Origin of the sequence: Streptomyces sp. NPDC017529, assembly GCF_044329785.1 — a bacterium.
In the GTDB taxonomy this organism is placed as follows: Bacteria; Actinomycetota; Actinomycetes; order Streptomycetales; family Streptomycetaceae; genus Streptomyces.
In genome coordinates this window covers 198,065-240,895 of record NZ_JBIRJY010000012.1, presented here as the reverse complement: position 1 = coordinate 240,895, position 42,831 = coordinate 198,065, and the positions used below count along the sequence as shown (strand labels likewise).

Annotated in this window: 42 protein-coding genes (1 of these 42 running past the window's edge); 24 read left to right on the top strand and 18 right to left on the bottom strand. The window is 73.2% G+C overall.

Going from position 1 to position 42,831, the window contains the following annotated elements; translation table 11 throughout:
* Positions 1-152: 152 nt before the first annotated feature.
* Positions 153-596, bottom strand: a complete 444-nt coding sequence (locus tag ACH4K4_RS27740; protein WP_398170986.1) for a ribonuclease — start codon at positions 594-596, stop codon at positions 153-155.
* 170 nt (positions 597-766) lie between these two features.
* On the opposite strand from ACH4K4_RS27740, the gene ACH4K4_RS27735 reads away from it, so the two are divergent.
* The 5 genes from ACH4K4_RS27735 to ACH4K4_RS27715 all read left to right on the top strand — a co-directional run bounded on the left by ACH4K4_RS27735 (position 767) and on the right by ACH4K4_RS27715 (position 4,882).
* Positions 767-1,396, top strand: coding sequence for a helix-turn-helix domain-containing protein (locus tag ACH4K4_RS27735; protein WP_398170984.1), 630 nt, complete (start codon positions 767-769; stop codon positions 1,394-1,396).
* 20 nt (positions 1,397-1,416) lie between these two features.
* Positions 1,417-1,581: a DUF6126 family protein gene (locus tag ACH4K4_RS27730; protein WP_398170982.1), complete on the top strand. Its 165-nt coding sequence runs from the start codon at positions 1,417-1,419 to the stop codon at positions 1,579-1,581.
* Positions 1,582-1,722: 141 nt separating this feature from the next.
* The gene (locus ACH4K4_RS27725; RefSeq protein ID WP_398170980.1) at positions 1,723-3,636 is read left to right on the top strand and encodes a beta-N-acetylglucosaminidase domain-containing protein; all 1,914 of its coding nucleotides are present in this window, start codon (positions 1,723-1,725) and stop codon (positions 3,634-3,636) included.
* A gap of 2 nt (positions 3,637-3,638) precedes the next feature.
* Entirely contained in the window at positions 3,639-4,316 is a 678-nt protein-coding gene (locus ACH4K4_RS27720; protein WP_398170978.1) for a transcriptional regulator, read from the top strand.
* A gap of 101 nt (positions 4,317-4,417) precedes the next feature.
* Positions 4,418-4,882: a hypothetical protein gene (locus ACH4K4_RS27715; protein ID WP_398170976.1), complete on the top strand. Its 465-nt coding sequence runs from the start codon at positions 4,418-4,420 to the stop codon at positions 4,880-4,882.
* A 37-nt stretch (positions 4,883-4,919) separates the two neighbouring features.
* Here ACH4K4_RS27715 and ACH4K4_RS27710 read toward each other — a convergent pair whose 3' ends face one another.
* Positions 4,920-5,627 carry an RraA family protein gene (locus ACH4K4_RS27710; protein WP_398170974.1) on the bottom strand — a complete coding sequence of 236 codons (708 nt, stop codon included), beginning with the start codon at positions 5,625-5,627 and terminating at the stop codon, positions 4,920-4,922.
* A gap of 57 nt (positions 5,628-5,684) precedes the next feature.
* Here ACH4K4_RS27710 and ACH4K4_RS27705 point away from each other — a divergent pair, with 57 nt between their 5' ends.
* On the top strand, positions 5,685-7,091 hold the full coding sequence (locus tag ACH4K4_RS27705) for an inositol monophosphatase family protein (RefSeq protein ID WP_398170972.1): 1,407 nt from the start codon (positions 5,685-5,687) through the stop codon (positions 7,089-7,091).
* Between the two features lie 15 nt (positions 7,092-7,106).
* On the opposite strand, the gene allB is transcribed toward ACH4K4_RS27705, so the two are convergent.
* Positions 7,107-8,456 carry an allantoinase AllB gene (gene allB, locus ACH4K4_RS27700; protein ID WP_398170970.1) on the bottom strand — a complete coding sequence of 450 codons (1,350 nt, stop codon included), beginning with the start codon at positions 8,454-8,456 and terminating at the stop codon, positions 7,107-7,109.
* Between the two features lie 440 nt (positions 8,457-8,896).
* On the opposite strand from allB, the gene ACH4K4_RS27695 reads away from it, so the two are divergent.
* The gene (locus tag ACH4K4_RS27695) at positions 8,897-9,700 is read left to right on the top strand and encodes an IclR family transcriptional regulator (RefSeq protein ID WP_398170968.1); all 804 of its coding nucleotides are present in this window, start codon (positions 8,897-8,899) and stop codon (positions 9,698-9,700) included.
* A 76-nt stretch (positions 9,701-9,776) separates the two neighbouring features.
* On the opposite strand, the gene ACH4K4_RS27690 is transcribed toward ACH4K4_RS27695, so the two are convergent.
* Positions 9,777-10,094, bottom strand: coding sequence for a DUF5955 family protein (locus ACH4K4_RS27690; RefSeq protein WP_398170966.1), 318 nt, complete (start codon positions 10,092-10,094; stop codon positions 9,777-9,779).
* 207 nt (positions 10,095-10,301) lie between these two features.
* On the opposite strand from ACH4K4_RS27690, the gene ACH4K4_RS27685 reads away from it, so the two are divergent.
* From ACH4K4_RS27685 to ACH4K4_RS27670, 4 genes are all read left to right on the top strand, one after another.
* A complete protein-coding gene (locus tag ACH4K4_RS27685; protein WP_398170964.1) occupies positions 10,302-10,961 on the top strand; it encodes an NTP transferase domain-containing protein in 660 nt (219 codons plus the stop codon).
* Positions 10,962-11,184: 223 nt separating this feature from the next.
* The gene (gene aceB, locus ACH4K4_RS27680) at positions 11,185-12,813 is read left to right on the top strand and encodes a malate synthase A (RefSeq protein ID WP_398170962.1); all 1,629 of its coding nucleotides are present in this window, start codon (positions 11,185-11,187) and stop codon (positions 12,811-12,813) included.
* Between the two features lie 106 nt (positions 12,814-12,919).
* Positions 12,920-13,666: a VOC family protein gene (locus ACH4K4_RS27675; protein ID WP_398170960.1), complete on the top strand. Its 747-nt coding sequence runs from the start codon at positions 12,920-12,922 to the stop codon at positions 13,664-13,666.
* Positions 13,667-13,777: 111 nt separating this feature from the next.
* A complete protein-coding gene (locus ACH4K4_RS27670; protein ID WP_398170959.1) occupies positions 13,778-14,044 on the top strand; it encodes an SCO5918 family protein in 267 nt (88 codons plus the stop codon).
* 40 nt (positions 14,045-14,084) lie between these two features.
* Here the strand turns inward: ACH4K4_RS27670 and ACH4K4_RS27665 are convergent, their stop codons facing one another.
* Positions 14,085-15,611, bottom strand: coding sequence for a YfcC family protein (locus ACH4K4_RS27665; protein ID WP_398170957.1), 1,527 nt, complete (start codon positions 15,609-15,611; stop codon positions 14,085-14,087).
* Entirely contained in the window at positions 15,608-16,996 is a 1,389-nt protein-coding gene (locus ACH4K4_RS27660) for a M20/M25/M40 family metallo-hydrolase (protein ID WP_398171059.1), read from the bottom strand. The genes ACH4K4_RS27665 and ACH4K4_RS27660 overlap by 4 nt, the downstream gene beginning before the upstream one ends.
* A gap of 364 nt (positions 16,997-17,360) precedes the next feature.
* Between ACH4K4_RS27660 and ACH4K4_RS27655 the strand changes: the two genes are divergently transcribed.
* The 3 genes from ACH4K4_RS27655 (at position 17,361) to ACH4K4_RS27645 (ending at position 19,843) form a co-directional block, all read left to right on the top strand.
* Positions 17,361-17,939 (top strand): TetR/AcrR family transcriptional regulator, encoded by a 579-nt coding sequence (locus ACH4K4_RS27655; RefSeq protein ID WP_398170955.1) that lies wholly within the window; start codon positions 17,361-17,363, stop codon positions 17,937-17,939.
* A 67-nt stretch (positions 17,940-18,006) separates the two neighbouring features.
* The gene (locus ACH4K4_RS27650) at positions 18,007-18,876 is read left to right on the top strand and encodes a GNAT family N-acetyltransferase (protein ID WP_398170953.1); all 870 of its coding nucleotides are present in this window, start codon (positions 18,007-18,009) and stop codon (positions 18,874-18,876) included.
* A 103-nt stretch (positions 18,877-18,979) separates the two neighbouring features.
* On the top strand, positions 18,980-19,843 hold the full coding sequence (locus ACH4K4_RS27645) for a chitosanase (protein ID WP_398170951.1): 864 nt from the start codon (positions 18,980-18,982) through the stop codon (positions 19,841-19,843).
* Between the two features lie 11 nt (positions 19,844-19,854).
* Here ACH4K4_RS27645 and ACH4K4_RS27640 read toward each other — a convergent pair whose 3' ends face one another.
* The 8 genes from ACH4K4_RS27640 to ACH4K4_RS27605 all read right to left on the bottom strand — a co-directional run bounded on the left by ACH4K4_RS27640 (position 19,855) and on the right by ACH4K4_RS27605 (position 27,201).
* Positions 19,855-21,270, bottom strand: coding sequence for a nucleobase:cation symporter-2 family protein (locus tag ACH4K4_RS27640; protein ID WP_398170950.1), 1,416 nt, complete (start codon positions 21,268-21,270; stop codon positions 19,855-19,857).
* A 278-nt stretch (positions 21,271-21,548) separates the two neighbouring features.
* Positions 21,549-22,943 (bottom strand): 8-oxoguanine deaminase, encoded by a 1,395-nt coding sequence (locus ACH4K4_RS27635; protein ID WP_398170949.1) that lies wholly within the window; start codon positions 22,941-22,943, stop codon positions 21,549-21,551.
* A 73-nt stretch (positions 22,944-23,016) separates the two neighbouring features.
* Complete coding sequence (locus tag ACH4K4_RS27630; RefSeq protein WP_398170947.1) at positions 23,017-24,420, bottom strand: nucleobase:cation symporter-2 family protein; 1,404 nt, start codon at positions 24,418-24,420, stop codon at positions 23,017-23,019.
* Between the two features lie 85 nt (positions 24,421-24,505).
* Positions 24,506-25,438, bottom strand: coding sequence for a factor-independent urate hydroxylase (gene pucL / locus ACH4K4_RS27625; RefSeq protein WP_398170945.1), 933 nt, complete (start codon positions 25,436-25,438; stop codon positions 24,506-24,508).
* A 7-nt stretch (positions 25,439-25,445) separates the two neighbouring features.
* Positions 25,446-25,853 carry a hydroxyisourate hydrolase gene (gene uraH / locus ACH4K4_RS27620; protein ID WP_398170943.1) on the bottom strand — a complete coding sequence of 136 codons (408 nt, stop codon included), beginning with the start codon at positions 25,851-25,853 and terminating at the stop codon, positions 25,446-25,448.
* Positions 25,850-26,392 (bottom strand): 2-oxo-4-hydroxy-4-carboxy-5-ureidoimidazoline decarboxylase, encoded by a 543-nt coding sequence (gene uraD / locus ACH4K4_RS27615; RefSeq protein ID WP_398170941.1) that lies wholly within the window; start codon positions 26,390-26,392, stop codon positions 25,850-25,852. The genes uraH and uraD overlap by 4 nt, the downstream gene beginning before the upstream one ends.
* 171 nt (positions 26,393-26,563) lie before the next feature.
* The gene (locus tag ACH4K4_RS27610; protein WP_398170939.1) at positions 26,564-26,944 is read right to left on the bottom strand and encodes a helix-turn-helix domain-containing protein; all 381 of its coding nucleotides are present in this window, start codon (positions 26,942-26,944) and stop codon (positions 26,564-26,566) included.
* Positions 26,941-27,201 (bottom strand): hypothetical protein, encoded by a 261-nt coding sequence (locus ACH4K4_RS27605; RefSeq protein WP_398171058.1) that lies wholly within the window; start codon positions 27,199-27,201, stop codon positions 26,941-26,943. Before ACH4K4_RS27605 ends, ACH4K4_RS27610 begins: the two co-directional genes overlap by 4 nt.
* 126 nt (positions 27,202-27,327) lie before the next feature.
* Here ACH4K4_RS27605 and ACH4K4_RS27600 point away from each other — a divergent pair, with 126 nt between their 5' ends.
* From ACH4K4_RS27600 to ACH4K4_RS27560, 9 genes are all read left to right on the top strand, one after another.
* Complete coding sequence (locus ACH4K4_RS27600) at positions 27,328-28,167, top strand: TIM barrel protein (RefSeq protein WP_398170937.1); 840 nt, start codon at positions 27,328-27,330, stop codon at positions 28,165-28,167.
* A gap of 23 nt (positions 28,168-28,190) precedes the next feature.
* On the top strand, positions 28,191-29,084 hold the full coding sequence (locus tag ACH4K4_RS27595) for a 2-hydroxy-3-oxopropionate reductase (RefSeq protein ID WP_398170935.1): 894 nt from the start codon (positions 28,191-28,193) through the stop codon (positions 29,082-29,084).
* A gap of 365 nt (positions 29,085-29,449) precedes the next feature.
* Positions 29,450-30,919, top strand: coding sequence for a catalase (locus ACH4K4_RS27590; RefSeq protein ID WP_398170933.1), 1,470 nt, complete (start codon positions 29,450-29,452; stop codon positions 30,917-30,919).
* A 341-nt stretch (positions 30,920-31,260) separates the two neighbouring features.
* Entirely contained in the window at positions 31,261-31,989 is a 729-nt protein-coding gene (locus ACH4K4_RS27585) for a hypothetical protein (RefSeq protein WP_398170932.1), read from the top strand.
* A gap of 72 nt (positions 31,990-32,061) precedes the next feature.
* The gene (locus tag ACH4K4_RS27580; RefSeq protein WP_398170930.1) at positions 32,062-32,766 is read left to right on the top strand and encodes an ABC transporter ATP-binding protein; all 705 of its coding nucleotides are present in this window, start codon (positions 32,062-32,064) and stop codon (positions 32,764-32,766) included.
* Positions 32,763-34,517, top strand: coding sequence for a DUF6297 family protein (locus ACH4K4_RS27575; protein ID WP_398170928.1), 1,755 nt, complete (start codon positions 32,763-32,765; stop codon positions 34,515-34,517). The genes ACH4K4_RS27580 and ACH4K4_RS27575 overlap by 4 nt, the downstream gene beginning before the upstream one ends.
* A 64-nt stretch (positions 34,518-34,581) precedes the next feature.
* Entirely contained in the window at positions 34,582-35,118 is a 537-nt protein-coding gene (locus ACH4K4_RS27570; RefSeq protein ID WP_398170926.1) for a GNAT family N-acetyltransferase, read from the top strand.
* Positions 35,119-35,171: 53 nt separating this feature from the next.
* Positions 35,172-36,215 carry a CopD family protein gene (locus ACH4K4_RS27565; protein WP_398170925.1) on the top strand — a complete coding sequence of 348 codons (1,044 nt, stop codon included), beginning with the start codon at positions 35,172-35,174 and terminating at the stop codon, positions 36,213-36,215.
* Positions 36,216-36,249: 34 nt separating this feature from the next.
* On the top strand, positions 36,250-36,624 hold the full coding sequence (locus ACH4K4_RS27560) for an MmcQ/YjbR family DNA-binding protein (protein ID WP_398170923.1): 375 nt from the start codon (positions 36,250-36,252) through the stop codon (positions 36,622-36,624).
* A 28-nt stretch (positions 36,625-36,652) separates the two neighbouring features.
* On the opposite strand, the gene ACH4K4_RS27555 is transcribed toward ACH4K4_RS27560, so the two are convergent.
* On the bottom strand, positions 36,653-38,395 hold the full coding sequence (locus ACH4K4_RS27555) for an AMP-binding protein (protein ID WP_398171057.1): 1,743 nt from the start codon (positions 38,393-38,395) through the stop codon (positions 36,653-36,655).
* Between the two features lie 5 nt (positions 38,396-38,400).
* Complete coding sequence (locus ACH4K4_RS27550) at positions 38,401-40,131, bottom strand: AMP-binding protein (RefSeq protein ID WP_398171055.1); 1,731 nt, start codon at positions 40,129-40,131, stop codon at positions 38,401-38,403.
* A gap of 138 nt (positions 40,132-40,269) precedes the next feature.
* Here ACH4K4_RS27550 and ACH4K4_RS27545 point away from each other — a divergent pair, with 138 nt between their 5' ends.
* Positions 40,270-41,112 carry a LuxR C-terminal-related transcriptional regulator gene (locus tag ACH4K4_RS27545; RefSeq protein WP_398170922.1) on the top strand — a complete coding sequence of 281 codons (843 nt, stop codon included), beginning with the start codon at positions 40,270-40,272 and terminating at the stop codon, positions 41,110-41,112.
* A 67-nt stretch (positions 41,113-41,179) separates the two neighbouring features.
* On the opposite strand, the gene ACH4K4_RS27540 is transcribed toward ACH4K4_RS27545, so the two are convergent.
* The gene (locus ACH4K4_RS27540) at positions 41,180-41,527 is read right to left on the bottom strand and encodes a PRC-barrel domain-containing protein (RefSeq protein ID WP_398170920.1); all 348 of its coding nucleotides are present in this window, start codon (positions 41,525-41,527) and stop codon (positions 41,180-41,182) included.
* A 171-nt stretch (positions 41,528-41,698) separates the two neighbouring features.
* Positions 41,699-42,831, bottom strand: partial view of a GNAT family N-acetyltransferase gene (locus ACH4K4_RS27535; protein ID WP_398170919.1) — the 3' portion only. 76 nt of this gene lie beyond the right edge of the window; the window shows 1,133 of its 1,209 coding nt (coding positions 77-1,209); its start codon lies beyond the right edge, outside the window; it ends in the stop codon at positions 41,699-41,701.

Here is a 42,831-nt window from a genome sequence, read left to right as displayed (position 1 = left end):
GGGGGCCCTGTGCCCCGGGTCCCCCGCCATTCCGTGGTTCCTCCACAACCTAGCCGGGCACCCCCCCCCCCCCCGGGGGGGGGGGGGCCCCCCCCGGGGGGGGGGGGGGGGGGCGGCCCCCGGCCCCCCCCCGTCCGGTCCTCCGGGCCGCTTCAGCAGCCCCGGTCGACCAGGTCGAACGACTTGTAGTGGTCGGCGGTGTAGTAGTCCTCGTCCTTCTTCTCACCGGTCACGATGCGCCGGGCCCCGCGGTCCGGGGAGCCCGGCGTCTTCACGGTGTACTCGTGGTAGTAGCCACTGCCCTGGGCAGGGAGTACGCCTTCCCTGTTGCTGAAGACCGTGCCGTCCTTCGGGTACGGGAAGGGGCCGCCCTTGGCGATCAGGTCCAGGGTGTCGTGGGCCTGCGAGGGGAGCTTGGAGTAGCAGATGTCGCCGACCGCGGCGACGTGCGCGGCGAGGCGTGCGGTGGCCGGGTGCGCCACGGGGGCGGCGGCCGTCGTGGCGGGGGTGGCGGCGAGGGCGGGCCCGCCGGCGAGGAGGGCCGCCGCGAGGGCGCCGGCGGCGCCGAACCGGGTGATGCGTGGGGGGATCTTCATGGACACAGCATGACGCGCGTAGACAGGTACCTGTCAACACCAAGGGGCGGATGTTTCCCGGGAGTTCACGGGACGACGGGCGTCTGAACGATCGGAATGCCCTGATGAGGGCTTTTTGCCTGTGAGGCAAAACTTTTGCCCGAGAGGCGAAACCTGGCTATACCGGGTACATGAGCGACACCGCCGCCGAGCCGTCCCCGGACGAGCTGCCCGACGAACTGCCCTCCGTCGCGCCCCGGCTGCGCGAGCTGCGGCGCCGCACCGGCCTCACCCTGGAGCTGGCCGCCCGGCGGGTGGGGCTGTCGCCCGCGCACCTGTCCCGGCTGGAGACCAACCAGCGCCAGCCGTCGCTGCCGATGCTGCTGGCCCTGGCGCGCATGTACGGAACAACGGTATCCGACCTCCTCGGCGAGACGGCGCCGGAACGGGACCCGATCGTCCGGGCGGACCGCGCCGAGCCGTCCGAGGCGGGCGGCTGGACGTACCGGACCCTGGGCGGCGCCGGGCGGGCCATGCAGGCGCTGCGGGTGCACGTGCCGCAGCGCGCGCAGGGCGACCTGGTGCGGGTGCACGCCGGCGAGGAGTGGCTGTACGTCCTCAAGGGCCGGCTGCGGCTCACGCTGGGCGAGACGGCACACGTACTGGACCCGGGTGACGCGGCTCACTTCGACTCGCTGACCCCGCACCGCATCGCGGCCGCCTCGCGCGGCGGCACGGAGCTGCTGTTCGTGCACACCCTGCTCCAGAGCGGCGCGGCCGAGCTGTGCCTCGGCGACCACGCACCACGCCGCGGCCTGTGACCGAGGAAGGAACCCCTGCCATGTCCGACGAACCGACCCCCGAGACCGCCACCGCGCCCGCGCGCAGGTACGTGGAGAACAAGCCCCCGCGGGGCGTCTACGTGCGCGTCTTCATATACGTCGTGGCCACCCACGTCCTGCTGGCCTTCATGAGCATCATCTTCGTCATCGCGAAGAACCGCTGAGGGGCGCCGCCACCGGAACGTCCGTCCACCCGGCGCAAAAGTCCATTGTCCTCCGGCCGCGCCGGGTGAACCCTGCTGTCGCTCGTCGCGCACGCACCACGGGAGTTCCGCGCACCTCGCCGTACCGAGGAGGACCGAAGGATGCACCGTACGCGCACGGCGGCCGCCACCGCCCTCGTCCTGGCCCTGGCCGTCGCCCCGCTGACCGTCCCCGGGCCCGCGGGCGCCCGCGACCGGCCGCAGGCCGGGCCCGCCATCACCCCGGCGCCGCAGTACGTGCGCGGCCTCGGCGGCCGCGTCACCATCACACCGACCGTCACGGTCGTGGCCGGGCCGAAGGCCGACGGCCCGGCGCTGGAGGTCGTCGAACACGCGCTGGAACGGGCGGGCGCCGACCGGGTCGTACGGGACCGGCGGGCACCCGGCGGCCGGGGGCTGACCGTGTACGTGGACGGCGCCGGCGCCGAGCGGACCCTGTCGGACCTGGGCGCGGGGAGCGCCGCCGGGCTGCCCGCCGAGGGGTACGCGCTCGCCGTCGGCGGCGGCCGGATCGCACTGGCCGGCGCGGACGCCACCGGCACGTACTACGCCGCCCAGACCCTGCGCCAGCTCCTCCCGCACCGCGACCGCCCCGGCGCCCGGGTCCGCGGCACCGCCGTGCGCGACTGGCCCGCCACCCCGCTGCGCGGCGTCATCGAGGGCTTCTACGGCACCCCCTGGTCCCACGCGGCGCGCCTGGACCAGCTCGACTTCTACGGCGCGCACAAGATGAACACCTACGTGTACTCGCCGAAGGACGACCCGTACCTGCGCGAGAAGTGGCGCTCGCCCTACCCGGCGGACCGGCTCGCGCAGCTCAAGGAACTGGTGGACCGGGCGCGGGCCCGGCACGTGGAGTTCGGTTACGCGCTCTCCCCCGGCCTGTCCGTCTGTTACGGCTCGGACGCCGATCTGAAGGCGCTGACCGGCAAGTTCCAGGCGCTGTGGGACATCGGCGTACGGACCTTCGCGGTGCCGCTGGACGACATCAGCTACACGGACTGGAACTGCGCGGCGGACAAGGAGCGCTTCGGCACCGGCGGGGGCGCCGCCGGTGCCGCTCAGGCGCACCTTCTCAACCGCGTGAACCGGGAGTTCATCGCCACGCACCGGGACGAGGGCGCGCAGCGGCTCCAGATGGTGCCGACCGAGTACTACGACGTACGGCAGACGCCCTACAAGGCGGCGCTGGCGGCGCGGCTGGACCCGGACGTGCTCGTGGAGTGGACCGGCGTCGGTGTCATCGCGCCCGTCATGACCGCCGCCCAGGCGCGGGCGGCCCGGCAGGTCTTCGGCCACCCGATCCTGACCTGGGACAACTACCCGGTCAACGACTACGTGACCAGCCGGCTGCTGCTCGGCCCGTTCAACGGCCGGGAGAAGGGGCTGCCGGGCGGGCTGGCGGGGATCACCGCCAACCCGATGATCCAGCCCGCCGCCTCCAAGATCGCCCTGTTCACGGTCGCCGACTACGCCTGGAACGACCGCGCCTACGACGCCCGCGCCTCCTGGGCGGCGGCGCTCAAGGAACTGTCCGGCGGCTCCTCGCGCACCGAACGGGCCCTGCGCTCCTTCGCCGACGCCCACTACGGCTCCGCCCTGAACCCGCGGCAGTCCCCCGGACTCGCCGCCGCGATCGAGCGCTTCCGGGACGACGGCGACGCCGACCGCCTGGACGCGGCGCTCCGCGCGCTCGCCGGAGCCCCGGGCGTGCTGCGCGCCGCCCTCCCCGACCGCGGCTTCGTCGCCGACAGCGGGCCGTGGCTGGACGCGACCGCCGCGTGGGGCCGGGCCGCGCGTACGGCGCTGCGGATGGTGCGGGCGGCCCGGGCGGGCGACGAGGAGACCGCACGGCACCTGCGGCAGCGGCTCCCGGCCCTGGTGGAGGCGGCGAAGTCGCACGTTTATGTCGACATGACCGGCAAGCGGGTACCCGTACTGGTGGCGAACGGCGTCGTGGACACCTTCGTCGACGACGCGATCGCCGAGCACGACCGCACCGCCGGGAGGCCCTGACCATGGACCGCGAGAACGGCACGCCGGGCGCGCACACGCCCGCGGCCCTCCTGGAGGACGCCGCCCGGGAGTTGGCGCCCGGCGCGGCGGACAACCCCCTCGTGGCGCGGATCGCCGCCGGCGAGGCGCCGCGGGAGGTGTTCACCGTGTTGGCCCTGGAGCAGCACCAGGTCATCGCCGCCGACCGGCACAGCTTCCGGCACCTGGCACGGCGCGCCGGCGGGGAGCCGCCGGTGCGGGCCTTCTTCGCGGCGCTGGCCGAGGGGGAAACGCAGGCGCTCGACGCGCTGGGCGGGCTCGCGGCGGCCTGCGGGCTCGGCGACGCGGCCGTGCGGGAGTACGAGCCGCGGCCCGGGTGCCAGGCGTACCCGTCGTACGTGGCGCGGCTGGCGCTGGAGGCGGAGCCCGCCGACGTGGTGATCGCCCTGAGCGCCAACTTCGCGGCCTGGGGCGGTTACTGCGCCACCGTCGCGCACGCGCTGCGCACCCGCTACGGGTTCGCCGGCCCGGCGTGCGCGTTCTTCGACTTCTTCGCCGAGCCCGCCGGGGATCTCGCGGGCCTGGCGCACGAAGCCGTCCGGCACGGCCTCCGCGCCGGACGGGTGACGCCCGGCCTCGCCCGGCGTTACGGCCGGCTTCTCCAGGCGTACGAGCTGATGTTCTGGAACGCAATAGCGTGATAACCGTTCGGTATGGGAAGGGCCGCCGCGTTTGCGGAAAGAGGAATTCCTTTCTCCAATTCCCTCTGCAACGGGCCTCTTTGCTGCCAGAATGGCCGCTCATGTCCACTGGTCAGGGGAGCATCGTGAACCACCGCACCGCCATTGCCTTGTCCGCCGCCCTCGCCGCCGCCGCGGGCCTCACCGCGTGCGGCGGCGGAACCAAGCAAGCGGCCCGGCCGGCCTCCTCGGCGCCGACGGCCGGCGCCTCGGCGGAGGCACCGCCCGCCAAGGCGATCGCCGACGCCGAGGCGCGGCAGGGCATTCCGCCGAAGCCGGACGCCGCGTCGCAGGCACGTTACATAGCCGCCCTGAACGCCATTTCCCCGGACATCGTGAACGAGAAGCCGGAACGGGCGGTGAGCCGCGGCAGAAGCACCTGCGGCACGATCCACTCCTTCCCGAAGGACCACGCGAAGCAGGTGGACCAGACCCGGCAGCGTTTCTCCGGCGCGACGCAATTCAACGCGGCGCAGGCGGAGAGGATTCTGGCCGCCGTGCACACCCATCTGTGCCCGAAGAACTAGAACGCGGTACGAGGCCGCCGGCCGGCCTGCGGGGCCGCTATTCCTCGACGGCCCCGCCCACGGCCCGCAGGTGCTCGCGGAATGTCAGCGCCGGGTTCCGCCGGCGCCGCTCCAGGTAGGCGGGGAAGTCCAGCTGCCGGCGCAGGGGAACGCCGGCCCTGACCCGGTCGGCCTGGCGGCGCTCGGTGTCGCGGACCGATTCCGCGAGCGCGAAGAGGTCACCGGCGCCGGCCGCCGGCAGGAAGAGCACCCCGTCGTCGTCGCCCAGGACCACGTCCGTACGGCTCACCGTCCACTCCCCCACCACCGCGCTGTCCAGCGCGCCGTCGGGCCGGGCGTCGAGGCGCCGGGGGCCGGTCGGTGTCGCGCCCAGGCTGAAGACCGGCAGCCCGATCTCCCGCAGGTCGGCCGTGTCGCGGTGCAGGCCCCAGACGACGATGCCGCCGAGCCCGGCGGCCGCGGCCTCCAGGGCGACGAGGTCGCCGACGCAGCTCTCGTCGGTCCGTCCCGCGTTGTCGGCCACCAGCACATCGCCGGGCGCGGCGTCCTCGAACGCTTCGAAGAAGACGTCGACGCTCCCGGCGTGCCGGGCGGGCAGCACCCGGCCGGCCAGCCGGCTGCCCGGTTCCAGGGGGCGCAGCGGCGGTGGGGCGCAGCGCACCGGAGTCCCGGCGCGCAGGCACGCGTCCGCGAGGTGGGCCGTGGTCAGCGCCGCGAACCGCCGTCGCAGCTCTTCGTGTTCCATGCGTCGACGGTAGCGCCGCCGACCCGGCCGGTACCGGCTTCTGGTTAGGCTCGGGCCATGGATCACGCCACCGGAGCCCCGTACACCCCTCCCGTCTCACAGGAGTTGTTCGCCTTCGCCGTCCGTCTGGCCGCCCGCGCCGGCCGGATGAGCGCCGAGGCCTTCCACGGCGACCGGCCGGCCGCACGCGAGGCGGACGGCACCGAGGCGACTACGGCCCTTTGCGCCGTGGAGGATTACGTACGCGCGGAGTTGGCCGCGGCGTTCCCCGGGGACGCGGTGCTCGGGAAGGAGGCCGGGCAGCGGCCCGGGACTTCCGGACGGCGCTGGGTGTTCGCCCCGGTCAACGGCGCCCGCCAGTTCGCCGACCGGGTGCCGACGTTCTCCTGCGACCTGGCGTACGAGGACGAGCACGGGCCCGCCGTCGGCGTCGTGCACCTCCCGATGAGCCGGCAGCTGGTGGCGGCCGGGCGCGGGATCGGCTGCCGGCTGCTGCTCGGTGAGGACCCGGACCCGCTGGAGGCGCTGCGGTCGGGCCGCGGGCGGCTGCGCGCCGGCGGCCGGACCGAGCTGAGCGGGGCCAGGACGCAGGCGCACAACGTGGCGGGGTGGCCGGAGACGCTGCTGACGGCGCTGCACCGGCGGGTGTCCCTCGTCCCCGCCGGCGGCGGCGTGCTGGACGTGCTCGCCGGGCGGGCGGACGCCTTGGTGGTCGCGGGTCCCGCGATGGGGTACGCGGACCTCGCCCCGCTTCCCGTGATCGTCGCGGAGGGCGGCGGCCGGGTCACGGACCTGACCGGGGCGCCCGTCCTGGCGGGGGACGGTTCGGTACTGATCACGAACGGGGCGCTGCACGACGAGTTCCTGGAGGTCGTGGCCGCGTCCGGGGAGGGCCACGACGCGCGGGCCGTGCTGGCGGATCCGCACCCGGACTGGGCGGCCGGCGGGGCGGCGCTGTGCGCGGAGTTGCTGGCCGCGCTCGCCCCGGTGGCCGGGCGCGTCGAGCACATCGGGAGCACGTCGGTGCCCGGTATGGCCGCCAAGCCGGTCTTCGACCTCCAGGTGAGCGTCGCGGACCTGGAGGCGGCCGCCGACGCCTTCGAGGCGCCGCTGGCGGCCCGGGGGTTCGTACGCTCGCCGTACGAGGCGGACCACGTACCGGCGGGCCGGGACGACGATCCGGCCCGCTGGGCCAAGCGCATGTGGTCGCGGCGCGGCGGCCCGGGGCCGGACGTCAACCTCCACGTCCGGCGTGCCGGATCGCCCAACGAGCGGCTGGCGCTGCTGTTCCGCGACTGGTTCCGCGCGCACCCCGAGGCGGTGCCCGCCTACGCCCGCTTCAAGCGCGAACTGTCCCACCGCACGGCGGACATGGGCAGCTACGCGGAGGTGAAGGACCCGGTGGTCGACTTGATCGTCGAGGTCGCGGAGCCGTGGGCGGCGGCGACCGGCTGGCGTCCGTGAGGGACCGCGGCCGGGTCAGGCGTCCGGCGGGCCCGGCCGGTCCAGCAGCCGGCCGGACGGCCCGGACAGCGCGCCGCCGTCGTTGATCCGCCGGCCGCGCAGCCAGGTGGACCGTACGACACCGTGCAGCGTCCGCCCCGCGTATGCCGTGATCTTGTTGCGGTGCTGGAGCCCGGCCGGGTCGACGGTGAACGCCGCCTCGGGGTCGAGCACCGCGAAGTCGGCGTCCCGGCCCGGCTCGATGGCGCCCTTGTGGCGCAGGCCGACGAGGGCGGCCGGCGCGGTCGCCATCCAGCGGGCGACGTCGTCCAGCGTGTGGCCGCGCCCGCGCGCCGCGGTCCAGATCGCGGGCAGGCCGAGCTGGAGGGAGGAGATGCCGCCCCAGGCGTCGCCGAAGTCCGGGGTCTTCAGGTCGGCGGTGGACGGCGAGTGGTCGGAGACGACGCAGTCGATCGTGCCGTCGGCCAGTCCCCGCCACAGCGCGTCCTGGTTGGCCGCCTCGCGGATCGGCGGGCAGCACTTGAACTCGGTGGCGCCGTCCGGGATCTCCTCGGCGGTCAGGGTGAGGAAGTGCGGGCAGGTCTCGACGGTGATCCGTACGCCCTCGTCCTTGGCGGCGGCGATCAGCGGCAGCGCGTCGGAGGAGGAGAGGTGCAGGACGTGCACCCGTGCGCCGAGCCGCCGGGCGAGCGCGATCAGCCCGGCTATGGCGTCGTTCTCCGAGGCCCGGGGGCGGGAGGCGAGGAAGTCGGCGTACTTGGGGCCGTGCGGCTGCGGCGCGGCCCGGAGGTGGTCCGGGTCCTCGGCGTGCACGATCAGCAGTCCGCCGAATCCGGCGATCTCGCCCAGCGCGGCGGCCAGTTGCTCCCGGTCCAGCTGCGGGAACTCCTCGACGCCGGACGGGGACAGGAAGCACTTGAAGCCGAAGACGCCGGCGTCGTGCAGCGGCCGCAGGTCCTTGGCGTTGCCGGGTACGGCGCCGCCCCAGAAGCCGACGTCGATGTGCGCCTTGGAGCGCGCGACCTCGCGCTTGGTGTGCAGGCCGGCCTCGGTGGTGGTCGGCGGCAGGCTGTTGAGCGGCATGTCCACGAGGGTGGTGATGCCGCCGGCCGCGGCGGCGCGGGTGGCGGTCCAGAAGCCCTCCCACTCGGTGCGGCCGGGGTCGTTCACGTGGACGTGGGTGTCGACGAGGCCGGGCAGCAGGACGTCGTCGCCGAAGTCCTCGGCGCGCGCTCCGTCCGGCACCGGGACGTCGTGCGGGAGCACCGCCGCGATCTTCCCGTCCCGGACGGCGACGGTCGCCGCGCGCGTCCCCTGCGGGGTGACGACGCGTGTGGAGCGCAGCACCAGTTCGGTCTCGGACACCCGGTCCCCTCCTCGTGGGTCTGCCGTGATGTTCCGCACCACGGAATTCAACGTTCTGTTGAAGGAGTCTTCACTCGGAGGCGCGGACCCGTCAAGACCCCGCCGCCCGGCTGGCGGTGGCCCGGATCGCGCCGCCACGGCGCCCGCGCCCCTCCGGCGCGTGACGCGTTTGCGCAGGCGTCCCGGCGCTTGGAGGATTCCACAGGATGGATAGCGAGTTTCGCTCAGCAGAACGTAGCTACGACCACTGGCAGCGGGCGCGTGTCGCCGGTAGCGGCGTGCCCCGGCCGGGGCACGGGCCCTGACCGGCGCGAACGAGTGTGCGACAGGCCGTGTGTACGCCGCAGGAGACCGGTAGGCTGCTCCGGGTCGGCCCCGGCACCCGTAACCCCAGAGCCCTGCGCCGGGCCCGCCACCACCAGCCCCGAAAGGAACGCGTCGTGCCGCCGTCCAGCGCCAGCACTTCCGCCGCCGCAGCCAGGCCCGCAGCCGCCGGCGGTGGCGTCCAGTCCCTTGAGCGCGCCTTCGACCTGCTGGAGCGGATGGCCGACGCCGGCGGCGAGGTGGGTCTGAGCGAGCTGTCCACCAGCAGCGGGCTGCCGCTGCCCACCATCCACCGGCTCATGCGCACGCTCGTCGCCTGTGGCTACGTCCGCCAGCAGCCCAACCGCCGGTACGCGCTCGGCCCCCGGCTGATCCGCCTCGGCGAGAGCGCCTCGCGGCTGCTGGGCACCTGGGCCCGGCCGTACCTGGCGCGCGCGGTCGAGGAGACCGGCGAGACGGCCAACATGGCACTGCTCGACGGCGACGAGATCGTGTACGTGGCACAGGTGCCGTCCCGGCACGCGGTGCGGATGTTCACCGAGGTCGGACGGCGGGTGCTGCCGCACTCGACGGGCGTGGGCAAGGCCCTGCTGGCGGGCCACCCGCCGGAGGAGGTGCGCGCGCTGCTCGGCCGCACCGGCATGCCGGCCGCGACCGAGAAGACGATCACGGACCCGGACGCGTTCCTCGACGCCCTCGAAGAGGTCCGCCGGCTCGGGTACGCGATGGACGACAACGAGCAGGAGATCGGCGTCCGGTGCATCGCGGTGCCGGTGCCCGACTCCCCCACCGCGGCGGCCATCTCCATCTCCGGCCCGACGGGACGGGTGACCGAGGCGTCGACCGACAAGATCGTCCCGGTGCTCCAGGAGATCGCGGCCGAGCTGTCCGTGGCGCTGGCCAACCAGAACCCGGCGTAGCGGGGCAGGCCCCGGACACCTCCCGGCCCCCGGACGTCGCCCGGGGTCCTTTTCCGTCCCAATCCCGGCCGGGGCCTCAGAGGCCGCGCGGCAGCTCCTTGTACAGGTCGATCAGCTCCCGCAGGTCCGTCAGGGCGGGCGCCAGCGCGCTGACCGAGCCGACCGCCCCCGCGATCAGCAGAAGGGACCGGCGCAGCCTGGCGACCTCGGGGTCCCCCGCGCCCACCAGTGCGTCCAGCGCGGCCAGTTCGTCGTCGGCCGCCGAACGGTCCGGCAACTCGCCCGGCAGCACGGCCAGTTCGCGGCGCAACCGGTCCACCGCACCGCGCAGCGCGACGGCCAGCGGGTCGTCCTCGAACCCCGTCCCTCGCCTGTGCTCCTGCCTCTGTTCCACAACGACGGTACCCTCCACGGCCGTTGGCCCCGCTCCGCGACGCGGGCCAGTTAACGCCACCCTGCGCGGTGCGCGCCACACGCAGAGCGAAATCAGGATCACCGAATTCCGACGGGCGCCCGGCACCGCCATGCGGTACCGTCCGCATCCCGGCCGGCCCCGCCCCGCCACCCCCTGCCGCGCCGCCCCATGAGGTAAGCAGGGCCCATGGCACACACCGAACCTTCCACCCCCGGCGCCTCCCCCGCCCGCCCGGTCGCCGGGCTGCTGCTCGCCGCGGGCGGCGGGCGGCGGCTGGGCGGCCGCCCCAAGGCCCTGCTGGACTACCGCGGGCGGCCGCTGGTCGAGAACGCGGCCCGGGTGCTGCGCGAGGGCGGCTGCCGCCCGGTGCACATCGTCCTGGGCGCGGCGGCCGGCACCGTACGGGAACGGGCCGACCTCGCGGCGTACGAGACGGCCGAGAATCCCGACTGGGCACACGGCATGGGCTCCTCGCTGCGCGTCGGGCTGGCGTCGCTGGCGGATTCCGGGGCGGGCGCGGCGCTGGTCTCCCTGGTGGACCAGCCGGGCATCGGCGCGGCGGCGGTGGCGCGCGTGATCGCCGCGTACGAGGGCGGGGCCGACCTGGTCGCGGCGGCGTACGGCGGGCGGCGCGGGCACCCGGTGCTGTTCGGCGCCGGGCGCTGGGCGGCGGTGGCGGCCGGAGCGGCGGGGGACCGCGGGGCGCGCGCCTATCTGCGGGAGCACGAGGAGACGATCTCGCTCGTCGAGTGCTCGGACGTGGCCGAGCCGTACGACATCGACACGCCGGAGGACCTGTTCCGGCTGGCGTCGCCGGACGCGCCGCGGGCAGGCGGAGGGCGGTGACCGGGATGGCACCCGGCGCCATTCGATCACCGCTTGTGTCGACGGAGAGAATCTCGACATCAACAAACCATTGAAGTTCCGCGATAAGGAAACTACTCTCCACTGGTCAGAAGCGCCCTGAACCCCCACGGCGCCCGCGACCGCTTGCCGGAGCCCGCGGCACCCCGTGCCGCGCACCCGCCCCGGCGGCCCCGGGCACCGCCGCCGAACGGAGTGACAGCTCATGTCCGCACCAGCGCCGTCCCCGCTGGCCATCGTCGACGTCGACCCCGGCAAGGCGCCCGCCCGCCAGGACGAGATCCTCACCCGGGCCGCACTGGACTTCGTCGCCGAACTCCACCGCCGGTTCACCCCGCGCCGCGACGAACTGCTCGCCCGCCGCGGCGAGCGCCGCGCGGAGATCGCCCGGACCGGCACCCTCGACTTCCTCCCGGAAACCGCGCGGGTCCGCGCCGACGACGACTGGCGGGTCGCGCCGGCGCCCGCCGCGCTGAACGACCGCCGGGTGGAGATCACCGGCCCCACCGACCGCAAGATGACCATCAACGCGCTCAACTCCGGCGCGAAGGTCTGGCTCGCCGACTTCGAGGACGCCTCCGCCCCCACCTGGGAGAACGTCATCGGCGGCCAGGCGAACCTGATCGACGCCTACGAGCGCCGGATCGACTTCACCGACCCGGCCAGCGGCAAGTCGTACGCGCTGAAGCCCGCCGAGGAGCTGGCCACCGTCGTCGTCCGGCCGCGCGGCTGGCACCTGGACGAGCGCCACCTCCGGCTCGACGGCACACCGGTCCCCGGCGCGCTGGTCGACTTCGGGCTCTACTTCTTCCACAACGCCCAGCGCCTGCTGGACCTCGGCAAGGGCCCGTACTTCTACCTGCCCAAGACCGAGTCGTACCTGGAGGCCCGCCTCTGGAACGAGATCTTCGTCTTCGCCCAGGACTACGCCGGCATCGCCCAGGGCACCATCCGCGCCACGGTCCTCATCGAGACCATCACCGCCGCGTACGAGATGGAGGAGATCCTCTACGAGCTGCGCGACCACGCCTCGGGCCTCAACGCGGGCCGCTGGGACTACCTCTTCTCCATCGTGAAGAACTTCCGTGACGGCGGCGAGAAGTTCGTCCTGCCGGACCGCAACGCGGTCACCATGACGGCGCCCTTCATGCGCGCGTACACCGAACTCCTCGTCCGCACCTGCCACAAGCGCGGCGCGCACGCGATCGGCGGCATGGCGGCGTTCATCCCCAACCGCCGGGACCCCGAGGCCAACGAGAAGGCGCTCGCCAAGGTCCGCGCGGACAAGGACCGCGAGGCCGGCGACGGTTTCGACGGCTCCTGGGTCGCCCACCCCGACCTGGTCCCGGTCGCCCGCGCCTCCTTCGACGCGGTCCTCGGCGACCGGCCGCACCAGAAGGACCGGCTGCGCGAGGACGTCTCGGTCTCGGCCGCCGACCTCATCGCCGTCGACTCCCTGGACGCCAAGCCCACTTACCAGGGTCTGGTCGACGCCGTCCAGGTCGGCATCCGCTACATCGAGGCGTGGCTGCGGGGCCTCGGAGCGGTCGCCATCTTCGGCCTCATGGAGGACGCGGCCACCGCCGAGATCTCCCGTTCGCAGATCTGGCAGTGGGTGGACGCGGGCGTCGTGTTCGAGAACGGCGAGCGGGCCACCGCCGACCTGGTCCGCAGAATCGCGGACAGCGAACTGGCCGCCATCCGCGCGGAGGCCGGCGAGGACGCCTTCGCCGCCGGCACGTGGCAGCAGGCCCATGACCTCCTCCTGAAGGTCGCCCTGGACACCGACTACGCGGCGTTCCTGACCCTGCCGGCGTACGAGCTGCTGGACTGACCCGCGCCCCTCCCGAGGGCCCGTACGTACCGGACTTCCGGTGCGTACGGGCCCCGCGCCACCCTCGGTTAGGCTTACCTAACCCAACCGACCTTGGAGGGCGTCCATGACCGCGCCACGCTTCGACCATCTCCTGCACTGCGTACCCGAAGTGGCCCCCGCCGTACGTCAGTACACGGAGGCCGGACTGCCCGCGCACACCAACCCGGTGCACGAGGGCTTCCAAAACGGGGCGTGGCGGCTGGACGACCGGTACGTCGAGATCCTCACCGTCGTCGACCGCGCGGCGTACGCGCCCTCCGCGTTCGGCCGGGCCACCGCGGCATGGATGCCCCACATCGACGCGCTGCTGGCCACCGGGGGCGGCCCGTTGAACTTCGCGGTCCACGTCGCCGACACCAACGCCACCGCCGAACGCCTGCGCCGCGCCGGCCACCAGGTCGACGTGCACGCGTTCTCGTTCCTGGAGGGCCGCGTCACCTTCCAGGAAGCGATGCTGACGGACGTTCCGGTCTGGGCCCCGTTCTTCATCACGTACGACACCGACCCCGCGCTCCGCCGCGAGCACGAAGCGTCCGGGCGCATCGACCGCGGCGCCTTCGACCTCGCCGGAATCGTCGTCGAGACGCCCGACCCGCGCCGGTCCGCCGCCTGGCTGGGCGCGCTCACCGGCGTCCCGGTGGACGCGGGCGGCACCGTCGTACCGCTCGACGGCGGCGGGGTGCACTTCGCCGCCGGCCCGGCCGACCGGATCACCACGCTGCTCCTGGCGGGTGACAATCCGCCGCGCACCGAGATCGCCGGGCTGCGGATACGCGGGGTGGCCGAAGCGGAGGCGCGCCCGCGGCGGTGACCCGAACAGGTGGCCGGGCGGCGAACTCGGCGGTGATCGGGATCCTCGAACCCGCGGTTCCCGTGAGAGGGTGGGGGCTCGGGCTCCATTCCTGCTCACCCTTGTCGAGGCATGATGCGTGTCACCATCGCCGGTGTTTTCTTCTACCTCCAGCCGAGCGAGGTGGAGCAGAAGATGAGCGCGGTCGTACCGGAGCCCGTCACCGGTGACTCCGTGCTCATCGGATCGGTCGCCTACCCCGTCAAGCAGGTCGGGCGGATCGTGACCGGACAGGACGCGCGGGACTTCAGCGCCGGTGAGATGGTGCGGGCGCTGCGCCAGCTCGGCTTCACCTGCCGGCCGCGGCCCGCGTCGGCCGAGCCGTCCGCCCTCATGTGACGGCCCGGCCCGCGCGAGGGCCGCGCCCGGCGGCCCCCGCTCACGTCATCGCCGCTCCCAGTCCCACGAACGCGCAGATGAGGACGGCGAGAAGGGCCAGCAGCGGCCAGACGAAGCGCAGGTACTTGTCGTAGCCGACCTTGGCCAGCGACACGCCGCCCATGATGACGGCGGTGGTGGGCACCCACAGGTTCATCCAGCCGCTGGCCGCCTGCCAGGCCGTGACGACCACCGCGCGCGAGACGTGCGCGAAGTCCGCCAGCGGCGCCAGGATCGGCATGGCGAGGGTGGCGTGTCCCGACGTGGACGGGATGAGGAAGGCCAGCGGCAGGTTGACGACGTAGACCATGATGCCGAACAGGGCGGACGGGGTGCCGGAGACGACGCCCTCGACGGCGTGCAGAACGCTGTCCGTGATCCGCGAGTTGTTCATGATCGTTGTGACTCCCCTGGCGAGCACGATCACCAGGGCGGGCGAGACGAACTCGCCCACGCCCTGCACGAACGTGGAGCTGAGCCGCTGCTCCCCCATGCGTGCCAGGATGCCGACGAGCACCGAGGCCGCGATGAACAGGGCGGCCAGCTGGGGGAAGGACCAGTCCAGTTCGAAGGCGTACGGCGCGGCGTCGGCGTCCCCGGTGAGGGCCCCGGCCCACGGGATGACCGAGAAGATCATGAAGGCGAAGACCAGCGCCACGGTGACCAGCACGGTCTTGTGCAGGCCGGTCAGCGGCGGCGGCTCCTCGGCGTCGCCGGTCTGCGCGTGCTCGCGGTCGCCGGGCAGGAAGCCGACGAGGGAGCGCGCCGGGTCGGCCCGTACGCGGCGCGCGTAGCGGACGACGTAGGCGACGGTGACGCCGGTGAGGACCAGCCACATCGCCACCCGCAGCGCGATGCCGTCCCCCAGCGAGATGTCGGCGGCCGAGGAGGCGACACCGGTGGCGAAGGGGTTGACGGTGGAGCACAGGACGCCGACCCCGGCGCCGAGGATGATCGTGCCGGTGGCGACCATCCGGTCGTAGCCGAGCGCCAGCATCAGGGGCACGACCAGGCCGTAGAAGCCGAGCGTCTCCTCGGCGAACCCCTCGACCGTGCCGAGGAGCGAGAAGACCGTCATCACGCCCGCGATCAGCAGCGCGCCGCGGTCGCGCAGGCGGTGGGCCAGCCGGCCGATGCCGCGGTCCAGCGCGCCGGTGGAGAAGACGACCGTGATGAACGCGCCGATGGCGAGGACGAAGAGGAACACGCCCGCGCTGCCGTACAGTTCGCCGGCCATGGTCGGGCCGACCTGCCCGGTCTTGGCGTCCTGCACGCCGTACAGGCCGTTGACCGGGGAGAGGAAGAGGTCGTTCAGCCGGTCGGTGAAGGACTGGCCGGAAGGGGCCCGGTGGTAGGTGCCCTGGAGCGGGGTGCCCTCCTCGTTGCGGTCGTAGGTGCCGGAGGGAATGAAGAAGGCCAGCACCCAGACCGCGAGGGTCACGACGACCAGGACGGTCAGGGCGCTGGGGAAGGCGAACCTGCGCTTGGGGGGCGCCGGTGCTCCGCCGTCGGGCGCCGGTGTGCTCACGTGGCGGCCCCGGTGCGGAACGCGGCGGCGTACTCGCGCATGAAGACGGTCTCCGCCAGTACCGCGCCGCGCAGTTCCGAGAGCAGCACCCGTTCGTTGGGCGCGTGCAGGTTGCACTGCTTGTCCTCGGCGCCGAAGAGCAGGATCTCGGCTCCGGGGACGGCCCGCGCGAGGCCGTTGACGAGCGGGATGGAGCCGCCGGTGGCGGCGTGCGCTACGGGTGCTCCCCAGGCGCGGCGCAGCGCGGTGTCCGCCGCGCGGTAGGCGGGGCCGCCGGCGCGGGCCTCGAAGCCGGCGCCCGCGTCGCCGGGCGTCACGGTCAGCGGAACGCCGAACGGCCGCAGCCCTTCGAGGTGCCGGACGAGCGCGCCGAGGGCCTCCTCGGGATCCTGGCGCGGGTGGAAGCGCAGGTTGAGCTTGGCGCGGGCGTACGGGACGACGGCCGAAGCGGCGTGGTCCACGGAGGGGGCGTCCAGGCCCATCACGGTGACGGCCGGGCCGCTCCACAGGCGTTCGCCCAGGCCGCCGGAGCCGATGAGCGGCATGCCGGCCCGGACGCCGGCCAGGTCGCGGAACTCCGCCTCGGTGTAGGCGCTGCCGGCCCACTCCTCGCGGCGCAGGCCCTCGACGGCGACGTTGCCGTGTGCGTCGTGCAGCGTGGCCAGGGCGTTGACGAGGGCGAGCAGCGCGTCGGGCGCCGCGCCCCCGTACTCGCCGCTGTGCACGGCCTCGTCCAGGGTGCGCACTTCGACGGTCAGCTCGGCGGCGCCGCGGAGCGCAGTGGTCAGGGTGGGCGTGCCGGCGCGGAGGTTGCCCGTGTCGCCGATGATCATCGCGTCGCAGGCGAAGCGTTCGGGGTCGGTGGGCGGGTAGTCGTCGAAGGGGCTGCCGTACTCCTCCTGGCCCTCGAAGAGGATCTTGATGCCGACCGGGGGCCGGCCGCCGTACGCGCGCAGCATGCCGAGGTGCACGAGGAGGTTGGCCTTGCAGTCGGCGATGCCGCGGGCGCGGATGGCGGGGCCGCCGTGCGGGTCGTCGAAGTCGGTGGGCTCGAACGGCGGTGAGGTCCACAGTGCCGGGTCGCCCGGCGGCTGGACGTCGTAGTGGCCGTAGAGGAGGACGGTGGGGGTGTCCGGGGCGGGCGGCGCGATGGTGCCGGTGATGACCGGCGCGGTGCCGGGGAGGTCCAGTTCGCCGAGGTCGGTGACGCCGGCGGAGCGCAGCAGGGCCAGGAGTTCGTCGCGCGCCGCGAGGACCGGCTCGGGCGGGTAGCCGGGGAAGGCCACCGAGGGGATCGCCGCGAGCCTCTTGAGGTCGTCGCACAGGCCGCCCATCAGGCTGTCGACGGTGGCTTCCAGGTCTCCGTGGGCCGGTCCTGGCGGCACCGCGCCGCCCGGGGACCCGGTCTCCGGCTGCCGGGCGTGCGTTTGCTGGGCGTTCGGGTCCACCGCGGAACCCCTCTCCGTGGCGCCGTGCGCTCACTTGACTCACTTTCAGGGCCAAGGCAGCATATCGGCGCAAAACGCCGCTACCCGCAGGGCGCGACGCCCCTCAGACCGGCGGTCCGCCGCTGATGATCATACGTACGCGGCGCTGCCGTCACGCCGGGACTCGCCCGCAAGGCGCGCCCCAACTCCCGCTGTTACCGCCGCCCGCGACGGCCGCCGCACGCAGTTTCCGCCCCATGTCCGCACGGTACTATGTTTATAGTGATCGACACTACAGGCATAGTGAAAGGGAGCACGCAGGGTGGCACGACGGCGGGACCAGGTGCTGGACGCGGCAATCGGCGTACTGGGGGCCGAGGGCTCGCGGCGGCTGACCTACCAGGCGGTGGACACCGCGGCGGGCGTACCGTCGGGCACCACCTCCAACTACTTCCGCAACCGCGCCGCCCTGATCGACGGCATCGTCGACCATCTCCAGGCACTGGAGCGCCGCGACTGGGAGGAGTTCGCCCGGCAGGCCGATCCGGCGGACGTATCCGAACTCGCGGACGCCGTCACCCGCTTCCTCCGGTACGCGACCGGCCCCGGGCGCGCGCGGACCGCCGCCCGCTTCGCCCTCTGCCTGGAGGCCTCGGCCCGGCCCGAGCTGCGCCCGACGCTCACCCGGGGGCGGCAGGCCGTCGCCGGCTGGGGCTCGGAGTGGCTGCGGCGCTTCGGGTCGCCGACGCCGCAGCGGCACTGCGAGCTGCTCCTCGACTACCTCGACGGCGCCGCCTTCCGCCAACTCGCTTTCCCGGCAGCCGACTTCGACCCGCGTCCCGGCGTCACCGAGCTGCTCACCAGACTGCTCGCGCCCACGGAGCCGCCCGCGGCGCCCTGACGCCGCCGCGCCACGCCGTGGCCGAATTCCGTGGCCCCCGGTCCGCCCCCTGTGGTGAAGTGCGCCGGTGACCACATACGAAGCCGAGCGAGGACGAGCCGCCGCCTATCGCGCGGCATACGACGAACAGCTGCGCGCCCGCGGATTCGCGCCGGGCACACCGGGGACCGAACGGATCGGCCCCGTCCTGCGCAGGACGCTCCCGGGGCAGGGCGGGCTGGTCCTCTACCGGGACCTGGGCGGGCTGGAAGGGGACGCGCTGGACGCCTTCATCGCCGCCCAGCGCGACCACTTCGCCGCCCGCGGCCTGCCGGTCGAGTGGAAATACCACAGCCACGACCTGCCGGCCGATCTGCCGGACCGGCTGGCCGCGGCCGGTTTCACGCCGGGCGAGCGCGAGACGGTCGTCGTCGGCGAGGCGGCGTCGATCGCGGCGCAGCACGGGGGCGTACCGCTGCCCGAAGGCGTACGGCTGCGCGACGTCACCGGGCGCGAGGACTTCGAGCACATCCGGGAGCTGTCCGAGACGGTCTGGGCCGACGACCGGAGCTGGCTGCCGCCGGCGATGGAGGAGTGGGTGGCGGGCCGGGACGGCGACCCGTGCACGGTGACCGTGGCGGAGTCACTGGCGGGCGAGGTGGTGTCGGCCGCGTGGGTGCGCTTCCACCGGCACACCGAATTCGCCTCGCTGTGGGGCGGTTCCACGCTGCCCAACTGGCGGGGCCAGGGCCTGTACCGCGCCCTTGTCGCGCACCGGGCCGCGCTCGCCCTGGCGCGCGGGTTCCGGTACGTGCAGGTCGACGCCTTGGAGACCAGCCGTCCCATTCTGGAACGGCTGGGGCTGGTCAGCGTCGCCACGACCGTCCCGTACACCTGGCAGCCGGCGGCCGGCGCGGCGGCAAGGCCGGGCGAGGCGCGGGACGTTGGCGGGAACTGACGGGTTACGGTCCTCCGCCGAGTCTGATAGGAAAGGTTCCTAACGATTGGGGAGCCTCCCCAGTCCCCTCGGCCACCCGGCCCGCTACCGACCGGAGGACACCATGCGTGCCCGATCCATAGGCAAAGCGATCCGCAAGCCCGCCGTCCGCCTCGCCCTCGGCCTCGCCCTGGTCGCCGTACCGGTGACCGCCGTGGCCGCCACGGCTGCCCCCGCCACCGGCCAGGCCCCGGCCGCGCCCAGCGCCCCCAGGGCCGCGGCCGGGCTGGACGACCCGGCGAAGAAGGAGATCGCCATGCAGCTGGTCTCCAGCGCCGAGAACTCCTCGCTGGAGTGGAAGAAGCAGTACAAGTACATCGAGGACATCAAGGACGGCCGCGGCTACACCGCCGGCATCATCGGCTTCTGTTCCGGTACGGGCGACATGCTCGACCTCGTCGAGCTGTACACCAAGCGCAAGCCCGGCAACATCCTCGCGAAGTACCTGCCCGCGCTGCGCAAGGTCAACGGCAGCGACTCGCACGCGGGTCTGGACCCGAACTACAAGAAGGACTGGGAGAAGGCCGCCCAGGACCCCGCCTTCCAGCAGGCGCAGAACGACGAGCGGGACCGGGTCTACTTCGACCCCGCGGTCAAGCAGGGCAAGGCCGACAAGATCGGTGTGCTGGGCCAGTTCGCGTACTACGACGCGATCGTCATGCACGGTGACGGCAGCGACAAGACCAGCTTCTCCAACATCCGCAAGCGGGCCATGGCCAAGGCCAAGACCCCGGCGCAGGGCGGCGACGAGAAGACCTACCTCAACGCCTTCCTGGACGCCCGGGTGTGGGCGATGAAGCAGGAGGAGGCGCACAGCGACACCAGCCGCGTGGACACCGCGCAGCGCGTCTTCCTCAAGAAGGGCAACCTGAACCTGAACCCGCCGCTGGACTGGAAGGTCTACGGGGAGCCGTTCCACATCGGGTGACGGCGGCCGGCTCAGTGCGCGGGCGCCGGCTGCGAGTCCGGCGTCCCGCGCTCCGGCTGCTGCGGTACGGCCTCAAGGGGAGGCTCGCCGCGCCGCCGGCCGAGGTGGTTGAAGGCGAGGTTGAGCACGATGGCGACGAGGCAGCCGGTGCTGATGCCGGAGTCCAGGACGACCAGCATGTCCTTGGGGAAGTCGTGGTAGAACCGCGGCGCCGCGATCGGTATCAGGCCGATGCCGACCGCCGCCGCGACGATCAGCGCGTTCTCGCCCTTGTCCATGGCGGCCGTGGCCAGGGTCTGGATGCCGCTGGCGGCGACCGACCCGAACAGCACGATGCCCGCGCCGCCGAGGACCGGCAGCGGGACCAGGGAGATGACCGAGGCGGCGACCGGGCACAGGCCCAGCACGATCAGGATCAGCCCGCCGGTGGCGACGACGAACCTGCTGCGCACCCCGGTCATCGCGACGAGGCCGATGTTCTGCGCGAAGGCGCTGTTGGCGAAGCCGTTGAAGAGCGGGCTGAGGGCGGTGCCGAGGGTGTCGGCGCGCAGCCCGCCCGCTATGGCGCGCTCGTCCGCCGGCCGGTCCACGATCTTGCCGAGGGCGAGCATGTCGGCGGTGGACTCGGTCATGCAGACGAGCATCACTATGCACATCGATATCACGGCGGCGACGTCGAACTGCGGCGCGCCGAAGTGGAACGGCGTCGGGAAGCCGACGAGGTCCGCCTCGGTGATCGCGCCGAAGTCGGTGATGCCGACGGGTATCGCGATCAGGGTGCCGGCGACCAGGCCGAGCAGGATCGAGATCTGCCGGAGGAAGCCGCGCAGCACCCGCCGCAGGACGAGCACGATCACGAAGGTGAGCGCCGCCATGCCGATGTTGGTCAGCGAACCGTAGTCGCGGGCCTGCGCGTTGCCGCCCTGTGACCAGTTGAAGGCCACGGGCAGCAGCGACACGCCGATCAGGGTGATGACGGTGCCGGTGACGACCGGCGGCAAGAACCGCACCAGCTTGGAGAAGTAGGGGGCCAGGAGGAAACCGAGGCCCCCGGCCACGATCACCGCGCCGAAGATGACGGGCAGCGCGTCCCCGGGGCCCTGTGCCGTGCCGATGGCGACCATCGGGGTGACGCCGGCGAAGGAGACGCCGTTGACGAACGGCAGCCTGGCGCCGATCTTCCAGAAGCCGAGGGTCTGCAGGAGGGTGGCGATGCCCGCGGTGAACAGGCTGGCGCCCATCAGGAAGGCGGTCCCGGCGGGCCCGAGTCCGCAGGCCGGGCCGACGATCATCGGCGGGGCCACCACGCCCGCGTACATCGCGGCCACGTGCTGCAGGCCGCTGGTGAACATCTTGAAGGGCGGGAGGGTCGCGTCGACCGGATGCTTCCGGTCGCCCTGCGCCGTCCGCCCTGGGCTTGCGGCCACTGCGGGCCTCCTTCGATTTCTGCGCCGCCCGGGAAGGGCGGCGCGATGCTGTCACGGAGGTCGTGCGTCGGTGCGGTGGGGCAGCGGTCCGCGCTTGTGGCGCGTCAGGTGGCATGACGGTTCGTCACGTACTCGCGCATGCAGCGGGTTTGCCGGCCCGGGGGCACGAAGTGGCCTCCGTGCCCCCGGGTTACGGCGCTTGTGGGTCCCGCTCGGAACCACAAGCCCGGCCGGGGCCGTCCCCCCGGCCGGAGTTCTCGGGCAGCGCCGGGCGGGGGTCAGCCCTCGGCGGCGATGCGTGCCAGGCGCTGGGCCTCGGCCCGGGCCGTACGGGCGACGGTCTCCTCGTCGACGTTGGCCAGCCGGCCGTCTTCGACCACCGGCTCACCGTTGACCAGGGAGAGGGTGACCGGCGCGGCGGCCCCGAAGACCAGCGCGGTGACCGGGTCGGCGATGGTGGAGTGGGCCAGGCCGTCCAGCTTCCACAGCACCAGGTCGGCCAGCTTGCCGGCCTCCACTGAGCCGATCTCGGCGGTACGGCCCAGCACCTGGGCGCCGCCGTAGGTGCCCAGGCGCAGTGCCTTGCGGGCGTCGAGGGCGGCTTCCCGGTGCGCGCCGAGCCGGTTGATCAGCAGCGCGTTGCGCAGTTCGGTGTGGAGTTCGCCGCTCTCGTTGGAGGCGGTGCCGTCCACGCCGAGGCCGACCGGCACGCCCGCCGCGAGCATGTCCGGGACGCGGGCGATGCCGGCGGCGAGCCGCGCGTTGGAGGAGGGGCAGTGCGCCACGCCGGTCTTCGTCCGGGCGAAGGCGGCGATGTCGGAGTCGTTCATGTGGACGCAGTGCGCCATCCACACGTCCTCGCCGAGCCAGCCGGTGGTCTCGAAGTAGTCGGTCGGGCCCATGCCGAAGAGCTCGTGGCAGAACTTCTCCTCCTCGACCGTCTCCGAGCCGTGGGTGTGCATCCGCACGCCCTTGTCGCGGGCCAGTTCGGCGCCCTGCCGCAGGAGTTCGGTGGAGATCGAGAACGGGGAGCAGGGCGCCACGGCGATGTGCACCATGGAGCCGAAGGAGGCGTCGTGGTGGGTGTCGATGGCCTCCTCCGTGGCCTTCAGCGCGCCCTCGGTGGTCTCCACGGCGAAGTCCGGCGGCAGCCCTCCGTCCTTCTGGCTGCGGTCCATCGAGCCGCGGGCCAGGGTGATCCTGGCGCCGATCTCCCGGACGGCGGCCAGTTCGGCGCCGACCAGGTCGCCGGAGCCCCGCGGGAAGACGTAGTGGTGGTCGGCGGCGGTGGTGACACCGCCCTTGACCATCATGGCCAGCGAGCCCTGGGTGGCGGCGGCGAGCATCGGCGCGTCGATGCGGGCCCAGGTCGGGTAGAGGGCCACCAGCCAGTCGAAGAGGTTGTGGTCGGTGGCCAGGCCGCGGGTGATCCACTGGTAGAAGTGGTGGTGGGTGTTGACCAGGCCGGGGGTGAGGAGGTGGCCCGTGCCGTCGATACGGCGGACGACGTTCTCCAGGCCTTCGGGTGCCTTGCCCGCGCCCACCGATTCGATGAGGTTGCCGGCGACGACGACGTGGCCCGAGGCGTACTCGGTGTCGTGGGCGTCGACGGTCGCGATGGCGCAGTTCTCGATGATTATGCGCTGCTTCACCGTGCGGTCAGGGGCTGCCATGGTGCTTCCTCCGAGGTTGTGGCATGGGGGTCCCCCTGCTCCGCAGAAGCTCGGGGGAGGGCACGGCAGGGCCCTACGGGATTTGAGTGCCGGAGCCGGGTGCGGCGGCCGACAGTACCGCCGTCCCTTTGGTGCTCCGGGTGCCGAGATGGTGGAAGAACAGGTTGAGCAGGACCGCGACGAGCGCCCCGGCGCTGATGCCGGAGCCGAGCACGGTCTGTGCCCAGGCGGGGAAGTCCTCGTAGAACGTCGGGGCGGCGAGCGGGATGATGCCCGCGCCCAGCGATACGGCCACCAGGATGATGTTGGAGCTGTCGTCGAGCCCGGCCTCGGAGAGCGTACGGATGCCGCTGACCGCGATCGAGCCGAACAGGACGATGCCGGCGCCGCCGAGGACGGGCATCGGCACGAGGTTGACCACCGCGCCCAGGACCGGGAAGGCGCCGAGGACGAGCAGGGTGGCGCCCGCGACGGCGACGACGTAGCGGCTGCGTACCCGGGTCAGCGAGACGACGCCGACGTTCTGCGCGAAGGCGCTGGTGGGGAAGCCGCCGAAGACGGGCCCGAGGAGCGTGGCGAGGCCGTCCGTGCGCAGGCCGCGGGTGATGGTCCGCCCCGTCGTACGCCGTTCGCAGATCTCGCCGAGGGCGAGCATGCCGGCCGCCGACTCGGTCATCAGGACCAGCATGACGATGCACAGGGACAGCACGGCGGCGGGCTGGAACTCCGGCGCGCCGAAGGCGAAGGGGGTGGGCAGCGCGACGACGGGGGCCTCGCGCAGCGCGTCGAAGCTCGCCATGCCGAACGGGACCGCGGCGAGGGTACCGGCGACGAGGCCCAGCAGCAGGGCGATCTGCTTGACGAAGCCGCGGGTGAAGCGCTGGATCAGCAGGATGACCACGAGCGTGAAGGCGGCCAGCGCCAGGTACCTCATGGACCCGAAGTCGGCGGATTCCTTGTCGCCGCCCTGCGCCCAGCCGACCGGTACGGGCATCAGGGTGACGCCGATGAGCGTGATGACGACCCCGGTGACCAGCGGCGGGAAGTAGCGCAGCAGCCTGCCGAAGAACGGTCCGACGGCCAGGCAGAAGGCGCCGGCGACCATCACCGCGCCGTAGATGGCGGGCAGTTGGTGGCCCTTGGCGGTGGTCTCGGCGATGGCGAGCATCGGGGTGATGCCGGCCGAGGAGGCGGCGTTGACGAACGGCAGCCGGTTGCCGGCGAACTTCCCGGCACCCAGGGTCTGCAGGAGGGTCGCGAGCCCGGCGATCAGGAGGCTGGCGGCGATCAGCCGGGTGCGGCCCGCGGTGTCCAGGCCGGTGGCCTGGCCGATGATGAGCGGAGGGGTGACGACCCCGGCGTACATGGCGGCGATGTGCTGGAGGGCGGCGGGGACGAGCCGCTTGGGGGCCGGCTTCTCGTCCACCGGGTGGACCGGCGGGACGGGGTGTTTCTCAACGTGCGGTGGCTGTGCCATGGGTCGTTCCCCTCAGGATTCGCGGGCCCCTCCCCGCTGCGGGACGGGGAGGGGGCCGCGAGGCACGGCGCTGCGTCGGGAGCCGTCAGAGGTTGGTCAGATCCGTCGGGATCTCGGCTTCGACACCGTCGCGCAGGACAGTGGCTTCTATCAGGCCGTACGGGCGGTCCGCCGCGTAGTAGACGGCCCCCTCGGCGGTATCGTTCTTCAGGCCGAAGGGCTCCAGGTCCACGAGGAAGTGGTGCTTGTTCGGCAGCGAGAACCGCACCTCGTCGATCTCCGCGCGGTTGTTGATGATCCGCGAGCCCATCTGGTACAGGGTCTGCTGGAGCGAGAGGCTGTAGGTCTCCGCGAAGGCGTCCAGCAGGTGCTTCTTGACCTGGGCGTACGAGCGCTCCCAGTTGGGCATGCGCTGGTCGTCGTCGGTCCAGTTGAACCGCCAGCGGCCGGACACCTCGGTGGCCAGGATGCGGTCGTACGCCTCCTTGAGCGTCGTGTACTTGTCCTTGATGTAGCCCCAGAACTCGGAGTTGGTGGAATTCATCACGACCAGGTCCTTCAGGCCCGAGACGACCTGCCACCGCTCACCGTCGTAGGTGACCTGCGTCAGCCGGGTCTCCTGGCCCTTGCGGACGAAGGAGTGCCTGACCTCGTCGGCGCCGATGAACTTCGCGTTGGCCGCGGAGGTCTCGATGCGCTCCCAGGAGTACTCCTCGATGCGGATCCTGGCCCGGTGGATCGGCTCCTGGCTGGTGACGAAGTGCCGGGCCAGGTGGATGCCGAACTGCTCGGCCGACTCGATGCCGTGTTCCTTGGCGAAGGCGTACACGGTGTTCTTGGTCGTGTCGGTGGGCAGGCAGTGGGCGTTGGAGCCGGAGAGGTGGACCTCTTCGAGATCGCCGGAGAGCGCGACCGAGACGTTCAGGTCCTTGATGTGGTGGGTGTCGCCGTCCCGGGTGATCCTGACGACGCGGTTTTCCGCCTTGCCGTACTGGTTCTGGCCGAGAATCGTGGGCATGTCGGTGCTAGCTCCCTCGGTATACGGAGTAGCCGAACGGGTTGAGCAGCAGCGGTACGTGGTAGTGCTCACCCGGTGTGACGGCAAAGGTGATCGCCACCTCCGGGAAGAAAGCTCCGCTGTCCCTTACGCGGGGGGCGTCCTGCTGTTCCTCGGCTTGCTGGTCGGCCTTGCTGGCGAGGTACGCCTCGGTCCCGAAGACCAGGCGTACGTGGGTGGTGCCCTCCGGCAGCGCCGGCAGGTCCTTGCAGCGCCCGTCCGCGTCGGTCTTGGAGGCGCCGTGGGCGCTCCAGTCCCCGTCGCGTCCGGGGCGTACCGAGAGCGTGAGGGGGATGCCCTCCGCGGGGCGGCCCACGCTGGTGTCCAGGATGTGCGTGGACACCGACGTCTCGTGCGCAGCCGTCTCGCTGCTCATGGTCTGGCTCCTTCCGCGGCGTCTGCCGGATCCGCCGCGTCGTCGACGAGGCGGCCCAGCCGGATGCGGTTGATCATGCCCAGTTCCCTGCGGACGATCTCGCGTTCTTGTTCCGGCGTGTTGTCGAGCCGGTTACGGGCGGCGTCGCGCAGCTGCTCACCGGTCCGGCCGGTGGCGCAGATCAGGAAGACATGCCCGAATTTCTCCTGGTAGGCGAGGTTCAGTTCGAGCATCTCCGCCTTGAGGTCGTCCCCGGCCTCGGACATCCCCCGCTGTTCCCGGGAGGAGGTCGCGTCGCCCGGCGCGGGGCGGCCGATGGGCGGGTGCCCGGCCATCGCCTCGGCCAGGTCCGCCGCGGTCAGCTCGGCCGTGGCGGCGTCGCTGGCGGCGAACAGGGCGTCGGTGGTGGCGTACGGGCGCCGGGCGAGGAGCCTGCTCCCCCACGCTTCGCTGGCGCACGCCTCGCGCAGTGCGGCACGGGCCTCACTGACAGCGGCGGCGTTGAACCGGGTGAGACCCGGCGTCGGATTCGAAGACACGGGAAGCCTCCGTGGCCTGGTGCTGAACGGGCTCTGCTTGGCTGGAAACAGCTAAGACCTCCGGCAACATCACGTCAACACTTTGTTGAAAAGTCGGCGACAAGAAAGCCGCCGTCCGGTTCGCCCGGACGGCGGCACGTGCGCAAGTGCCCAACAGGCGGCACTTCTGGGTCAGTCGGCACCCTTCGCCGCGTTGTCCCTGTTCAGGTAGTTGTAAACGGTGAAACGGCTGACGCCGAGCGCGCCGGCGACCGTCTCGACCCCGTGCCGCACGGAAAAGGCGCCGCGCTGCTCCAGTATCCGCACCACCGACTGCTTGGTCCTGCGGTCCAGGTCGGAGAGCGGCATGCCGTGCCGGCGGCGGAGTTCGGCGAGGAGGTGGTCCAGGGAGTCCGACAGGTGCGGCAGCCGTACGGCCACCCGGTCCTGCCCCTCCCAGGCCAGGACCACATCGTCACCCCGCGCCTGCTCCGGCGCGACTATCTCCGCGCCCATGGCGTCCACCAGCGGCTTGACCGCCTGGACGAACGGGTGGTCGGCGGGCTCGGTCACGTGGCGTCCTCCCCGTCCCGTGCGATCACGTTGACCTGGAGGGAGACCCGGGTGGCACCGGCCTCCAGGGACCTGCGCAGCAGCGCGTCCACCGCGGCGAGCACCTTCTCCCCCTCGCCCTCGGCGGTGTTGCCGAACGGGCCGACATCCACGGCGTCCAGCCCGGCGCCCGTGACGATCTCGCGCCCCACGACCGCGTGGGCGGGCGCTTCGTCCAGATCGAACGGTTCCGTCGTGAATTCCACTCGCAATCGCACCATGCCCCCAAAGTAGCGCCGCCGGACCGCCCTCCGTCCCGGCCTCTTGACAGGCCACGAGATTCGCGGGCAATGTTCCAACAAGCAGAAAGATAGTTCCGCAATACGGAAGGTGCGCTCTCCCTCATGGGTTTCTCGGACGCGCGTTTCAACGTCAACCTGTCGATCCTGTTCACCGAGCTGCCGCTGCTGGAGCGGCCGGCGGCCGCCGCCGCTGCGGGCTTCGACGCGGTGGAGCTGTGGTGGCCGTGGGTGGACGCGCCGGTGCCCGAACAGCGGGAGCTGGAGGCGCTGCGTGACGCGCTGCGCGCCGCGGGCACCCGGCTGGTCGGCCTGAACTTCTACGCCGGCCGGCTGCCCGGCCCCGACCGCGGCGCCCTGTCCGTCCCGGGCCGGGAGTCCGAGCGCTTTCGCGCGAACGTGGACGTGGCCGCGGACTTCGCGCAGTCGCTGGGCTGCACCGCGCTCAACGCCCTGTACGGCAACCGCGTCGAGGGGGTGGAGGCAGCCGTCCAGGACGCCCTGGCGCTGGAGAACCTGACGCTGGCCGCGCGCGCCGCGCACCGCGTCGGCGCCACCCTGCTGATCGAGGCACTCAACGCCCCCGAGTCACCGCACTGCCCGATCGTCTCGGCCCCCAAGGCCATCGAGGTCGTCGACGCGGTCAACGCCGCCACCGGCCTGGACAACGCCCGCTTCCTGATGGACATCTACCACCTGGCCATGAACGGCGAGGATTTGCACGAGGTCATCGACCGCTACACCGGCAAGACCGGGCACGTCCAGATCGCCGACAACCCCGGCCGCGGCGCCCCCGGCACCGGCGCCCTCCCCCTCGAAGACCTCCTCGACCGCCTGCGCAAGAACGGCTACGACGGCTGGACCGGCCTGGAGTACAAGCCCGGCGACGGCCCCAGCGCCGGCGCCTTCGCCTGGCTGCCGCGCCCGCTGCGCGCCGCTCACTGACCCGACCCCGAAAGGCACCCGCAATGAGCACACTTCCCAAGATCGCGTGGATCGGGCTGGGCATCATGGGCGCGCCCATGGCCGAGAACCTGCTCAAGGCCGGCTACCAGGTCACCGGCCACACCCTGGAACCGGACAAGCTGGAGCGCCTGGCCGCCGCCGGCGGCACCCCGGCCGCCTCGATCGCCGAGGCGGTGCGCGACGCCGACGTCATCATCACCATGGTCCCCGCCTCCCCGCAGGTCGAGGCCATCGCCTACGGGCCCGACGGCATCCTGGAAAACGCCCGCCGCGGCGCCCTGCTCATCGACATGTCCTCCATCACCCCCCAGACCTCCGTCGACCTGGCCGGCGCCGCCGCCGAGCACGGCATCCGGGTCCTGGACGCCCCGGTCTCCGGCGGCGAGGCCGGCGCCGTCGAAGCGGTCCTGTCCATCATGGTCGGCGGCCGGCAGGAGGACTTCGACACCGCGCGGCCGCTGTTCGAGGCGCTGGGCAAGACCATCGTGCGCTGCGGCCCGCACGGCGCCGGCCAGACCGTCAAGGCCGCCAACCAGCTCATCGTCGCCGTCAACATCCAGGCCTGCGCCGAAGCCGTCGTCTTCCTGGAGAAGTCCGGCGTCGACCTCGGCGCCGCCCTGGACGTCCTGAACGGCGGCCTGGCCGGCTCGACCGTCCTGACCCGCAAGAAGGACAACTTCCTGACCCGCGACTTCGCCCCGGGCTTCCGCATCGACCTGCACCACAAGGACATGGGCATCGTCACCGACGCCGCCCGCGCCGTCGGCGCAGCCCTGCCCACCGGCACCGTCGTCGCCGGTCTGGTCGCCGCCCTGCGCGCCCAAGGCGACGGCGGCCTGGACCACTCCGCCCTCCTGCGCGGCGTCGAACGCCTCTCCGGCCACACCACCGCCTGACAGCGTGGCCGTACAGGTCTTCAGTACCCTCGGCGCCACGTCCTTGCCGTGGTACGAGACGTGTGAACAGGGTGGCGACGCACGGCACCTGATGGGAAGTCACGACCTGGGCGCGCTGCACATGGCGGCGGCCCGCGCCCGGGGCCCGCGGCCTCTCCAAGACTTCCCGGCGGCGGCGCCGACACCTGTCCTGTCGCGCCCAGGCGCCGCCGCCGGGAACCCCGCGAGCGTGCCCGAACTCCGTTCGTGAGCAGCTCCCGTGCACCGCCCGGCAAGTTTTCAACAAAGTGTTGACGATGGTTGGGGCGCTCCATACGCTCCAACATGCGGAAGCCGACTTCCGCGCTCTCGTACGGAAGGTCACCATGCCGAAGCCCACGACGACGCGCCGACTCACCACGGAAGCCGGCGCCCCGATCGCCGACAACCAGAACTCCGCCACCGCCGGCGTCGGTGGCCCGCTGCTCCTCCAGGACCAGCACCTCCTGGAGAAGCTGGCCCGCTTCAACCGCGAGCGCATCCCGGAGCGTGTCGTGCACGCCCGCGGTTCGGGCGCGTACGGCTACTTCGAAGTGACCGACGACGTCTCCGGGGTCACCCGCGCCGACTTCCTGAGCGCGGTCGGCAGGCGCACCGACCTGTTCATCCGCTTCTCGACCGTGGCCGACAACCTCGGCGGCCCGGACGCCGCCCGCGACCCGCGCGGCTTCGCGGTCAAGTTCTACACCGAGGAGGGCAATTACGACCTCGTCGGCAACAACACCCCGGTCTTCTTCATCAAGGACCCGCTGAAGTTCCCCGACTTCATCCACTCCCAGAAGCGCGACCCCTTCACGGGCAAGCAGGAGCCGGACAACGTCTGGGACTTCTGGGCCCACTCACCCGAGGCCACCCACCAGATCACCTGGCTGATGGGTGACCGCGGCATCCCGGCCTCGTACCGGCACATGAACGGCTACGGCTCGCACACGTACCAGTGGACGAACGCCGCCGGCGAGGCCTTCTTCGTCAAGTACCACTTCAAGACCAACCAGGGCATCCGCTGCCTGGACGCCGAGCAGGGTGCCGAGCTGTCCGGCAAGGACCCCAACAGCCACCAGACCGACCTGCTGCAGTCCATCGAACGCGGCGTGTACCCGTCCTGGACGCTGTACGTGCAGGTCATGCCGGCGGCCGAGGCGGCGGGCTACCGCTTCAACCCGTTCGACCTGACCAAGGTGTGGCCGCACGCCGACTACCCGCTCCAGCGGGTCGGCCGCCTCGTGCTGGACCGCAACCCCGACAACGTCTTCGCCGAGGTCGAGCAGTCCGCGTTCTCGCCCAACAACTTCGTGCCCGGCATCGGCCCGTCCCCGGACAAGATGCTCCAGGGCCGGCTGTTCGCCTACGCCGACGCGCACCGCTACCGCCTGGGCGTCAACCACACCCGGCTGCCGGTCAACGCGCCCAAGGCGACGGTGGCGGACAACTACGGCCGGGACGGCCTGATGGCGTCCAACGCCTACCACCGGCACGCCAAGAACTACGAGCCCAACTCCTACGACGGCCCGGCCCAGTCGGACCAGCCGCTGTCCGCGCCGCTCGCGCTCACCGGCCACACCGGCACCCACGCGGCCCCGGCGCACGCCAAGGACGACGACTTCTTCCAGGCCGGCGAGCTGTACCGGCTGATGTCGGAGGACGAGAAGAACCGTCTGGTGGCGAACATCGCCGGCGGCCTCTCGCAGGTCTCGCGCGACGACGTCGTCGAAAAGAACCTCGCCCACTTCCACGCGGCCGACCCGGAGTACGGCAAGCGCGTCGAGGCGAAGGTCCACGAGCTGCGCGAGGACTGACCCCCGGTCCGCGCGGGGCCTGACGGGAGGTCCGGCCCCGCGCTTCCGTGCCGGCCGGTCCGCTGAGGGGTGGCCGGCCGGCGCGGAGCCCCCGCCCGCCTGCTCCCCGCCCTCCCCCCATACCCGCCCGGCGGTGCGAACGTCATGTCGCGCCCGTCTCCCGTGCCGCCGGGCGGCACCACACCCCCGGCCCCGGTGCCCCGGGGCCGGGCCGGTACGCATATACCGCGGGTAATTACGGCCTCTCACCGTGAACCTCCCACCAACACCGGTCGCCGGAGGGAAGATGGACGGCAGCACACGCCGAACGCGTCTGCCGACCTACCCGCCAGGAGCCGACCATGGCCGACAGCGTGCCGGTGCGCTGCCCTACGTGCCGCCGTGAGAACGCCTTCACCCCGCCCACCTTCCCGTGCGCGTGCGGTGCCCCGCTGACCCTGCCGGTGCTGCGCGGCGGCGTGCCCGTGGAGATCCTGCACCGCACGTGGCAGAGCTCCTGGGTCGAGGTGCGCTGCGACTCCTGCGGCCGGCTGGACGAGTGGCCGGCGCCGGAGTCGGGCTGCGTGTGCGGCACGGTGGTACGGGTCCCCGTCGTCCCCGTACCGAACCCGCCGCCCCCGAACCCGCCGGCCCCCGGCAGCCACGCGGCGACCCCGCCCGCCGGATCGCCGCCGGTGCTGCGGCCCGCCTTCCGTCCCGTCACCATCCGTACGGCGCGCGACTGTGTCACCGCCGCCGCCCAGTACCTGAAGTGGCTGGGCTTCACCGACGTCGCGCGGGTGCAGGAGCGCACCGCGTCCGGCGTGGACCTGCGCGGCGGCAACGTGGTGGCCCAGGTCGACCCGACGACCCGGGCGACCAGGCTGCGCGAGATCGAGTGCCTGTGGCTCAACGGCCTCAACGACTCCGCCATCGCGGTCTGCTTCTCCCTGGCCGGCTACTCCCGCGACGCCCGCGCCCGCGCCGACGAACTGCACATCCCGCTGTTCGTCATGGACCTCACCGGCACCCCGCAGCCGGTCAACGATCCGGCCGACGCCCTGATCAGGGACGGCGCCGCCCGGTGGTAGGGGCGCCACGCGCAACGGGGGGCGGCGCTCGTTAGGGTCGGGCGAACCCACCTTTGCGTACGGAGAGGCCCGATGGCGGCGAGAACCAGCGCGGACGCGCTGCTGCAACTGCGCGGCGTCAGCCGTCGCTACGGCGACCGGCAGGCACTGCACCCGATCGACCTCGACCTGGCCGCGGGCAGCTGCACCGCCCTGTTCGGCCACAACGGGTCCGGCAAGTCCACGCTGCTGCGCATCGCGTGCGGCCGGGACGCGCCGACCGGCGGCCGCGCCCTGTTCGCCGGCCGTACGGTCGCCGAGGACGACCCCCAGGTACGGGCGCGGGTCGCGGTGGTCGGCGACAGCCTCGCCTGCTACCCGGACCTCACCGTCCGCGAACACCTCGAACTGGTCACGGTCGCCCACGCCGTGGACGACGCCCAGGCCTGGATCGACCAGGTGCTCGCCGACCGCCGGCTGTCCGACCACGCCCACGCGCTGCCGGGTTCGCTCTCCTCCGGCCAGTTGCAGTCACTGCTGCTGGCCGCCGCTCTGGTCAGGCCGCGCGACCTGCTGGTACTCGACGAGCCCGAGCAGCGGCTCGACCCCGACGCGCGGGCCCGCCTCGCCGGCCTTTTGGTCGCGGAGAAGGCGGACGGGGTGGCGGTCCTGCTCGCCACCCACCAGGCGGAGCTGGCCGAGGCGGTCGCGGACCGCATGATCGCGCTGGAGGACGGCCGGGTCGTCGGCCGGGGCAGCCCGGCGGCGGTGCTGCGGGAACTGGGCGTGCGGTCATGAGCATGCGGAGTACGGATACGGATACGGATACGGACACGGACGCCGAAGCCGGGGGCAGGGCCCCGGACGAGGCCGCGGACGAGGCGGCCGGCCACCGCCACGACGAGTCCCCGTGGTGCGAGGAGGACGACGACCGCACCGCCGAGACACTGCGCTGGCTGCGCGCCAAGCGCCGCGCCCACCAGCGCCGGCGCCGCCGGGACCAGGCCGTTCTCGCCTACTGCGTCGTACTGGCGGCCGTCGGCTACGGAAGCGGCTACGCCTACCGCTTCCTGCGGCAGCTGAAGCTGGGGGCCGACCACGGCAGCCTCGGCGCCGACCTCCAGCGCTCCCTTCCGGCCGTCTTCGTCACCGTCACGCTCGGGCTGGCCGTGCTCGCCGCCCGCGACGCGCTGTGGCGCGGGCCCGTCGTGGTGTCCGGGCCGTCCGTCGGCTGGCTGCTCGCACAGCCCGTACGGCGCGGCGCGGTGCTGCGGCCCGGCTTCCGGCTCTCCGCCGGGACGGCCGCCGGCGCGGGCGTGCTGGTGGCCGCGGTTGTCGCCGTCGTCTTCCGGGTGACCGGCCTGGCGTCGTTCGGCGGCGCGCTTCTGGCGGCGCTCCCTGCCGCGCTCTGCCTGCCGCTGCTGGCCGTCTCGCTGGGCATGGCGGTGGAGCGCAGGCCGCGGCTGACCCGGCACGTACGGCGGCTGACCGCGCCCGCCGCCCTCCTGCTGGCCCTGTCCGCCGGCCAGGCCGCGCTGGCCGGCACCGGCCGCCGCTGGGCGCCCCTGGAAGCGGTCGAACTGTGGTCCGGGCCGTGGGGCTGGGCGGCGCAGTCGGTCGTGGCGGTGAGCGGCGGGCAGGCGCCGGGTTGGCCCGCCGCCGTCGCCCTCCTCCTCGCCGTCACCGCGGCGGCCGTCCTGTACGCGCACCGGGACGCCGCGCACGTACCCAATGCCCAGTTGCGCAGCCGTGCGGCGACGACCTCGGCCGTCACGTCCGGCGTGCTCGCGCTGGAGCTGCGGGCCGCGAAGCTGGCGCTCCTGGAGGCCGGCGGCGACGAACCGGGGCGGCGGCTCCGGCTGCCGCCCCCACCGCACCGGTACCTGGCCGTGGTCTGGCGCGACCTGCTGACGCTGCTGCGCGCGCCCGGCCGGCTGGGGCGGGCGTGCGCCTGGACGGCCGCGGCCGCCGCGGCGGCGGGGCTCGGCGCCGGGCCGGTCGCCGAACAGCGCGTGACCGGCCTGGTCGTGGGGCTGCTGTGCGGGTACGCCGCGGTCGGCGCCCTCGCCGAACCGGCGCGCCTGGAGACGGACAACGTACGGCGGGCGGCCTGGTCGCCGTTCCGGCTGCGGACGCTGATGCTGCACCACGCGATCGTCCCCGCGGTGCTCGGGGCGCTGCTGGGCCTGCTCGCGGCGGTGCCGTACGCGCTGGCCGGCGCGGTGTGGGCGCTGCTGCTGATGCCGCTGTGCGCGGTGCCGTTCGCGGCGGCCGCGGTGTTCGGCGCGTGCCGCGGACCGGCGCGCACGGACCTGCTGTTCCTCGGCGGCGCCACTCCGATGGGCGGCCCTGGGCCGTTCCTGTTCGCCGCGTGGTACGCGGCCGGCCCGCTGATCTCCGTCACCGGCCTGGCCCTCGTACTCGACCCACCGCTCGCCCACGGCCCCGGCGGCCGGTCCGCGCTCCTCGTGACCGTCATGGCGGCTCTCCTCACGACCGGCCTCCTGTTCTTCGCCGCCCGCTCGGCGGACCGCCTCCTCAAGCACTGAACGCCGCACCGACCGGCCCCGAAAACCGGCTGCCGCGCGCGGCGCGACCTGCGACGGTGCTCACATGAACGCACCTGACCACCACCCTGCCGTCCGCGCGGCCACCTCCGCCGACCTCCCCGCGCTGCGCGCCGTCGAGCGCGCGGCCGGGGAGGCCTTCCGCGCTCTGGGCATGGACGCGATCGCGGACGACGAACCGCCGACGCTGACGGAACTGGCCCGGTACCGGCGGGCGGGCCGCGCCCTGGTCGCCTGCGACCGGACGCCGGGCGGCCCGCCGCTCGCGTACCTGCTCTGGGAACCGGTCGACGGCTGCGCCCACATCGAGCAGGTCTCGGTCCACCCGGCCGCCGCACGCCGCGGCCTCGGCCGCACCCTGATCGAGCAGGCGTGGCAGGACAGCGGCCTGCCGTCGCTGACCCTCACCACCTTCGCCGGCGTCCCGTGGAACGCCCCGTACTACGCCCGGCTCGGCTTCCGTGTCCTGCCGGACGGCGAACTCACCCCGGGCCTGCGGGAGATCCGCCACCGGGAGAGGGAACTGGGGCTGGACCGGTGGGAGCGGGTGTGCATGCGGCGGGACGGTGGCCTGGTTGTGTGACCGGTGAGGGCGCCCCGCTTGCCCGGTCTTCGGCCGCCGGGGACCATCACCGGATGAATCCACCTCAACCGCCTTCCCGACCCGCCCCCGGCGCCGCCGTGTCGGGCGCCGACGACGAGACGTCCGGTGCGGACGCCGCGCCCGCACGCCGGTGGTCCGCCCGCCGGGTGTGCGCCGTGTCCGCAGCCGTCTGCGCCGCGGCTCTCGTACCGCTGCTCGGCACCGGGCCGGCGGTCGACGAGTCGGCCGAGATCCGATTACCCGGGGACGGGGCCACCGCTTTTCTGCGGGCGGTGCTGCTCGCCGCGCTGTGTGTGCATATGGGCGAGTTGGCCGGGGCGCGGCTCGCGCGGCGGGTGGGGGGTGCTTCGGCGGGGTTGCCGCGGGGCTGGGCCGTGCGGGCGGCGTGGCCCGGGGCGGTGGCCGCGGTGGGGCAGTTGCTGCTGGTGGCGGGGAGCGGGTCGCCGGTGGCCGGGGTGTCGGGGCCGGCGCTGACCGCCGCGTACGGCACCCGGCCCGGCCTGCTGGCCTTGCTGGAGGCGAACGCGTTCGTGCTCGCCGCCCTGTGTGCCGCCTCAAGGCGGCCGGGCCTGGCCGTTGTTCCGCTGGCCGGCGTCGTGTTCGGGGAGGCGCTGCGGGCCCATCCGGAGACCGGCACGCCGGAGGTCGGCGTCGCGCTCACTCTCGTGCACCTGACGGCGACCGCGCTGTGGGCGGGTGGCCTGGTGCACGTCCTGCGGACCCGGTGGCGGTGGCGGCACGACGCGGTGGCGCGGCGGGAGTTGCTGGTGCGGTACGCGCGGCCGGCGGCGCTGCTGTTCGCCGCGATCGCGGTGACCGGTGTGTGCAGCACGCTGCGCCGGCTGCCGCTCGGGGAGACGTTCGGCACGGCGTACGGGCGTGTGCTGGTGGCCAAGCTGGTGCTCGTCCTGGTCGTGGCCGGGCTGGCGCTGGCCGCCCGCCGGCGGTTGCGGCGGGAGACGGCGGTGCCGGGTGCGGCCACCGGGCCGGCCCGCGCCGAGGTGGTGGCGCTGGCGGCCGTGGTGGTGGTGTCCGCCGTGCTGACCGCCGTGCCGCTGCCGCCCGCGCCGGGGTGAGAGCCGGAGTGCGCTCGCGCGCGATAATGCCCGTATGTTCGATGCGAAGCGGCTGCGGGCCGTCTGCCTGGACTTCAACGGGGCGTCCGAGGAGTTTCCCTTCCCCGGGAACCGTGAGGTGGCCACGTTCAAGGTCGGCGGGAAGATCTTCGCGTTGAGCAGCCTGGACGCCGAGCCGCTGAGCGTGAGCCTGAAGTGCGACCCCGACCTGGCGGAGCGGCTGCGCGCCGCGCACCCGGAGATCGTGCCGGGCTACCACCTCAACAAGCGGCACTGGAACACCGTCTCGTTGGCGGGAGCGCTGGACGACCGGCTCGTCCTGGACATGATCGAGGATTCGTACGATCTCGTCGTGTCGCGGCTGCCGCGCGCGCAGCAGCTGGTGCTGGACTGGCCGGGCCGCGCCTGATCCCACGGCGCGCGACCCGGCCGTAGCGCTACGTCTGGGCCGCTTCGACGGGCCCGGCCCGCCCGGGAGCCACGGCCGGACCGGCCGGTGGCTCCGGCTGCGCCGCCGCCAGTTGCGCGGCCAGCCGTTCCCGCAGCTCCACCTTCCTGACCTTGCCGCTGACGGTCATCGGGAAGGCGTCGAGGAGGTGCACGTACCGCGGCACCTTGTAGTGGGCCAGCCGCGAGCGGCAGTACCGTGCCAGCTCGTCGCGGGTGAGCCCGTCGGCGGGGTCGCGCAGGATGACGCAGGCGGCGATCTCCTCGCCGTACTTGGTGTCCGGGACGCCGACCACCTGTACGTCCGCGATCTTGGGGTGGGTGTAGAGGAACTCCTCGATCTCGCGCGGATAGACGTTCTCGCCGCCCCTGATGATCATGTCCTTGATGCGGCCGACGATCCGCAGGTAGCCGTCGTCGTTCATCACCGCCAGGTCGCCGGTGTGCATCCACCGGTCCGCGTCGATGACCTCGTCCGTGCGCTCCGGCTCCTCCCAGTAGCCCAGCATCACGCTGTAGCCGCGGGTGCACAGCTCGCCCGGCTCGCCGCGCGGGACCGTCGCGCCGGTCGCCGGGTCCACCACCTTGACCTCGATGTGCGGCAGTACGCGGCCCACCGTGCCGGTGCGGTGCGCCAGGTCGTCGTCGCGCCGCGTCTGGGTGGAGACCGGCGAGGTCTCGGTCATGCCGTAGCAGATGGAGACCTCGGCCATGTGCATCTCGGAGACGACCCGCCGCATCACCTCCTCCGGGCACGGCGAGCCCGCCATGATCCCGGTGCGCAGGGAGGTCAGGTCGTAGGTGGCGAAGTCCGGGTGGTCCAGCTCGGCGATGAACATCGTCGGTACGCCGTACAGGGAGGTGCAGCGCTCCTCCTGGACGGCCCGGAGGGTGGCGGCGGCGTCGAAGGCGGGGGCCGGGATGACGATGCAGGCGCCGTGCGAGGTGGCGCCGAGGTTGCCCATCACCATGCCGAAGCAGTGGTAGAAGGGCACCGGCAGGCAGACCCGGTCGTGTTCGGTGTAGCCGACCGTCTCGCCCACCCAGAAGCCGTTGTTGAGGATGTTGTGGTGGGAGAGGGTGGCGCCCTTCGGGAAACCGGTGGTCCCGGAGGTGTACTGGATGTTGACCGGGTCGTGCGCCGACAGCTCCTTCGCGGCGTCGGTGAGCTTCGCGTACGGCACGCCGGCGCCGGCCGCCAGCAGGCCGTCCCAGGTGGGGTCGTCGATGTAGATCACATCGCGCAGGGCCCGGCTCTCGGCGCGCACCTGCTCGATCATCCGCCGGTAGTCGCTGGACCTGTGGGCGACGGCGGAGACCAGGACGCTCATGCCGGCCTGCTTGAGCACATACGCCAATTCGTGCACACGGTAGGCCGGATTGATGTTGACCATGACGGCGCCGACGCGGGCGGTGGCGTACTGCACCAGCACCCATTCCGGGCAGTTGGGCGCCCAGATGCCGACCCGGTCGCCCTTGCGCACGCCCTTGGCGAGCAGCCCGAGGGCCACCTCGTCCACCGCCCGGCCCAGCTCCGCGTACGTCCAGCGGCGGCCGCCCGCCACGTCGACCAGTGCCTCGCGGTCGCCGAAGAGCCGGATCGCGCGCTCCAGGTCGGCGCCGATGGTGCGGACGAGCAGCGGCTCGTCGGTGGCTCCGCGCGCGTACGACAGCCGTTCGCTCTCCACGGCGTCCTCCCTGGGTCCCGGTGGGTGGCCCGGCGGCCTGCTCATGTCGGTCATCGGTGGTCTTCCTCTCGGTACTCGGCGGCCCCGCCGCCCTCGGCGGCGGTGCGTTCACGCAGTTCCACGCGACGGATCTTGCCCGACACCGTCTTGGGCAGCTCCGCGAACTCCAGCCGCCTGACGCGCTTGTACGGAGCGAGCACCGCGCGGGAGTGCGCGAAGAGCACCGCGGCGGTCTCCGGCCCAGGCTCCCAGCCGGCGGCCAGCACCACGTACGCCTTGGGAACCGCCAGCCGGACGGGGTCGGGCGCCGGGACCACGGCGGCCTCGGCCACCGCCGCGTGCTCCAGCAGGGCGCTCTCCAGCTCGAAGGGTGAGATCTTGTAGTCGGATGCCTTGAAGACGTCGTCGGCGCGGCCGACGTAGGTCAGGTAGCCGTCGCCGTCGCGGCTGCCGATGTCGCCGGTGCGGTAGTACCCGCCCGCCATCGCCTCCGCGGTGCGCTCCGGGTCGCCGTGGTAACCGGTGGTCAGGCCCACGGGGCGCGCCGACAGGTCGAGGGCGATCTCCCCCTCGTCGGCGGGCCGGCCGCTCACCGGGTCCAGCAGGACGACCTCGAAGCCCGGGGTGGGGCGGCCCATCGAGCCGGGCTTGAGGGGCTGGCCCGGGGTGTTGGCGACCTGGACGGCGGTCTCGGTCTGCCCGAAGCCGTCCCTGATGGTGACGCCCCACGCCTCCCGCACCCGTTCGATGATCTCCGGGTTGAGCGGCTCGCCGGCGGCGACGATCTCGCGCGGCGGGTTCTTCAGTGCCGTCAGGTCGGCCTGGATGAGCATCCGCCACACGGTGGGCGGCGCGCAGAAGCTGGTGACGCCCGCCCGGTCCATCTCCGCCATCAGCCGGGCCGCGTCGAAGCGGGTGTAGTTGTGGATGAAGACGGTGGCCTCGGCGTTCCACGGGGCGAAGAGGTTGGACCACGCGTGCTTGGCCCAGCCGGGTGAGGAGATGTTGAGGTGGACGTCGCCGGGTTGCAGACCGATCCAGTACATCGTCGCCAAGTGGCCGACGGGGTAGGAGGTGTGGGTGTGTTCCACCAGCTTGGGACGGGCCGTGGTGCCGGAGGTGAAGTAGAGCATCAGGGGGTCGTCGGCCCGGGTGGGGCCCGTGGGCTCGTACGTCTCGGAGGCGGTGTACGCGTCCTCGTAGGCGAGCCAGCCCGCGGCGGCCGTCCCGGCGTCACCGCCGACCGCGATGCGGGTGTAGTCGCCGGGCACGTCCGCGAACTTGCCGGTGTCCGAGGCCCGTACGAGCACGTGCCGGGCCCGGCCGCGCCCGACGCGGTCGGCGAGGTCGAGCGGGCCGAGCAGCGGGGTGGCGGGGATGACCACGGCACGCAGCTTCATGGCGGCGAGGGCGGTCTCCCACAGCTCGGCCTGGTTGCCGAGCATGACCACGATCCGGTCGCCGGCCCGTACGCCCTGCGCGGCCAGCCAGTTGGCGGCCTGGTTCGAGCGGCGACGCAGCTCGTCGAAGGTGCGGCGGGTGTGGGTGCCGTCCTCCTCGACGATGTGCAGGGCGGTGCGGCCGTTGGCCTCGGCGATGTGGTCGAACCAGTCCAGCGCCCAGTTGAAGTGCTCGGGGCGCGGCCAGGCGAAGCCCTCGCGCGCGCTGTCGTAGTCCTCGCGGTGGCGCAGGAGGAAGTCGCGTGCGGCGCGGAACTCCGCGGTGGGGTCCGAGGACGCCGCCGCTCCCGTCACTTCCGTAACCCCCGCAACCCCGCCCATACCATCCGTACCACCCGTCGCACCTGTCTCGTGCGTGTCCGCCATGTGTCCTCCTCATTGCCGCACCGCCTACCGCCATCGTGTAATCAGTGACGCAGGTCTCACCACCCCCGAACGGGGGGAAGCGGAGGTTTCGACGTGCGGGTCGAGTCAGAGTCCGGCGGGTCCGTGGACGTACGGGCGGCGCTGTTGCGGCTGCGGCGGGCCAGCGGCCTGCCCGTGGCGTTCGGGGGACTGCGGTCCGGCGCCGGCCGCTACCGCATCAGCGAGCTGACGGGCGCCAGAACCGGCTCGCTGCACGGGCTGGCCATCCGGCACGGCAACGGCCTCGGCGGCAAGGCCGCGGCGCTGACCCGCCCCTTCGCGGTGACCGACTACCGCTCCTCCCCCGTGATCAGCCACGAGTACGACGCGGCCGTGGCCGCCGAGGGGCTGTGCTCCGTACTGGCGGTGCCGGTGGTGGTACGGCGGCGGGTGCGCGGGGTCCTGTACGGGGCGCTGCGCGACCCGGTGCGGATCGGCGACCGCCCGCTGTCGGCCGCGATGGAGGCCGCCCGCGAACTGGAGCAGGCGCTGCTGCTCCAGGACGAGGCGCAGCGGCTGCTGTCGGTCGCCCGGCAGCCGACGGCCGCGGACCCGGCGATGTGGGAGGAGGTCCGGGAGGCGCACGGCGATCTGCGGGCGCTGGCCCAGCGGGTCGCCGACCCGGCGCTGCGCCAGGAGATGCTGGCGGCGTGCGGGCGGCTGGCGGCGGCGTCCGCTCCCGGGGGCAGCGCGGCGGGCGGGACCGTGCTGTCGCCGCGTGAGGTGGACGTCCTGGCGTGCGTGGCCTCGGGCGCGACGAACGCGTCGGCGGCGGAACGGCTGGGACTGCGCCCGGAGACGGTCAAGAGCTACCTGCGGTCCGCCATGCGCAAACTGGGCGCGCACTCGCGGCTGCAGGCCGTGGTGGCGGCGCGGCGGGCGGGGGCGCTGCCGTAGCGGCGCGCGGGCCGGGGCACCGGCGCCGGCGGGCGGGGCCGGGCGGCCCCGCCCGCCGGGCGTGGTGTCACTTGTGGTGCGGCTGGTAGTACGAGCCGAGCTGCTGGTGGTAGTCCGGGTTGCCGAGGTGCTTGTCCTTGTCGAACTCCGGGGAGTTCTTGATCTCTTCCTTGGTACGGGAGACGTAGATCTTGCGCTCGGCGGTGTCCACCGAGGCGATGACGCCGGCGGGCAGCAGCACCTGCTTGCCGAAGATCCAGACACCGGTGTCGACCACGATCCAGGCGGCGCCCACCTCGTCGGAGTGCTTGTCGACCTTGCCGATGCCGCCGTCCGTGGCCTCGACCTTGAACCCGACGAGGTCCGTGCCCGCCGTGTGGCCGGCGGTGGCCGGGTAGCCCCAGATGTCGCTCATCGAACGCTCCTTCACACGATCGGGTCTCTGAACACGGCGCCGGGTGCCCGGCCGCACCGCACCCAAACGGCGGCACGGCACGGCCCGGCCGCTTCCGGCCACGGCGGGGCGCGCCGGCAGCCCCCGCGGCACGCCTCCGGCAACCGGACTCGCGCGGCGCGGGGCCGCCCGTCAGTAGTCCTCGCCGGTGAACGGCAGGTACTCCGTCTCCAGCGCGGCGTCCAGCAGCCGGGCCGCACCCGGCGTACGCTCCTCGGCCAGGCCCGCCCGCACCAGTCTGCGCAGCCGGGTGCCGCCGAGGTAGCAGGCCGCCAGTTCCCTGACGTCCAGCGCCAGGTCGGCAGGGGCGCCGGTGGGCTCGTACGCGGCGCCGGACGGTCCCGCCACCAGCCGGAAGCGACCCGCGTTGGCGGGCAGCGCGCGGTCGCGTACGTCCAGTACGACATCGGCCGGGGCGGCCCACGAGCGGGCGGTCAGGGCGGCGGCCACGTCCACCAGCCGGAGCCACAGCGCCGGCCACTGGCCGGTGACCCGCACCCGGTCGCGGTCGGCGGCGAAGAGCAGCAGCGGGTCGTCGGCGGGCACCGCCCAGGCGCGCACCTTGCGCGTCAGGTCGATGGACGCGAGATAGGACCAGAGGGCCGCGGCGGCCGACGCGTCGGCCGCCTCCATCTCCTGGACGTTCACCGTGCCCTTGTCCGCTACCTGGTAGACGGCGTATCCGGCGGCCGGCGCCCCCTTCTCGCCGAGGACGACGACGCACGGAGGGCCGCCGTCGCTGTCGCCGTCCTCGTCGTCGGCGAGCACCGAGCGCCGCCACCACGCCTCGTCGCGGGCGAGCCGGCCGCCGCGCCGTGCCCGGCCCGCCTCGTACAGCGGCCCGATCACGGGCACCGCGTCCTTCGGGTCCAGCAGCCGCAGCGGGCGCCCGTCCGGCGCGATGCGCAGGTCCAGCGGCCGGGTGGAGTCGATTTCGACGGTGTACGCCTCGGTGGCGGTGCCGAAGCCGAAGCGGCCGTAGATCGCGTCCTCCGAGGCCCACAGGCAGGCCAGCAGCTGTCCCGCCGCGGCACAGCGGCGCCACAGTCCGCCCATCATGCCGGTCAGGGCGCCGCGCCGCCGGTGGGTGGGCGCCACCGACACGAAGTCCAGCCCGGCGGCCGGCAGTTCGCCGCCCGGCACGGACAGGCGCAGCCGGTGCGCCGCGGTGAACCCGACGAGGTCGTCGCCGTCGTACGCGCCCACCCGGTCGCAGTCCAGCAGCGTCTCGCGGTGGCGCTTGCGGGCCGCGTCGCCGGTCTTTT

Coding starts and splice junctions, on each gene's coding strand:
- ACH4K4_RS27740 (WP_398170986.1), bottom strand. CDS start 596: ATGAAGATCCCCCCACGCATCACCCGGTTCGGCGCCGCCGGCGCCCTC.
- ACH4K4_RS27735 (WP_398170984.1), top strand. CDS start 767: ATGAGCGACACCGCCGCCGAGCCGTCCCCGGACGAGCTGCCCGACGAA.
- ACH4K4_RS27730 (WP_398170982.1), top strand. CDS start 1,417: ATGTCCGACGAACCGACCCCCGAGACCGCCACCGCGCCCGCGCGCAGG.
- ACH4K4_RS27725 (WP_398170980.1), top strand. CDS start 1,723: ATGCACCGTACGCGCACGGCGGCCGCCACCGCCCTCGTCCTGGCCCTG.
- ACH4K4_RS27720 (WP_398170978.1), top strand. CDS start 3,639: ATGGACCGCGAGAACGGCACGCCGGGCGCGCACACGCCCGCGGCCCTC.
- ACH4K4_RS27715 (WP_398170976.1), top strand. CDS start 4,418: ATGTCCACTGGTCAGGGGAGCATCGTGAACCACCGCACCGCCATTGCC.
- ACH4K4_RS27710 (WP_398170974.1), bottom strand. CDS start 5,627: ATGGAACACGAAGAGCTGCGACGGCGGTTCGCGGCGCTGACCACGGCC.
- ACH4K4_RS27705 (WP_398170972.1), top strand. CDS start 5,685: ATGGATCACGCCACCGGAGCCCCGTACACCCCTCCCGTCTCACAGGAG.
- ACH4K4_RS27685 (WP_398170964.1), top strand. CDS start 10,302: ATGGCACACACCGAACCTTCCACCCCCGGCGCCTCCCCCGCCCGCCCG.
- aceB (WP_398170962.1), top strand. CDS start 11,185: ATGTCCGCACCAGCGCCGTCCCCGCTGGCCATCGTCGACGTCGACCCC.
- ACH4K4_RS27675 (WP_398170960.1), top strand. CDS start 12,920: ATGACCGCGCCACGCTTCGACCATCTCCTGCACTGCGTACCCGAAGTG.
- ACH4K4_RS27670 (WP_398170959.1), top strand. CDS start 13,778: ATGATGCGTGTCACCATCGCCGGTGTTTTCTTCTACCTCCAGCCGAGC.
- ACH4K4_RS27645 (WP_398170951.1), top strand. CDS start 18,980: ATGCGTGCCCGATCCATAGGCAAAGCGATCCGCAAGCCCGCCGTCCGC.
- ACH4K4_RS27635 (WP_398170949.1), bottom strand. CDS start 22,943: ATGGCAGCCCCTGACCGCACGGTGAAGCAGCGCATAATCATCGAGAAC.
- ACH4K4_RS27630 (WP_398170947.1), bottom strand. CDS start 24,420: ATGGCACAGCCACCGCACGTTGAGAAACACCCCGTCCCGCCGGTCCAC.
- pucL (WP_398170945.1), bottom strand. CDS start 25,438: ATGCCCACGATTCTCGGCCAGAACCAGTACGGCAAGGCGGAAAACCGC.
- uraH (WP_398170943.1), bottom strand. CDS start 25,853: ATGAGCAGCGAGACGGCTGCGCACGAGACGTCGGTGTCCACGCACATC.
- ACH4K4_RS27600 (WP_398170937.1), top strand. CDS start 27,328: ATGGGTTTCTCGGACGCGCGTTTCAACGTCAACCTGTCGATCCTGTTC.
- ACH4K4_RS27595 (WP_398170935.1), top strand. CDS start 28,191: ATGAGCACACTTCCCAAGATCGCGTGGATCGGGCTGGGCATCATGGGC.
- ACH4K4_RS27590 (WP_398170933.1), top strand. CDS start 29,450: ATGCCGAAGCCCACGACGACGCGCCGACTCACCACGGAAGCCGGCGCC.
- ACH4K4_RS27585 (WP_398170932.1), top strand. CDS start 31,261: ATGGCCGACAGCGTGCCGGTGCGCTGCCCTACGTGCCGCCGTGAGAAC.
- ACH4K4_RS27580 (WP_398170930.1), top strand. CDS start 32,062: ATGGCGGCGAGAACCAGCGCGGACGCGCTGCTGCAACTGCGCGGCGTC.
- ACH4K4_RS27575 (WP_398170928.1), top strand. CDS start 32,763: ATGAGCATGCGGAGTACGGATACGGATACGGATACGGACACGGACGCC.
- ACH4K4_RS27570 (WP_398170926.1), top strand. CDS start 34,582: ATGAACGCACCTGACCACCACCCTGCCGTCCGCGCGGCCACCTCCGCC.
- ACH4K4_RS27565 (WP_398170925.1), top strand. CDS start 35,172: ATGAATCCACCTCAACCGCCTTCCCGACCCGCCCCCGGCGCCGCCGTG.
- ACH4K4_RS27560 (WP_398170923.1), top strand. CDS start 36,250: ATGTTCGATGCGAAGCGGCTGCGGGCCGTCTGCCTGGACTTCAACGGG.
- ACH4K4_RS27555 (WP_398171057.1), bottom strand. CDS start 38,395: ATGAGCAGGCCGCCGGGCCACCCACCGGGACCCAGGGAGGACGCCGTG.
- ACH4K4_RS27550 (WP_398171055.1), bottom strand. CDS start 40,131: ATGGGCGGGGTTGCGGGGGTTACGGAAGTGACGGGAGCGGCGGCGTCC.
- ACH4K4_RS27540 (WP_398170920.1), bottom strand. CDS start 41,527: ATGAGCGACATCTGGGGCTACCCGGCCACCGCCGGCCACACGGCGGGC.